General features: G+C 65.3%; 47 protein-coding genes and 1 pseudogene. 14 read left to right on the forward strand and 34 right to left on the reverse strand.

The annotated features are described in order from the left end of the window. Positions 1 to 273: 273 nt before the first annotated feature. Positions 274 to 2,004: an EAL domain-containing protein gene (locus ACVOMF_RS04060; RefSeq protein WP_481508144.1), complete on the reverse strand. Its 1,731-nt coding sequence runs from the start codon at positions 2,002 to 2,004 to the stop codon at positions 274 to 276. A gap of 20 nt (positions 2,005 to 2,024) precedes the next feature. After that, positions 2,025 to 3,005 (reverse strand): annotated as a pseudogene (locus ACVOMF_RS04065) (sensor histidine kinase); the annotation flags it as partial. A gap of 400 nt (positions 3,006 to 3,405) precedes the next feature. On the opposite strand from ACVOMF_RS04065, the gene ACVOMF_RS04070 reads away from it, so the two are divergent. Beyond that, positions 3,406 to 6,180 carry a bifunctional diguanylate cyclase/phosphodiesterase gene (locus tag ACVOMF_RS04070; protein ID WP_481508169.1) on the forward strand — a complete coding sequence of 925 codons (2,775 nt, stop codon included), beginning with the start codon at positions 3,406 to 3,408 and terminating at the stop codon, positions 6,178 to 6,180. 433 nt (positions 6,181 to 6,613) lie between these two features. Here the strand turns inward: ACVOMF_RS04070 and ACVOMF_RS04075 are convergent, their stop codons facing one another. From ACVOMF_RS04075 to ACVOMF_RS04100, 6 genes are all read right to left on the reverse strand, one after another. After that, complete coding sequence (locus tag ACVOMF_RS04075; protein WP_481508145.1) at positions 6,614 to 6,865, reverse strand: hypothetical protein; 252 nt, start codon at positions 6,863 to 6,865, stop codon at positions 6,614 to 6,616. 77 nt (positions 6,866 to 6,942) lie between these two features. Further along, complete coding sequence (locus ACVOMF_RS04080; protein ID WP_481508146.1) at positions 6,943 to 8,142, reverse strand: methyl-accepting chemotaxis protein; 1,200 nt, start codon at positions 8,140 to 8,142, stop codon at positions 6,943 to 6,945. A 126-nt stretch (positions 8,143 to 8,268) separates the two neighbouring features. Then, a complete protein-coding gene (hflD, locus tag ACVOMF_RS04085; RefSeq protein ID WP_481508147.1) occupies positions 8,269 to 8,883 on the reverse strand; it encodes a high frequency lysogenization protein HflD in 615 nt (204 codons plus the stop codon). 9 nt (positions 8,884 to 8,892) lie between these two features. After that, positions 8,893 to 10,014 (reverse strand): tRNA 2-thiouridine(34) synthase MnmA, encoded by a 1,122-nt coding sequence (gene mnmA / locus ACVOMF_RS04090; RefSeq protein ID WP_481508148.1) that lies wholly within the window; start codon positions 10,012 to 10,014, stop codon positions 8,893 to 8,895. Next, complete coding sequence (locus ACVOMF_RS04095; RefSeq protein WP_481508149.1) at positions 10,011 to 10,475, reverse strand: NUDIX hydrolase; 465 nt, start codon at positions 10,473 to 10,475, stop codon at positions 10,011 to 10,013. The genes mnmA and ACVOMF_RS04095 overlap by 4 nt, the downstream gene beginning before the upstream one ends. 2 nt (positions 10,476 to 10,477) lie before the next feature. Next, entirely contained in the window at positions 10,478 to 10,954 is a 477-nt protein-coding gene (locus ACVOMF_RS04100; RefSeq protein ID WP_481508150.1) for a hypothetical protein, read from the reverse strand. A 104-nt stretch (positions 10,955 to 11,058) separates the two neighbouring features. Here ACVOMF_RS04100 and clpS point away from each other — a divergent pair, with 104 nt between their 5' ends. After that, positions 11,059 to 11,379: an ATP-dependent Clp protease adapter ClpS gene (gene clpS / locus ACVOMF_RS04105; RefSeq protein ID WP_282272346.1), complete on the forward strand. Its 321-nt coding sequence runs from the start codon at positions 11,059 to 11,061 to the stop codon at positions 11,377 to 11,379. Between the two features lie 327 nt (positions 11,380 to 11,706). Beyond that, positions 11,707 to 13,986, forward strand: a complete 2,280-nt coding sequence (gene clpA / locus ACVOMF_RS04110) for an ATP-dependent Clp protease ATP-binding subunit ClpA (RefSeq protein ID WP_481508151.1) — start codon at positions 11,707 to 11,709, stop codon at positions 13,984 to 13,986. A 300-nt stretch (positions 13,987 to 14,286) separates the two neighbouring features. Here clpA and infA read toward each other — a convergent pair whose 3' ends face one another. From infA to trxB, 5 genes are all read right to left on the reverse strand, one after another. Continuing rightward, entirely contained in the window at positions 14,287 to 14,505 is a 219-nt protein-coding gene (gene infA / locus ACVOMF_RS04115) for a translation initiation factor IF-1 (protein ID WP_005409596.1), read from the reverse strand. A gap of 98 nt (positions 14,506 to 14,603) precedes the next feature. Continuing rightward, positions 14,604 to 15,338: a leucyl/phenylalanyl-tRNA--protein transferase gene (aat, locus tag ACVOMF_RS04120; RefSeq protein WP_481508152.1), complete on the reverse strand. Its 735-nt coding sequence runs from the start codon at positions 15,336 to 15,338 to the stop codon at positions 14,604 to 14,606. Beyond that, the gene (locus ACVOMF_RS04125) at positions 15,335 to 16,477 is read right to left on the reverse strand and encodes a GNAT family N-acetyltransferase (protein ID WP_481508153.1); all 1,143 of its coding nucleotides are present in this window, start codon (positions 16,475 to 16,477) and stop codon (positions 15,335 to 15,337) included. The genes aat and ACVOMF_RS04125 overlap by 4 nt, the downstream gene beginning before the upstream one ends. Further along, the gene (locus ACVOMF_RS04130) at positions 16,474 to 17,355 is read right to left on the reverse strand and encodes a metallophosphoesterase (protein ID WP_481508154.1); all 882 of its coding nucleotides are present in this window, start codon (positions 17,353 to 17,355) and stop codon (positions 16,474 to 16,476) included. The genes ACVOMF_RS04125 and ACVOMF_RS04130 overlap by 4 nt, the downstream gene beginning before the upstream one ends. 35 nt (positions 17,356 to 17,390) lie before the next feature. Continuing rightward, positions 17,391 to 18,359, reverse strand: coding sequence for a thioredoxin-disulfide reductase (gene trxB, locus ACVOMF_RS04135; RefSeq protein ID WP_282270462.1), 969 nt, complete (start codon positions 18,357 to 18,359; stop codon positions 17,391 to 17,393). 289 nt (positions 18,360 to 18,648) lie between these two features. Between trxB and ACVOMF_RS04140 the strand changes: the two genes are divergently transcribed. The 7 genes from ACVOMF_RS04140 (at position 18,649) to ACVOMF_RS04170 (ending at position 26,485) form a co-directional block, all read left to right on the forward strand. Continuing rightward, positions 18,649 to 21,015 carry a DNA translocase FtsK gene (locus ACVOMF_RS04140; protein WP_481508155.1) on the forward strand — a complete coding sequence of 789 codons (2,367 nt, stop codon included), beginning with the start codon at positions 18,649 to 18,651 and terminating at the stop codon, positions 21,013 to 21,015. Positions 21,016 to 21,108: 93 nt separating this feature from the next. Then, entirely contained in the window at positions 21,109 to 21,747 is a 639-nt protein-coding gene (gene lolA, locus ACVOMF_RS04145) for an outer membrane lipoprotein periplasmic chaperone LolA (RefSeq protein WP_481508156.1), read from the forward strand. A gap of 125 nt (positions 21,748 to 21,872) precedes the next feature. Further along, entirely contained in the window at positions 21,873 to 23,168 is a 1,296-nt protein-coding gene (locus tag ACVOMF_RS04150) for a replication-associated recombination protein A (RefSeq protein WP_481508157.1), read from the forward strand. Between the two features lie 36 nt (positions 23,169 to 23,204). Beyond that, on the forward strand, positions 23,205 to 23,591 hold the full coding sequence (crcB, locus tag ACVOMF_RS04155; protein ID WP_481508158.1) for a fluoride efflux transporter CrcB: 387 nt from the start codon (positions 23,205 to 23,207) through the stop codon (positions 23,589 to 23,591). 146 nt (positions 23,592 to 23,737) lie between these two features. After that, positions 23,738 to 24,721 carry a glucokinase gene (locus ACVOMF_RS04160; protein WP_481508159.1) on the forward strand — a complete coding sequence of 328 codons (984 nt, stop codon included), beginning with the start codon at positions 23,738 to 23,740 and terminating at the stop codon, positions 24,719 to 24,721. 22 nt (positions 24,722 to 24,743) lie between these two features. Beyond that, on the forward strand, positions 24,744 to 25,751 hold the full coding sequence (locus ACVOMF_RS04165) for a glycosylasparaginase (RefSeq protein WP_481508160.1): 1,008 nt from the start codon (positions 24,744 to 24,746) through the stop codon (positions 25,749 to 25,751). Then, positions 25,748 to 26,485 carry a copper homeostasis protein CutC gene (locus ACVOMF_RS04170; RefSeq protein ID WP_481508161.1) on the forward strand — a complete coding sequence of 246 codons (738 nt, stop codon included), beginning with the start codon at positions 25,748 to 25,750 and terminating at the stop codon, positions 26,483 to 26,485. The genes ACVOMF_RS04165 and ACVOMF_RS04170 overlap by 4 nt, the downstream gene beginning before the upstream one ends. A 138-nt stretch (positions 26,486 to 26,623) precedes the next feature. Here the strand turns inward: ACVOMF_RS04170 and ACVOMF_RS04175 are convergent, their stop codons facing one another. Both ACVOMF_RS04175 and ACVOMF_RS04180 read right to left on the reverse strand, forming a co-directional pair. After that, positions 26,624 to 28,777, reverse strand: a complete 2,154-nt coding sequence (locus ACVOMF_RS04175) for a TonB-dependent siderophore receptor (protein ID WP_481508162.1) — start codon at positions 28,775 to 28,777, stop codon at positions 26,624 to 26,626. A gap of 195 nt (positions 28,778 to 28,972) precedes the next feature. After that, entirely contained in the window at positions 28,973 to 29,398 is a 426-nt protein-coding gene (locus tag ACVOMF_RS04180) for a MerR family transcriptional regulator (RefSeq protein WP_017355167.1), read from the reverse strand. 41 nt (positions 29,399 to 29,439) lie between these two features. Here ACVOMF_RS04180 and ACVOMF_RS04185 point away from each other — a divergent pair, with 41 nt between their 5' ends. The 4 genes from ACVOMF_RS04185 to ACVOMF_RS04200 all read left to right on the forward strand — a co-directional run bounded on the left by ACVOMF_RS04185 (position 29,440) and on the right by ACVOMF_RS04200 (position 31,591). Then, the gene (locus ACVOMF_RS04185) at positions 29,440 to 29,796 is read left to right on the forward strand and encodes a mercuric transporter MerT family protein (protein ID WP_017355168.1); all 357 of its coding nucleotides are present in this window, start codon (positions 29,440 to 29,442) and stop codon (positions 29,794 to 29,796) included. An 8-nt stretch (positions 29,797 to 29,804) separates the two neighbouring features. After that, positions 29,805 to 30,092, forward strand: a complete 288-nt coding sequence (locus tag ACVOMF_RS04190; protein WP_017355169.1) for a heavy-metal-associated domain-containing protein — start codon at positions 29,805 to 29,807, stop codon at positions 30,090 to 30,092. Further along, the gene (locus tag ACVOMF_RS04195; RefSeq protein WP_465251337.1) at positions 30,022 to 30,297 is read left to right on the forward strand and encodes a GDCCVxC domain-containing (seleno)protein; all 276 of its coding nucleotides are present in this window, start codon (positions 30,022 to 30,024) and stop codon (positions 30,295 to 30,297) included. Before ACVOMF_RS04190 ends, ACVOMF_RS04195 begins: the two co-directional genes overlap by 71 nt. A 94-nt stretch (positions 30,298 to 30,391) precedes the next feature. Then, positions 30,392 to 31,591: a hypothetical protein gene (locus tag ACVOMF_RS04200; RefSeq protein WP_017355170.1), complete on the forward strand. Its 1,200-nt coding sequence runs from the start codon at positions 30,392 to 30,394 to the stop codon at positions 31,589 to 31,591. Positions 31,592 to 31,627: 36 nt separating this feature from the next. On the opposite strand, the gene ACVOMF_RS04205 is transcribed toward ACVOMF_RS04200, so the two are convergent. The 19 genes from ACVOMF_RS04205 to copC all read right to left on the reverse strand — a co-directional run bounded on the left by ACVOMF_RS04205 (position 31,628) and on the right by copC (position 57,604). Further along, entirely contained in the window at positions 31,628 to 32,731 is a 1,104-nt protein-coding gene (locus ACVOMF_RS04205) for an acetate/propionate family kinase (RefSeq protein ID WP_036196077.1), read from the reverse strand. Positions 32,732 to 32,750: 19 nt separating this feature from the next. Continuing rightward, the gene (locus tag ACVOMF_RS04210; protein WP_082316348.1) at positions 32,751 to 34,826 is read right to left on the reverse strand and encodes a heavy metal translocating P-type ATPase; all 2,076 of its coding nucleotides are present in this window, start codon (positions 34,824 to 34,826) and stop codon (positions 32,751 to 32,753) included. Between the two features lie 63 nt (positions 34,827 to 34,889). Continuing rightward, entirely contained in the window at positions 34,890 to 36,482 is a 1,593-nt protein-coding gene (locus ACVOMF_RS04215; RefSeq protein WP_481508163.1) for an ABC1 kinase family protein, read from the reverse strand. A gap of 25 nt (positions 36,483 to 36,507) precedes the next feature. Next, a complete protein-coding gene (locus ACVOMF_RS04220) occupies positions 36,508 to 38,973 on the reverse strand; it encodes a phosphoketolase family protein (protein ID WP_229296418.1) in 2,466 nt (821 codons plus the stop codon). Beyond that, positions 38,970 to 39,884: a ribose-phosphate diphosphokinase gene (locus ACVOMF_RS04225; protein ID WP_017355176.1), complete on the reverse strand. Its 915-nt coding sequence runs from the start codon at positions 39,882 to 39,884 to the stop codon at positions 38,970 to 38,972. The genes ACVOMF_RS04220 and ACVOMF_RS04225 overlap by 4 nt, the downstream gene beginning before the upstream one ends. Next, entirely contained in the window at positions 39,881 to 41,398 is a 1,518-nt protein-coding gene (locus tag ACVOMF_RS04230) for a thymidine phosphorylase family protein (RefSeq protein WP_049404647.1), read from the reverse strand. The genes ACVOMF_RS04225 and ACVOMF_RS04230 overlap by 4 nt, the downstream gene beginning before the upstream one ends. Beyond that, positions 41,395 to 42,780 (reverse strand): MBL fold metallo-hydrolase RNA specificity domain-containing protein, encoded by a 1,386-nt coding sequence (locus ACVOMF_RS04235; protein ID WP_049404645.1) that lies wholly within the window; start codon positions 42,778 to 42,780, stop codon positions 41,395 to 41,397. The genes ACVOMF_RS04230 and ACVOMF_RS04235 overlap by 4 nt, the downstream gene beginning before the upstream one ends. Before the next feature lie 82 nt (positions 42,781 to 42,862). Further along, positions 42,863 to 43,270 (reverse strand): hypothetical protein, encoded by a 408-nt coding sequence (locus tag ACVOMF_RS04240; protein ID WP_049436410.1) that lies wholly within the window; start codon positions 43,268 to 43,270, stop codon positions 42,863 to 42,865. Further along, a complete protein-coding gene (locus ACVOMF_RS04245) occupies positions 43,267 to 45,654 on the reverse strand; it encodes a heavy metal translocating P-type ATPase (protein WP_049404642.1) in 2,388 nt (795 codons plus the stop codon). Before ACVOMF_RS04245 ends, ACVOMF_RS04240 begins: the two co-directional genes overlap by 4 nt. Beyond that, positions 45,651 to 46,316 (reverse strand): methyltransferase family protein, encoded by a 666-nt coding sequence (locus ACVOMF_RS04250; protein ID WP_017357195.1) that lies wholly within the window; start codon positions 46,314 to 46,316, stop codon positions 45,651 to 45,653. Before ACVOMF_RS04250 ends, ACVOMF_RS04245 begins: the two co-directional genes overlap by 4 nt. Position 46,317: 1 nt before the next feature. After that, positions 46,318 to 46,632, reverse strand: coding sequence for a DUF2933 domain-containing protein (locus tag ACVOMF_RS04255; protein WP_065427866.1), 315 nt, complete (start codon positions 46,630 to 46,632; stop codon positions 46,318 to 46,320). Beyond that, entirely contained in the window at positions 46,629 to 47,141 is a 513-nt protein-coding gene (locus tag ACVOMF_RS04260; RefSeq protein ID WP_017357196.1) for a MerR family transcriptional regulator, read from the reverse strand. The genes ACVOMF_RS04255 and ACVOMF_RS04260 overlap by 4 nt, the downstream gene beginning before the upstream one ends. Positions 47,142 to 47,313: 172 nt before the next feature. Further along, positions 47,314 to 50,463 carry an efflux RND transporter permease subunit gene (locus ACVOMF_RS04265; protein ID WP_049404640.1) on the reverse strand — a complete coding sequence of 1,050 codons (3,150 nt, stop codon included), beginning with the start codon at positions 50,461 to 50,463 and terminating at the stop codon, positions 47,314 to 47,316. 1 nt (position 50,464) lies between these two features. Further along, entirely contained in the window at positions 50,465 to 51,877 is a 1,413-nt protein-coding gene (locus ACVOMF_RS04270; RefSeq protein ID WP_049404637.1) for an efflux RND transporter periplasmic adaptor subunit, read from the reverse strand. Beyond that, positions 51,874 to 53,067, reverse strand: coding sequence for a TolC family protein (locus ACVOMF_RS04275; protein WP_481508164.1), 1,194 nt, complete (start codon positions 53,065 to 53,067; stop codon positions 51,874 to 51,876). Before ACVOMF_RS04275 ends, ACVOMF_RS04270 begins: the two co-directional genes overlap by 4 nt. Before the next feature lie 258 nt (positions 53,068 to 53,325). Next, on the reverse strand, positions 53,326 to 53,748 hold the full coding sequence (locus ACVOMF_RS04280) for a hypothetical protein (protein WP_049404632.1): 423 nt from the start codon (positions 53,746 to 53,748) through the stop codon (positions 53,326 to 53,328). A 44-nt stretch (positions 53,749 to 53,792) separates the two neighbouring features. Next, complete coding sequence (locus tag ACVOMF_RS04285; protein ID WP_481508165.1) at positions 53,793 to 56,219, reverse strand: heavy metal translocating P-type ATPase; 2,427 nt, start codon at positions 56,217 to 56,219, stop codon at positions 53,793 to 53,795. A gap of 61 nt (positions 56,220 to 56,280) precedes the next feature. Continuing rightward, on the reverse strand, positions 56,281 to 57,210 hold the full coding sequence (gene copD, locus ACVOMF_RS04290; RefSeq protein ID WP_017354978.1) for a copper homeostasis membrane protein CopD: 930 nt from the start codon (positions 57,208 to 57,210) through the stop codon (positions 56,281 to 56,283). A 10-nt stretch (positions 57,211 to 57,220) separates the two neighbouring features. Next, positions 57,221 to 57,604 carry a copper homeostasis periplasmic binding protein CopC gene (gene copC, locus ACVOMF_RS04295; protein ID WP_017354979.1) on the reverse strand — a complete coding sequence of 128 codons (384 nt, stop codon included), beginning with the start codon at positions 57,602 to 57,604 and terminating at the stop codon, positions 57,221 to 57,223. Positions 57,605 to 57,671 lie beyond the last annotated feature (67 nt).

The raw sequence follows: 57,671 nt of genomic DNA on the forward strand, positions 1-57,671 counted from the left end.
TGGACCCTTCGGGTGGGGTGGGGTGCGTGCTGCGGCGGGGGGGTGCCGCCCCGGCGGCCTAAATATTGGGGGGGGGGGGGGCGGTTTGGGGGTCGCGGCGTACGCCGCGAAGCCACCAATGGCTAAACGGCTATCCATGCATTGCAATTGCAGGATGCGTCGATGAAGGGCTACCTGCGGAAATCTGCACTCGCAGATACTGCGAGGACTGACACTGCATCAGCTTCGCGGCTTACGCCGCTCCCACAAGAGCTGAAACGACCCGGCGGTGGCTTACGAAGCCCCCACGCCCTGCTTTTCATCATGGGTGCGGAAGGCCTGGCGGATATGTTCGCGCAGGTCGTCGTCGTTCCAGGGTTTGGTCAGGAAACGGTAGATCGCGCCGCGGTTGATCGCGTCGGTGACGGTGTTCAGGTCGGTATAGCCGGAGAGCACCAAGCGGATCGTGTCCGGGTACAACATCTTTACCCGACCAAGGAACTCGGTGCCGCTCATGTCGCTCATGCGCTGATCGGACAGGATTACCTGCACGTCATTGATCGCCAGCAGATCGAAGGCATCACGCACATTGCCGGCGGCAAGGATCCGGTAGCCATCGCGACGGAACAGGCGCACCAGCGAGCGCAGTACGTTTTCTTCGTCGTCCAGCAGCAACAATGTGCGGTCAGGGCGGGTTTCGGCAAACGCTTCCGGCCGCAGGTAGCGTCGACGCAAGGTCATGCCAGCGGCGTCGGCCGACATCGGTTCGCCAAACAGATAGCCCTGGAATACATCGCAGTCATTGCGACGCAGGAAACCGAGCTGGGCCTGCGATTCCACGCCGTTGGCAATCACCGTCATGCCCAACTGGTGGCCCATGGCGATGATGGCGCGGCTGATCGCAGCCTCGCGGTTTGCGGCAGGCGCGCTCTTGATGAAGCTGCGGTCGATCTTGAGCTTGTCCACCGGATAACGGACCAGCGCGCTCAAGCTCGAGTCGCCGGTGCCGAAGTTGTCCAGGCACAGGCTGATGCCTTCGTTGCGCAGGTTGGCCAAAGTCTCGTGGACGAAGTTGACGTTGTTGGTCAGCGCGCTCTCGTTGATTTCCAGGGTCAGCATGCGTGCCGGCACGCCGATGGACTGCAGCATCGCCATCACTTCGGTGAAGAAGTTCGGGCGCAGCAGCTGCAGGGTCGACACGTTGACCGCCACGTTGAAATCATCGAAGCCCTGATCACGCCAGACCTTGGCCTGGCGGAGAGTGGTTTCCAGTACCCAGGCGCCGATCTGCACGATGATGCCCAGCCGCTCGGCGGTGCGCATGAAGCGCTCGGGGACCAGCATGCCCAGCGTAGGGGACTGCCAGCGCAACAACGCCTCCATGCCCATGACGTGACCATCGCGGGCGCTGACCAAGGGCTGGTAGCGCAGGCGTAGTTCCCCGTTGTCGATGGCGTCCACCAGCTGCCGCGAGATGATGCTCTCGCTGTGGGCGCTGCTGGGTTTGTGCAGCACGTGCACGTGCACCGCATTGCCGCCTTCACGGCCGGCCTGATGCAGGGCATCTTCGGCCAGATCCAGCACACCGGTAGCGGTATTGGAATGCTCCGGGCAGAGGCCAACCCCGATCTTGGCGGTCAGGAACAGGGTGTAGGGCAGTACCGATAGGGGCAGCTCGATCTGCTGGCGTACCTGCTCGGCGAAGTCCTCCGGTGCCGGCGTCTGGCTGTCGCGAGGTACCGCGATCAGGAATTCGTCGCTGCCGTGGCGCCACAGCTTGCCGCGTTCACCGAGAAATCCGCGCAGGCGTTCAGCAATCAGGATCAGGGCCTGATCACCCACCTCGGCACTCATGTTCTCGTTGACCGAGGCGAAGTGGTCGATATCCAGATGCAGCAGCATCAACGAGGTGCCGGTACGGTTGGCGGCGTCCACCAGGGTGGCGAGCTCAGGGTTGCCAGCGCCGAGCCGGGCAGGGCGCGCGTCATTGCGGTCACCAAGCGAGGGGGGGCTGGCATTCCACATCGGGCGAGGTCCTTGGGGAGTCACAGTGCGTCCATTGCGTAGGGTAAACGCAGATCAATACGGGTGCCGGCGCCCGGCGCGGTCTCGATATGCAGGCTGCCGCCGGCACTCTGGGCGCGCTCACGCATCACGATCATGCCAAGGCCGCGCGGCCCGGCAAGGTCAAAGCCCTCGCCATCGTCCACCACCTGCAGGTGCAGGTCGCCATTGTTGCTGTTGCGCAGCGACAGCGACACCTGGCTGGCGCTGGCGTGGCGCAGTGCGTTGGTCAGGCTTTCCTGGGCAATACGGAAACACGCCTGCTCGACCTCGTTGCTGGGGCGGCGCGGCAGCGCGGCAACATCCAGCAGCAACTCCACATCAGTAGAGCGGAACAGCAAGCCGGCTTGCCAACGCAGCGCGGCTTCCAGGCCCAGGGCATCAAGCTGCGGCGGCCGCAACAGCATGGACAGATTGCGTAGTTTGATCACAGTGCTGTCTGCCAGCTCGATGATCTGGTCGATATCGTCCTGCCGCCGTGGCTTGTTGTCTTCATCGCGCGCGGCGCAGGCGGCCAGCTTCATCGCGGTAATGGCCTGGCCGATATCATCATGCAGATCGCGTGAAATCGAGCGGCGCTCATCCTCCTGCAAGGAGAACAAGCGACCCGCCATGGCTTGCAACTCTGCGTTGCTGGTGGCCAAGGCGAGCCTGCCGTGCTCCAGCTCACTCAGGTCGCGGATGACAAAGAGCTGGCAGTTCCTGCCACCATGTTGCATCTGCTGGGAGATCACCATGGCGCGGAAAGGCTCGCCGCCCATCCGTGACAGCTGCACCGGTAGTTCGCCACTGCTCGAGCGCGGGCCATGGCCGCTCAAGCCGGCCAGCAATTGGATGGTGTCGTCGCCGCGGCCGCCGCCAATGCCCAGAATGTTGCTTGCAGCTGGATTGGCATAGAGAACTGTATCGCCGTCAGCGATCACAACGCCGTCAGGCAGCAGTGCCGCCAACTGCTCCAACTCAGCAGGCGACTGCTGGCCGTAGCTGGTGGCTGGTTTTGATGACCAGAGCTGCCAGCAGAGGAAAAGGAGCGTCGCACAAATTGCCACCGCGACCGCCGTCACACTTTGCTCCCGCCAGCCGGATGAGCCCGTTTCGCTTGCCGATAGTGCAACGAGGCCGGCCGCAAAAAAAGCGGCTCCGGCAAGCAACCAAAGCGTGCATGCGCGCCGCCGCGGGGGCGCGACGGGCACGGATGGAGCGGAAGAGGCCGGATCGGCTTGCATGGTGAAAGGGGGTTTGTACAAGCGTTGGCCCAGTTTAACGGCTTGTGCACAGAGCGCACGACGAAGTGCTCAATTCTGCCGAGTTGGTGCCGTTATCGAATGGGTACCCGGTTTGTCGGGCATGGAGATAGATCGCGTGGATCGCGGCGTCATAGCTAGCCTGCTTCGTCATCCGTTGAACGCGGCCGTTGTGCTGTTGGACACGGACGGGCAACCATTGGCCGCCAATGGCATGGCCAGAGAGCTTGGCCTGCCCGAACGCCTGTCACGTTATTGCTTGCAACTTGCCGGCATCCGCCAGGGACTGGATCAGCACGAGGCAGTGGCCTGCCCGCTGCCGGGTGCCGGTCAGCGGCTGGACGGCTGGCTCAGTGTGGTCCAGTCGCCGTCTGCGACTCCATTGGGCTATCTGTATTCCGTGGCCAGCGACACTGAGGCGCGCAACGCCCGTTGGGCGATGGCAATGGAGTCAGCAGGTCATAGCCTGTGGGACTGGGATATCGTCAGCGATGCGATTACCCACGCCAATCCGGCACATGTCCCCAATGCGGCGCAGGCCGGCATCGGCCTGCTTGATGAAGCACATCCGGAAGACCAGCTACTGCTGCGTCAAGCCATTGCCGCGCACCTGCATGACCCACAGGTGCCCTTTGCCTGCCAGTTTCGGCTGCGCCAGGCCGATGGCAGCTGGCGTTGGGTGCTGGACCGAGGGCAGGTGGTCACCCGTGCTGGTGATGGCCAGCCGTTGCGGATGGTTGGCACCTATACCGACATCCAGCAACAGAAATCGCTGGAAGATGAGCTGCGCTCACAGCAGGCCTTGTTGCGCCGCGCGCAGCGCGTGGCTGGCATGGGCAGCTGGGTATGGGAGCCGCAGCGCAAACGCGTGCAGTGGTCCGAAGAATTCGCCGCCGCCATTGGTTGGAGCGATGCCATACTGCCGACTGAGCGGCAGTGGTTGCGCAACCTTGCCAGCGACGCCCGCACGCATCTGTTCTGCAGTTGGCGACGGCTGCTGGATGAGGCCAAAGGTGGCAGTTTCGATATCACCTGGGGGCGCGATCCGGTGACCCAGCAGCAGCTGCGCATCTGGGTGGAGCTTGACTACGACGCCGCTGGCGGCCTGCAGCGGGTGCTGGGGCAGGTGCAGAACATCAGCAATCAGCGCCGTACCGATGCCTTGATACGCTGGCGTACGGAATTGCTGAACCGGGTGTCCGCGCTGGGCCGTATTGGCGGTTGCGAGATCGAGGTCAGCACCCGTGCGATGCAATGGACCGAGGAGTGCTACCGCATCCATGGCCTGCGCAAGGCGCCGGTGACCCTGGACCAGGCATTGGACCTGTACATCCCGGACTCGCGCGACAACTTTGAGTCGGCGTTGCTGCGCATCGCCGAAGGCGGGCTGCCAGAGCAGCTTGATCTGTGTTTCTACCGACCCTCCGGTCAACGGGTGTGGGTGCAGGTGCTTATCGAACTGGATCAACGCGACGGCCTGCCTGAGCGTTTTGTGGTGCTGTTCCGCGATATCACCCGCGAACGCGAGGCCGATGAGCGCCTGGAGCTGTTGGCGCACTACGACCTGCTGACCGGCTTGCCCAATCGCATGCTGCTGCGGGAGCAGGGTTCGGAAGCGATCATCGAGGCGCGCGAACGCGGTGCCATCCTGGCAATGCTGTTCATCGATCTGGATGGCTTCAAGAGCATCAACGACACCTTCGGTCACGCCACCGGTGACATGTTGCTGAAGGCTGCCGCGGCACGCCTGCACCAGAACCTGCGCAATGCCGACCTGTTCGCCCGCTTCAACGGTGATGAGTTCATCGTGATCCTGCGCAACCTGGTTGAGCCGGATGACGCGGGGCATGTGGCGCGCAAGCTGATTGCTTCGTTGGCGGAGCCGTTGTACCGCGAGGATGTCACCTTGAAGGTTGGTGCCAGCGTCGGTATCGCATTGCTGGACGAAGGTCGCAGCGACTTCGACAGTCTGCTGCGAGCCGCCGATGCAGCGATGCATGCTGCCAAAGAGGCTGGCCGCAACACCTACCAGTACTACAGCCAGGATGCCTTGGCGCGTACCCAGCGCCGGGTCGAGATCGAACATGCACTGCATGGTGCGGTCGAGCGCGACGAGTTCAGCCTGGTCTACCAGCCTTTGGTGCACGCCAATGGTGATGCAACGCCCTCGATCGAGGCGCTGCTGCGCTGGAACAGTGGCAGGATTGGCTCGTGCAGCCCGGCCGAGTTCATTCCGATTGCCGAGAAGTGCGGCGAGATCATCCATATCGGTGACTGGGTGCTGCAGGAAGTCTGCCGGCAAGCAGTCGTCTGGCAGCAGGCCGGGCTGAAGTTCGAGCGTATTGCAGTCAACGTGTCGGCATTGCAGCTACGTGATCGCGGCTTCGCCGAGCGCGTTGTCAGCATCTGCCAACAATACGGCTGGCCGCCACAGCGCTTGGAGTTGGAGCTGACCGAGTCGGCACTGATCCGCGATACCGATGCATTGCGCCAGTGTTTTGATGTCTTTGAACAGCACGGCATTCCGCTTGCCGTTGACGACTTCGGTACCGGTTTCTCCAACCTGCACTACCTGAACCGTTTTCCAGTGCAGCGTCTGAAGATCGACCGTAGCTTCGTGCAGGGCATGCTGCACGATGCCGGCACCGCCGAGGTCACCCAGGCCATCGTGCATCTGGGGCATGCACTGGGCATGCTGGTGGTGGCTGAAGGCGTGGAAACCCCAGCCGAAGCGACGATGTTGATCCAGCAGGGCTGCGACGAACTGCAGGGTTACCTGTTCTCGCGACCACTGCGACCACGCGAGATGGTGCAGTGGCTGCGCAGCGGCCCTGGCGAGCTACTTGAATTGCCGAACCTTGGAACGATCACGACGATCAGCGCAACCCACTGATCGTCGGCGAGAGAAAGCAAAGAGCCCGGTTGCCTGATCCGCAACCGGGCTCTTTGTTTGTATTTCTGAATACATTTCTGCTTGGATATGGGAGCGGCGTCATCCACGAAGCTGGTGTTGCTGACAGGACTTCATCTGGCGACGTCGGTGCTTCGCGGCTATTAAAAGGCTGGGCGTGGCCCAGCCAAGCGCAACGCACCAAGGACAGATTGCGGCGCGACGGCAAAGGCTGCAGAGCACCAGCTCTCCGATGCCTTGCACTGATCCAGCTCAGGTTGTTCATTGCATCTTGGGGGCGGCGCAAGCCGCGAAGCCGGCAATGCTGACAGGCCTTCATCTGATGATGTCGTTGCTTCGCGGCTGACGCCGCTCCCACAAAACGGCAGTGCGCGTACATGGAGCCAGGCTATGCGCAGCGCACCACGAGGGGGGCTTAGGGAACGGACAGGTCCCAGTCGATGCAGCTTGTCAGCCAATCTGAGTCTGCGGCATGGCCAGGGCACTGGACTTGATCGCGCAGTGCACGCAACTCCAGCAGCTCTTGCTGTGCGCGCTGTTCAAGCCGCGCAAGTTGTTCGCGCCGGCTCAACGTACTGCCGTTGGCGGTAGGTGATGGAAGCATGGCGTCATCAGCCTGCGATGCTGGCTCGGCGTTGCTGTTGGCGGTGGAGCGGGGTATCAGCATATATCAGCGCGGTCGCAGCAACAGCAAAGCCCCGGCCAGGGGCCGGGGCTCGGATGCAAGGATGGAGCAGTGCGAGTTCAGAACAGCTCTACCGTGCCTGCGCCCATGCTCTGCTGGGAAACCGGCTTGTGCGGCGGGCGTTCCCATTCCACGCGCATTTCGCGCAGGCGGTTGCCGGTACGCTGCAGCGCGCTGACCATCTCGCCATCGAACACGCCGCCGTTGCGGTGCAGCAGTTCCTGCAGCGCCACGGCTTCGCGGTTGATCGCGCCAAGGCGATCAAGATGGGTGTGCACGCCGCCCAGGGCCTGGGTGGCGATGTCTTCGAACTGCAGGGCGCGCACGGCTTCGGCGACGCTGCCGTCGATGGCGCGGCCGCATTCGGAGATCTCGCGCATGCCGTCGCCCAGCGAGGCATTGATGGCGGCCACGCTGTCCAGCATCGAGGCGGCTTCGTGGCGTGCTTCGCGGGACCGGTCCATGTCGCGCGAGGCCATGTGGGTGACGGTTTCACGCACCTTCGCAATCGCATCCTTGGAGCTGTGCGCCAACTTGCGGATCTGCTCGTTGAAGGTGGTCGAGCGCTCGGAGAGGTTGCGCACCTCGTCGGCCACCACGGCGAAGCCACGACCGGCTTCGCCGGCACGCGCCGCTTCAATGGCGGCATTCAAGGCCAGCAGGTTGGTCTGGTCGGCAATTGACTTGACGTCTTCGAGCAGGGCGAAGATGCCGTCCAGATGCTGCGCCATCTGGTCGATGTGCTGCACGGTGTTGCTGCTCTGGCCGCTGACCTGCTCAAGTGCTTCCACCAGCTGTTCCATCTGGTAGCTGGCATTCTGGGCGAAACGGGCGACGTCGACACCGCCATTGCCACCGCCACCTTCATCACCGGCGCGGTCAACGATGCGGGCCAACGCCTGACTCTGCTGGCGCGACTTGCGGCTCATCGCATCGAAGCTGCCGCCGAGGCCACCGACGGCCTGCCGGATCAGCTCACGGGCGCGCTCGATCTCGCTGCGCGAGCCATCGATTTCGTTGCTGACGAAGCTGCGCAGCTCGTTGAGCAGCTGGTCCTGCTCTTTCAGTACCTTGGCGTGCTCAGGCGAGCGCTGGCTTTGCGAATGCACGCTCCACCAGGCAAACACCAGCCAGCTCAGCACCATGGTGGTCAGGATCGCCCACAGGGCCGCGGAGGGCCAGGACAGGGCGGCAGCGACCACAACCAGAAGGGTGAGGACAAGCGGGGCTGCCAAACGGATTGCAATACGTGAATACATGGACGTTCTCGGGAGAGTCACGAATGCAGTATCGGCAGTGGGCAGGGTGTCTTTAGCCCACTGGCGTGAATCCCGGGAGGTTTTGCGATGCAGGCCCGCAACCCATGCAATTGCGGGCCTTGGAAATCAGCGCAGGCGGCGCTCGATGGCTTCGAGCATGGCTTTGCGCGAGAACAGGAAATCCCAGTACGCGCCGCCCAGCTGGCGCCAAAGCACTGCCGAGCGCACCGCGGCCAGCAGCAGCGCACGGATCTCTGACACCACCATTGCCTGGCCCAGATAGTGCGGGTTGCCCTGCACCATGATCTTCGGCTTGAGCTGGCTGATGGTGTCCGCATACAGCGCGCCCATCGCACTCAATACGTCCGGGTGGCAGCTGTCGCTGCGGTCGCGGGCGATGTTGGCGGCGCGCTCGATGCCGGCTTCTACCTTGTCGACCGTGGCGCCTTCACGCACGAAGCGGCGTTCCAGCTGCATCACCGACAGGGCGAGCCGCGGCAGCAGATCGTCCTTGCCCTGGTTGCGGAAGTAGTCGCGCAGCAGGCGCAGGCCAGGCTCAACCTGGGTGGCACTGCCGTACACGGCAGCGGGCGAGCTGGCATCAATACGCATTACGCTGTCCATTGCGGTACGCACCACGGCGCTCTCCGAATGGCCGGTTTCTGCGATGCGGCGCACCTGCTGCAAGGCCTGGGCGATGCCGGCAAGGGCAAGTACGCGGTCATCGATGGAAAAAGTCATGGTCATCTCTCAAAGGGAAACAGGGGCGGCCAAGCGGCGCTCCAAAGGTGCATCGGTCGCCGCGATCACCGCGCCGCCCAGGCACTCCATGCCGTCGTACAGCACCAGCGACTGGCCGGGGGTGACGGCCCGTTGCGGGCGTGCGAAATACACGTCCAGCGTACCGTCATCACGCACCTTCACGGTGCAGGCTTCGTCGGGTTGGCGGTAGCGGGTCTGCGCGGTGCACTCGAATTCACGGGCGGGTGGGGTGCCGGCAATCCAGTGCATGGTTTCGCTGCGCAGCCAGTTGGACTGCAACCAGGGGCTGTCATGGCCTTGGTCGACGTACAGGATATTGCGGGCCACGTCCTTGCCGACCACGAACCACGGCGCCGCCGGGCGCCCACGCACGCCGCCGATGTTCAGGCCTTCGCGCTGGCCCAGGGTGAAATAGAACACGCCGGGGTGGCGGGCGATCACCTGGCCATCGGGGTCGTGGATCTCGCCTTCGCGGGCCGGCAGGTACTGGCCAAGGAATTCGCGGAAATCGCGCTCGCCGATGAAGCAGATGCCGGTGGAGTCTTTCTTGGCATGGGTGGGCAAGCCGGCATCGCGGGCGATGCGGCGCAGCTCGCTCTTCTCCATATGGCCGATCGGGAACAGGGTAGCTGCCAACTGGGTCTGGCCCAATTGGTGCAGGAAGTAGCTCTGGTCCTTGCCGCGATCGGCGCCGCGCAGCAGGCGCCAGCGGCCGCCGGAGTGGTCGACCTGGGCATAGTGGCCGGTGGCGATGCGCTCGGCGCCCAGCTCGCGCGCGGCGTCCAGGAAGTGCTTGAACTTGACCTCGCGGTTGCACAGCACATCCGGGTTGGGCGTGCGGCCAGCCGCATATTCGGCCAGGAAGTGCTCGAACACGCCCTGCCAGTATTCGTCGGAGAAATCGCGGAAGTGGAACGGAATGTCGAGCCGCCCACAGACCGCCACCGCGTCGCGGCGATCGTCCTCTGCACGGCAATGACCGCTGCCATCGTCCGCCCAGTTCTGCATGAACAATCCGGCGACATCCAGGCCTTGCTGGACCAGGGTGAGTGCGGCCACCGACGAATCCACGCCGCCGGAAACGCCCACCACTATATTTGGATTACTCACGGTGCCACCTGTCGCACGATCGAAAGCGGGTAACGCTGCCCGGCCAGCCAGTCGGAGATCGTATGCCAGACCAGCGGGCTACGCAGTCGCGCCATGTCGGCCTGCAATGCAACCGGGCTCATCCACAGCGCCTGCACGATGCCGGCGTCCAGTGCCTGCTCCGGGTGATGCTGCAGCGGCTCGGCGGCGAAGGCAAAGCGCAGGAACGGCGTGCCATCGGCAGCCGTCCACTGATAACTGCCGATGAAACCGGTCAGGCGCACCTCCCAGCCGGTTTCTTCGCGGGTTTCACGTACGGCCGCCTCGAGCAGGCTTTCGCCTGGCTCGAGATGGCCGGCCGGTTGGTTCAATACCCGCCGGCCGTTCTTTTCTTCCTCTACCAGCAGCAGTTGCCCTGCGCGGGAGACCACGGTAGCCACGGTCACATGTGGCGCCCATCGCTGGGACTGCAAAGCATTCACGCTCAGTACTCGTCCTTGGACGTCATTTCCAGTTCGATCGCATCGGCGCTCTTGGCGGCGGCGTCGATGGCATCGGAAATCACCTCGGCGCTGGCATCGGCATCAACCTTGACCACGAACATCGCAATTTCGCCCTGCTTTACCCAGCCCCCCAGCTTGGAATCGTTGGAGTCTTCCAGCAAACGGTTGGCAACCAGTGCCGGAAACTGCGGACCATCGGACTTGTAGCCCGGCGACCAGATTTCGCGGACGTGATGGCTGCCGTAGGTCTCGACATTGGAGCGCACGTACACCAGCTGGGTACGGTCGTCATCCATTTCAAAGACCAGCTGGTAGTCGCCATCGCTGTCCACTTCGTACTTGTACTTGAGCGTATCAAGCACGCGGCCGACCGCACGGTCCGGCTCACCGGCAAAGGCGCTTCCGGTGGCAGCCGTGGCAAGGGCCAGCAAGGCGATGCTGAGTACAGACTTCTTCATGTTTTCCCCAAGGAATGGATGGTTAGCCGGTAAATTGTGCGGGGGCGAGGGGGCCTGCGTCCAATGGTCAAAAGACAGCCACCTGGAACGGCTATAATCGACAGATGTCCCAGAAGACCCAACACGACAGCGAACACGGCCTGCTGGTAGCCCCCGGCAAGCCCGAGGTTGCGCCCCCGCCGCAGTACCAGGTGATGCTGCTAAATGACGATTACACCCCGATGGACTTCGTGGTGACCGTGCTGCAGAGCTTCTTTTCCATGGATATGGACAAGGCCACCCAGGTGATGCTGCACGTCCATACCCGCGGCCGCGGCATCTGTGGTGTGTATACCCGCGAAGTTGCCGAGACCAAGGTTGCCCAGGTCAACGAGTTCTCGCGGATGAACCAGCATCCGTTGATGTGCACGATGGAGCGGGCCTGAGCCTGCCTGGGGCGCTGATCGTGCGGTCTGCTTTTTGCCCATGCGGCATGGTTATCAGCATTGGTTCCGCAGTGGTCGCTGGCCTGCTGTAGAACTGACTGTAGGTGTGCGAGGGCGCTGGAGTGGGAGTTGGCGGAACGAAGCGTTTCGCTTGATGCCCGCAATCCGCCCCCGACCCCCTGTTCTTTCGTCGAAACTGAATGCAGGATTCACGCGTACGGGCGGTTTGGCGAGATTGCAGGCAAGTTGTCTACATCTTCGTCATTACGGTGCTGGAAAAATCGTCGCTAGGCCGCATATTGTCTCCAACCGCAACCGGAGTGCCTTATGTTCAGTAAAGACCTCGAGCAGACCATTGGTCAGTGCTACAAGCGCGCCCGAGAAGCCCGTCATGAGTACATGACGGTTGAACATCTACTGTTGGCGTTGTTGGAGAATGCGTCGGCGCAGGCCGTACTCAAGGCCTGTGGCGCGGACCTGGAGCGCCTGGGTCGGGAGCTGGAGAAGGCGATCAATGCCTCGGTCTCGTTGCTGGCGGAGGACGATGGTCGCGACACCCAGCCGACACTGGGCTTCCAGCGGGTGCTGCAGCGGGCCGTGTACCACGTACAGTCCTCCGGCAAGAAGGAAGTCACCGGCGCCAATGTGTTGGTCGCGATCTTCGGCGAGAAAGAGTCGCACGCGGTCTATTATCTCAACCAGCAGGACGTGACCCGGTTGGATGTGGTCAATTACCTGTCCCACGGCGTGGGCAAGAGTGGCGATGACCCGGAAATGTCGTCCCCGCTTGAGGGCGAGGGCAGGGCCGAGGGTGGTGATGGTGAAGGCAAGGGAGATTCCCTGGCCGAGTTCGCCAGCAATCTCAACGAGCAGGCCAAGGCAGGGCGGATCGATCCGCTGGTTGGGCGCCGCGATGAGATCGAGCGCACCATCCAGGTGCTGTGCCGCCGCCGCAAGAACAACCCGCTGTATGTGGGCGAAGCTGGCGTCGGCAAGACTGCCATCGCCGAAGGTCTGGCCAAGCGCATTGTCGATGGCGAGGTGCCGGACGTGCTCGCCGATGCGGTGATCTATTCGCTGGATCTTGGTGCACTGGTGGCTGGCACCAAGTACCGCGGTGACTTTGAGAAGCGCCTGAAAGGCGTGATCACCGCGCTGAAGAAGATCCCCAACTCGGTGCTGTTCATCGACGAAATCCACACCATTATCGGTGCCGGTTCGGCGTCTGGCGGCACCATGGATGCGTCCAACCTGATCAAGCCGGCACTGGCCTCGGGCGAACTGCGCTGCATCGGCTCGACCACCTTCCAGGAATACCGTGGCATCTTCGAGAAGGATCGCGCCTTGGCGCGGCGCTTCCAGAAGATCGACATCGTCGAGCCCACCGTTGGCGAGACCTACGAGATCCTCAAGGGGCTGCGGCCGAAATACGAAGCGCACCACAGCGTGAGTTATGCCGATGACGCCTTGCAGGCGGCAGTGGACCTGTCGGTCAAGCACATCGCTGATCGCCTGCTGCCGGACAAGGCCATCGACGTGATCGATGAGGCCGGTGCGCGCCAGCGCTTGTTGCCGGAAGGGCAGCGCAAGGAGCGTATCGACGTCGAGGAAATCGAGACCATCGTGGCCAAGATGGCGCGGATCCCGGCCAAGCAGGTAACCGCCACCGACAAGGATGTGCTGCAGCATCTGGAGCGCAACCTGAAGATGGTGATCTTCGGCCAGGACCAGGGCATCGAATCACTGGCCTCGGCGATCAAGCTGTCGCGTTCCGGCCTCGCCAGTCCGGACAAGCCGATCGGCAACTTCCTGTTCGCCGGCCCGACTGGCGTCGGCAAGACCGAAGTGACGCGTCAGCTGGCCTTGCAGCTGGGTATCGAGCTGGTGCGTTTTGACATGTCCGAGTACATGGAGCCGCATTCGGTCAGCCGTCTGATCGGTGCGCCTCCGGGCTATGTCGGCTTCGACCAGGGCGGCCTGCTGACCGAGAAAATCGTCAAGACACCGCACTGCGTGCTGCTGCTGGACGAGGTGGAGAAGGCGCATCCGGACATCTTCAACATCCTGTTGCAGGTCATGGATCGCGGCGTGCTCACCGACACCAATGGCCGCGAAGCCAACTTCAAGAACGTGATCCTGGTGATGACCACCAATGCCGGTGCCACCCAGGCGGCACGGCGCTCGATTGGCTTCACCAAGCAGAACCATGCCACCGATGCGATGGAGGTGATCCGCAAGAGCTTCACCCCGGAGTTCCGCAACCGCCTGGATGCGGTGGTGCAGTTCCAGCCGCTGGGCTTTGACCACATCCTGCGGGTGGTGGACAAATTCCTGATCGAACTGGAGATGCTGCTACAGGACAAGCACGTTTCGTTGTCGGCCACCCCGGCCGCCCGCGAATGGTTGGCCCACCACGGCTTCGACGCCGACATGGGTGCGCGCCCGATGTACCGGGTGATCCAGGACAAGGTGAAGCGCCCGCTGGCTGACGAACTGCTGTTCGGCAAGCTGTTGAACGGCGGCAAGGTCAGTATCGATGTCCGCGACGGCGAGCTGATCGTGGAAACCGAGTCCGAGCCTGAGCACCTGTTGCCGGCGACGGTGTAAGCCAGCTCCTGTGGGAGCGGCGTAAGCCGCGAAGCCAGGGTTGTTTCGGCAAAAGCAAAACCCCGCATCAAACGATGCGGGTTTTTTGTTTTGCGCTCCAGGCCCCCTCCCTTGCGCCGAAGGCGCAGGGGAGGGCTGGGGAGGGGTGCTTTGTTGCTTCCGTGCTGCCGAGCATGGCTCGGCACTACAGGGCATTGCTGGTACGGCCTCTGCCGAGCATCGCTCGGCACTACGGGAATTCTGGCCACGCGAAAAAGCCAGCGCTAAGGCTGGCTTTCTGCTCACGCACGACTTACCGCATTACTTCATGCGGTAGGTGATACGGCCCTTGGTCAGGTCGTACGGCGTCATCTCAACCTTGACGCGGTCACCGGTCAGGATGCGGATGTAGTTCTTGCGCATGCGGCCGGAGATGTGGGCGATGATTTCATGCCCATTTTCCAAGCGAACACGGAACGTGGTGTTCGGCAACGTCTCGCTGACGGTGCCTTCGAACTCAATGGAGTCGTCTTTCGACATGTAGTCCTGTGCGGTTCTGCGGACGGCCAATGGGCCTAAGGGCGGGCATTTTACGCTGTCGCGGGCCGGGATGCAAAGTTTGCGTTAAGCGCCAGCATTCAGGCCAATGACGAGGCCGCCAGCTCGCCAACTCTGCGCGTCCAGCTGCCTGCATCGCTGGGTTGCTGGACCAGTTGGCGCACGCTGTCCAGAAACACTGCGCGGGGCAGGTGCTCCGCACCCATCCGCAGCAGGTGCGGGTTCTCCACCTGTGCATCCATCAATGGCCAGCCCCACTCGACCAGGGTGCCGGCCAGGGCTGCGAGCGCCACTTTCGAGCCGCCACTGCGGCCGCTGAACATGCTTTCGCCGAAGAACATCTGGCCGATGGCGACGCCATAGATGCCGCCAACCAGTGCTTCGTCATCAAACACCTCCACCGAATGCGCATAGCCGAGCTGGTGCAGGGCGACATAGGCCTGGTGCATGTCGGCGGTGATCCAGGTGCCATCCTGGCCGGGGCGCGGCGCCAAGGCGCATGCCTGCATGACCTCGGAAAACGCGGTATCAGCGCGGATTTTCCAAGTACTGCTGCGCAACCCGCGCCGGAAGCGCGAGGACAGGTGGACCTGATCGGTACGGAACACCATGCGAGGGTCCGGCGACCACCACAGCAGCGGCTGACCCTCGGAGAACCACGGGAAGATGCCGCCAGCATAGGCGTTGAGTAGCCGTACCGGGCTCAGGTCGCCGCCGACGGCGAGCAGGCCATCGGGTTCCTGCAAGGCCAGCTCGGCGGGCGGGAACGGCGCATCGCTGGCGCTGTCCAGCAGGAACGGACCTTTGTTGCTCATTGCGATGGATCTTCCTGCTTGAAGGGCGAATGGCGCAACAGGTCTGCGGCATAGGTCGCGACATCCTCGCGCTCGCGGCCGCACCAGTCGCGTGCCGCCTCGCGGAACTGTGGATGGGCCAGCCAATGGTGGCTGCGAACCTGTGTCGGAAGAAAGCCGCGCGACAGTTTGTGCTCGCCCTGCGCACCGGGCTCGAAGCGCTGCAGGCCTTCGCGTAGGCAGTACTCGATGCCTTGGTAGTAGCAGGTCTCGAAGTGCAGGCCGGGCAGGGTGGCGCCGCCCCAGTAGCGCCCGTACAGCGTATCGGCGCCACGCAGACACAGCGCGCCTGCGATCGGCTCGCCATCCTGGATCGCCAGGAACAACACCAACTGACGCGGCATCTGCCCGGCCATGTGGCGCAGGAAGGCCAAGGTCAGTGCCGGTGCGTTGCCGTACTCGGCAAAGGTCTGCAGATAGAAACCGTGCATGGCGCGTAACTCGTCCGCGCTCGCCTCATCGCCATGGCGCACGACGAAGCTGATGCCGGCGCGGACAACCTTGGCGCGCTCCTGGCGGATATTCTTGCGCCGCTTGTGATCCATCGCGCCGATGAAGTCATCGAAGTTCTTCCAGTCCGGCTGGCGCTGCCACTGGAACTGCACGTCATCGCGCTGCAGCCATTGCGCGCCGAACAGTGGGTCTTCATCGGCGAGATGGAAATTTATATGTGCGGACGACAAGTCGTTGTCCTGCACATGGCGCACGATGGCCTCGATCAGTGCCTGCCGATCAGCGTCGCAACGGGCCAGCAAACGTGGCCCGGTGACCGGAGAGTAGGGCACACCACACAGCCATTTCGGGAAGTACTCCAGACCGTGACGTGCATACGCATTGGCCCAGGCATGATCGAACACGAACTCGCCGTGCGAATTCTGCTTCAGGTAACCCGGCGCGGCGGCGACTAGTTCGTCGTCGCGCCACAGGCTCAGGTGCTGGGCCTGCCAGCCCCATTCCGGGCGCAGGCAGCCATGTTGCTCCAGCCCGCTGAGAAAGGTATGGCTGATGAAGGGGTTGCTGCCGTCATGCAGGCCGTCCCACTGCGCGGCACGCACCGCGGCAAGATCGTGCAGGACACGCAGTTGCAAAGGCAGGTTCATGGTTCCAACGTCAATACGTCGATGACGGGTGGGTTGAACAGGCGCAATGGCAGCCCGATCTCTCCAGCACCGCTGGTGGTGAAAACACGTATTGGACCGCAGGCGCCCTGCACGACCTGCTCGCCGCGATCAAAGCCATAAGCGCTCGGGATGACCTTGCGATACAGCCAGGGGATGCGGATCTGTCCGCCATGCGTATGCCCGGCGAGCACAACCGCCACATTGCCAGCGCACACTTGCATGGCGCTATCGGGGTTATGGGCAAGGACAATCGTGGGGCCGAGCAGTGCCTCGCCCCCGAGCAGGAAGCGCGCGTCATCCCGGCCTGCCCAGCGGTCTCCGAGGCCGGCCCAGTTCACTCCGTCGGTGTCCCTGAGCAGGCGTCCTTCGATGACGTTCATGCCGTGCGCGGCGAGTGCGGCGCGCAAGGGTTTGTCAATGTCTGGGCCGGGCTGTTGCTGGTCGTGGTTGCCGAGCACCACAAACGCAGGCGCGCGCAGGTCCGCCAGCGGCGCGAACAACTCCTGCAGCGATAGGCCTTGCGGCTCGTAGGTCAGGTCGCCGGCGATCGCCACCGCGTGGACATCCTGATCGTTGATGCGCTTCACCAGTCGCTCAAGGAAGCGCCGATCCTTGTAGACGCCCAGGTGGATGTCACTGACCAGGGCGATATGTGTAGCGGTGCCGGTACCTTCCAGCGTGGTGTGCCTGATCACGATCATCTGCGGCTCGATGAAGCGTGCCCAGGCGAACACGCCACATCCAAGTAGCAGCAGCGCAAGCACCGGCCGGTGGCGCGGATTGCGCCACCGCCATAGCAGCCAGATGATGGCTGGAAAGACCAGCCAGCTGCCATGGAACAGCAGCTGCTTGATCATCAGCTTGTCCATGGCGGGCTGGCGGGGTGGGGCGCTCAGGCGCCCTTTTCGTCCAGGAAGCGCTCGGCGTCCAGTGCGGCCATGCAGCCGAAACCGGCCGAGGTAATGGCCTGGCGGTAGTGCTGGTCGGCGACGTCGCCGGCGGCGAACACGCCTTCGACCGAGGTCATGGTGGCGTTGCCGCCCAGGCCGGAGCGGATTTCCAGGTAGCCGTTGTTCATGGCCAGCTGGCCGGTGAACAGCTCGGTGTTGGGCTGGTGGCCGATCGCGACGAAGAAGCCATGGGCTTCGATATCGCGGGTGCTGCCGTCCAGGGTGGACTTCACGCGCACACCGGTGACGCCAGCGTCATTGCCGAGCACTTCATCGACCTGGTGGTGCCACACGGTCTCGATCTTGCCGGCGGCGACCTTGGCGAACAGCTTGTCCTGCATGATCTTCTCCGCCTTCAAGGTGTCGCGGCGGTGGACCAGGTAGACCTTGCGGGCGATGTTGGACAGGTACAGCGCCTCTTCAACGGCGGTGTTGCCGCCGCCAACCACGACCACATCCTGGTCGCGGTAGAAGAAACCGTCACAGGTGGCGCAGGCGGAGACGCCGCGGCCCTTGAAGGCTTCCTCGGACGGAATGCCCAGGTACTTGGCGGTGGCGCCGGTGGCGATGATCAGCGCATCGGCGGTGTACTGCGCACTGTCACCGGTCAGGGTGAACGGGCGCTTGGACAGATCGGCGGTATGGATGTGGTCGAACACCACTTCGGTCTCGAAGCGCTCGGCATGCGCCTGCATGCGCGCCATCAGGTCCGGACCCATCAAGCCGTGGGCATCACCCGGCCAGTTGTCGACCTCGGTGGTGGTCATCAGCTGGCCACCCTGCTGCAGGCCGGTGACGACCAGCGGCTTCAGGTTTGCGCGCGCGCCATAGACGGCAGAGGTCCAGCCGGCAGGGCCAGAGCCGAGGATCAACAGGCGGGAGTGCTTGGTCGGGAGGCTGGAAGTGCTCATGTATACTCGCGAAAGTCAGGATTGGTGGCCCGAACGCGGCAGTCCGCAGCTGTCCGGGCAAGCCAATAGAGTGGCGGTCCGACCTCGGTGAATCAAGGCACGTGAATGGAACTGCGCGGCCCGTTGCACACAACTCTGCTGTTTCCCGCATTGCCGCCGCCTCCGTCTGGCGGCTTTTTGACGTTTTCTGTCTGTCAGCCGTACCGCACTGCGCTGTAATTGGGTGAAACCCGACGATCTGTCGTTTAATATCAATCACTAACCGTGCATTTTTAAGGTCTGGTCAAAGGTGGCGAAACAGGTCCCGGAACGCGACAAGAGCCCCAAGGCTACCGCTGAAGCGCGCAAGTCGGCGGCTGCAGCAGACAATCCGCGTCGACAAAAGCTGTGGCGTGATCTGGCGTTGATCGCGATCGCGCCGGCGCTGCTGTATCTGCTGGCCAGTCTGTTCACGTATTCGCCTACCGATCCGGGCTGGTCACAGTCGGGCTCGGTGGTTGCGCCCGTGCACAACATGGGCGGCAAGGTCGGCGCATGGATTGCCGATGTACTGCGCCAGCTGTTTGGCTATGTGGCCTACCTGATCCCGCTGATGCTGGCGGCGGTCGCATGGATCGCCATGTTCGGCCTGAAGAAGACCGATGAGCGCGGCCAGGATGATCTTGGCCCGGCGCTGCGTCTGGTCGGCATTGTCGGTTTCCTGATTGGTGCCACCGGTTTCCTGTACCTGCGTCTGCCGCCGGGTGATGTTGCCCGCGCAGGTGGCGGCCTGGGCGTGCTGGTCGGCAAGTCGCTGCAGACCGGCTTTGGCCCGGTGGGCAGCAATCTATTCCTGCTGGTGCTGCTGCTGACCTCGATCACCTTGGCCACCGGGCTGTCGTGGTTCGCGGTGATGGAAAAGATCGGCAAGTGGGTGCTGGCGCTCGGTCCGTTGCTCAACAAGAAGAAAGAGCAGGCCAGCGAGTGGCAGCAGACCCGCGTGCTGCGCGAGGAGCGCGAGGAAGTGCGCAAGGTGGACGCCGAGGTGCGCGCCAAGCGCGAGCCGGTGAAGATCGAGCCGCGTCCGGCACCGGTGATCGAGAAGAGCGACCGCGCCAAGCGCGAGACGCAGATTCCTATGTTCCAGGGCGTCAATGGCGACGGCTCGGACATTCCGCCGCTGGCGCTGTTGGACGATCCCAAACCGCAGGCCAAGGGCTACGACGAGCAGACGCTGGAAACCCTGTCGCGGCAGATCGAGTTCAAGCTCAAGGACTTCCGCATCGATGCGCAGGTCGTCGGCGCCTATCCGGGCCCGGTGATCACCCGTTTCGAGATCGAACCGGCGCCGGGCATCAAGGTCAGCCAGATCAGTTCGCTGGACAAGGACATCGCGCGCGGCCTGTCGGTCAAGTCGGTGCGTGTGGTTGACGTGATTCCGGGCAAGTCGGTGATTGGCCTGGAAATCCCCAACGTCACCCGCGAGATGATCTTCCTGTCCGAGCTGCTGCGCTCCAAGGAATACGACAAGTCGGCCAGCGTGCTGACCCTGGCGTTGGGCAAGGACATCGCGGGCCGCCCGAGCGTGGCCGACCTGGCGCGCATGCCGCACCTTCTGGTGGCCGGTACCACCGGCTCGGGCAAGTCCGTTGCGGTCAACGCGATGGTGCTGAGCCTGCTGTACAAGGCCAGCCCGAAAGACCTGCGCATGCTGATGATCGACCCGAAGATGCTGGAACTCAGCGTCTACCAGGGCATTCCGCATCTGCTGGCGCCGGTGGTCACCGACATGAAGGAGGCTGGTAACGGCCTGCGTTGGTGCGTGGCCGAAATGGAGCGCCGCTACAAGCTGATGAGCGCGGTCGGCGTGCGTAACCTGGCCGGCTTCAACAAGAAGGTGAAGGACGCCATCGACGCTGGCCAGCCGATGATGGACCCGTTGTTCAAGCCCAACCCGGAGATGGGCGAGGCACCGCGTCCGCTCGAACCGCTGCCCTTCATCGTCATCTTCATCGACGAATTCGCCGACATGATGATGATCGTCGGCAAGAAGGTCGAAGAACTGATCGCACGCCTGGCGCAGAAGGCACGTGCGGCCGGCATCCATCTGATCCTGGCCACGCAGCGCCCGTCGGTGGACGTGATCACCGGTCTGATCAAGGCCAATATCCCGACCCGTATCGCCTTCCAGGTCAGCTCCAAGATCGATTCGCGCACCATCCTCGACCAGTCCGGCGCGGAAGCGCTGTTGGGCAATGGCGACATGCTGTATCTGCCGCCGGGCACCGCCATGCCGGACCGTGTGCACGGTGCCTTCGTCTCCGACGAAGAAGTGCACCGGGTGGTCGAGCATCTCAAGGCCAGCGGTCCCACCGATTACATCGAGGGCGTGCTGGACGAGGTGCAGACCATGGGCGATGGCGTGGTGGTTGGCGCCAACGGCCTGCCGGAGAGCAGTAGCAGCGGTAGCGACGAGTCTGACCCGCTTTACGACGAAGCCCTGCGCATCGTGACCGAAACCCGCCGCGCGTCCATTTCCGGCGTGCAGCGTCGTCTGAAGATCGGTTACAACCGCGCCGCGCGCCTGATCGAGGCGATGGAAGCGGCTGGTGTTGTCACCGCGCCCGAGCACAACGGCGACCGCACCGTGCTGGCTCCGCCGCCGCCCAAGCACTGAACGAAAGGGCGGCATTCAGCGATTGATTGCCGCCCATTCAGTTTGCAAGAGGCAGACTCTGCCTCACCAACGACACAACTATCCCAAGCCGCCATGATTGCATTCCTGCGCCACTCCGTTCTTGCTGTTGCCCTGGCCTGTGCCGGCCTTGCCGCGGATGCGCATGCCGGCGCCCGCGATGACCTGAAGTCCTTCACCAGCGGCCTGCGTGGCCTTGATGGCCAGTTCGCGCAGCAGGTGGTGGATCAGCGTGGCCGGGTCAAGGAATCCTCCAGCGGCCGCGTGGCGCTGTCGGCACCGCGCCAGTTCCGCTGGGAATACACCCGTCCGCATCCGCAGCTGATCATCGCCGACGGCAGCAAGCTGTGGGTTTACGAGCCGGACCTGGAACAGGCCCGGGTCAGCCCGCAGGGCACCGAGGAGCAGAACAATCCGCTCACCGCCCTGATCAACCCGGCGTTGCTGGAACAGCAGTACGACATCAGCGAAGAAGCCGCGCCGCGTGACGGCATGCAGTGGCTGTCGCTCACGCCCAAGCGTGATACCCAGGCCAGCTTCGATGTGGCCGCACTGGGCTTCGCCGGTGGCGCGCTGTCGCGGATGGAACTGACCGACGCGGTCGGCCAGCGCACCATCATCACTTTCAGCGGCTGGAAGAAGAATCCGAGCTTTGCCGCAGGCACCTTCCGCTTCGTGCCGGGCAAGGACGTCGACGTCGTCGGCGACCGCTGAGTCCAAACCCGGCGTTGGAGGCCGGGGCAGGGCGGCCACGCTGCTAGAATGCGGGCGTGGCCAGATCCCGAAATATCTTTCTTGATGAAGCTCCCGCCGACCTGCTGACAGCGGACCGGGACAATATGCGTCCGCTCGCCGAGCGCATGCGTCCGCGTGCACTGGACGAGATGGTTGGGCAGAAGCGCTTGTTGGCACCCAACACGGCGCTGCGCCGCGCGGTCGAATCCGGGCGCGTGCATTCGATGATCCTGTGGGGCCCGCCGGGCTGCGGCAAGACCACCTTGGCCCTGTTGCTGGCGCAATACGCCGATGCCGAGTTCCGTGCGATTTCCGCCGTGCTGTCCGGCCTGCCCGACGTGCGCCAGGTGCTGGCCGAAGCCGCGCAGCGCTTTGCCGAAGGGCGGCGTACGGTGCTGTTCGTCGACGAAGTACACCGCTTCAACAAGGCACAGCAGGATGCCTTCCTGCCGCACATCGAGCGCGGCACGATCATTTTTGTCGGTGCGACCACCGAAAATCCTTCGTTCGAGTTGAACTCGGCATTGCTGTCGCGCTGCCGCGTGCATGTGCTGGAATTGGTCTCGCCAGAAGACGTAGTGGAAGCGCTGCAGCGCGCCTTGGACGACACCGAGCGCGGACTGGGTGAGCAGGAAATCACGGTCTCGGCCGAGTCGCTGCTGGAAATCGCCAGGGCCGCCGATGGCGACGTGCGCCGCGCCCTGACCTTGCTGGAAATCGCCGCAGAACTGGCCGCAGGCGAGGGCGGTAAAATCACCCCGGAAACCCTGCTGCAGGTGCTGGCTGACCGCACCCGCCGCTTTGACAAGAACGGCGAACAGTTCTACGACCAGATCTCGGCGCTGCACAAGTCGGTGCGCAGCTCCAACCCGGACGGCGCCATCTACTGGCTTGCGCGCATGCTCGACGGCGGCTGCGATCCGTCCTATCTGCTGCGCCGGCTGACCATCATGGCGGTGGAAGACGTGGGCCTGGCCGATCCGCGGGCGCTGGAAATGGCGATCAATGTCTGGAACGCCTATGACCGCATCGGCGCACCTGAAGGCGATATCGCCCTGTCCAACCTGGTCGTGTACCTGGCCAGCACCGCCAAATCCAACGCCGCCTACATGTCACTGCACGCGGCCCGTGCCGATATCGCCAAATACGGCACCCAGCCGGTACCGATGCACCTGCGCAATGCACCGACGCGTCTGATGAAGACGCTGGGCTACGGCCAGGGCTACCAGTACGACCACGATGTCGAAGGCGGCATCGCGCTGGACCAGACCGCTTTCCCGGATGAGATGGGCGAACAGGTCTATTACAAGCCGGTGGAGCGCGGCCTGGAGATCAAGCTGAAAGACAAGCTGGATCGCCTGCGCACCGCCCGCGAGCAGGCCCGCGCGCAGCGCAAATGACCGCCATCCGCCAACCCGTGCCTGGAGCGTGAATCCATGTGGCAGTCCTTCCTGGCCATCGGTGTTGGCGCGGCACTCGGTGCCTGGCTACGCTACGGGCTGAGTCTTTGGTTGAACCCGCTGCACAACACCGTGCCGCTGGGGACCTTGACCGCCAACCTGCTCGGTGGCTACGTCATCGGGCTGGCGCTGGCATTCTTCGCCAGCCGGCCCGAACTGTCACCGCAGTGGCGGCTGTTCATGGTCACCGGACTGCTGGGTGGCCTGACCACCTTCTCGACCTTTTCGGCCGAAGTGGTTCACCTGTTGCAGCGCCAGCAGCTGGGCTGGGGACTGGTCACCATCGGCTTGCACCTCGGCGGCTCGCTGTCCATGACTGCCCTGGGCTGGTGGACCTGGCGTGCTTTGCGCCACCTGACTTAAGTCCGCTTTCAATGCCGCAGTCGATACCGCATCATGCGCCCACCACAAATTGAGCGTTTTCTGGATATGCAGCAACAGCGGGCACACGAATGAGCAGACCAGCGTCGGATGACGCGGCTCGCAGCGAAGCAATCCAGGATTCTGAATTGGGCAACGCCATCATCGGCGCAGATGTCGGCGGCACTTATGCACGCCTGGGCTGGACCCGACTGGATGCCAACGGAGCGTTGAGCGTCCGGGGTTTCCGCAAATACACCTGTGCCGAACACCCCAGCCTTGCCGCTATCCTGCGCGACTATGCGGATTGGTTGGTGCGCGAAACTGAAGCGCCGCCGATCGCACACGCGGTCGTTGCCATCGCCGGCGTCCTTGATGGTGACGGCGACACCCTGCTCAATACCAACCTGGCGTGGCCGGTATCGCTGGCGGCAACCCGCTGTGAATCAGGCATGCACACGCTGGAGTTGATCAATGACTTTGTCGCCGTCGCCCAAGCGATGGCACATGCCGAGGCCGATTCGCTGCACCTGATCTGCGGTGATCCCTCCCAGGTGGTGCCAGGTCCGGCGGTGGTGCTCGGCCCTGGCACGGGCTTGGGCGTCGCCGTGTATCTGCCCGGCGGAAATCCCTCGGTACTCGCCAGTGAAGCGGGGCATGCGGCGCTGGCAGGCTCCACGCCGCTGGAGCAGGACGTATTGCGCTTGCTGTCGCGGCGCTACACGCACATCGACAACGAGCGGATCCTGTCCGGCCCGGGCTTGCTGACGCTCTACACCAGCTTGTGCGAACTGCGTGGCAGCACGCCGCAATGGCACAGTCCCGCTGATCTGGTCGCAGCCGCCGGCACAGACCCATTGGCCGCGGAAAGCATCGAGGTTTTCTGTGCGTGGCTGGGCAGCCTGGCGGGCGACCTCGCACTGACCTTTGGCGCCCGCGCGGTTTACCTGACCGGCGGCATCACCGGCCACTTGAGTGGCCCATTGCATGCAGGCGGCTTCCAGCAACGTTTCCTTGCCAAGGACCGCTTGTCGCAGGCGCTGCGGCACGTGCCGGTCTGGCGTGTTGAACACGGCGAGCTCGGTGTACTTGGCGCATTGGCTTGGCACGTGGACAAACTCGCAGCACGCTGACACAACTCAGGAGAACCCAGGCATGAGTACCCGCAGACAGTTCCTGCAGTCGTCCGCGCTTATTGGCATGTTGGGCAGTGCGGCGCCGGGGCTGCTGGCATCGCCGGTGGCCACCAACGGCGCTCGCGTGGTCTCAACCTGGGACTTCGGCGTAGGGGCCAACCAGGCCGCATGGAAGGTGTTGGCCGCTGGCGGCAGCGCACTGGATGCGGTGGAAGCCGGCGCCCGCTGGGCCGAAAGCGAACTCTGCAATCCTACCGTCGGCCGCTGCGGCAACCCTGACCGCGATGGCGTGCTCAGCCTCGACGCAAGCATCATGGCCGGTGATGGGCGTTGCGGATCGGTGGCGGCATTGGTCGACATCCTGCATCCGATCTCCGTTGCCCGTGCGGTGATGGAGAAGACGCCGCACGTCATGCTGGTGGGCGAGGGCGCTCAACAGTTCGCCGTGCAACAAGGATTCGAACGACAGAACCTGCTCACCACGGAAGCGGAAAAGGCATGGCGCGAGTGGCTGAAGACCGAGCACTACGCGCCGCAGATCAACGCCGAGCGGCGTGGTATTCCCGGTGACAAGGACAACCACGACACGCTGGGGATGATCGCCATTGACGCCAAGGGGCAGATGGCCGGTGCCTGCACCACCAGCGGCATGGCGTTCAAGATGCACGGCCGCGTTGGCGACAGCCCGATCATCGGTGCCGGCTTGTACGTGGATAACGAAGTGGGCGCCGCCACGGCCTCCGGCATGGGCGAGGAGATGATCCGCAATGCGGCTTCGTTCCTGGTGGTGGAGCTGATGCGACAAGGTCGCTCACCGGCCGACGCCTGCCGCGAAGCGATCCAGCGTGTGGTGCGCAAGCGCCCGGAAGCCAGCCGCACCTTGCAGGTCTGCTTCCTGGCAATGAACCGCAGCGGCGAAGTGGGTGCGTATGCGCTGCACAAGGGCTTCGTCTACGCGGTATGCGACAGCAGCAAGCAAGATGCCTTGCTGGACTCGGCATCGGTGTACACGAGCACGCAGGCGTGAGTTCGGCGTATCTGCTGGAGATCGCCTGCAACTCGGCGATGTCGGCCGTGGCAGCACAACAAGGCGGCGCCAATCGCATTGAATTGTTCGAAAATCTGGAACAAGGCGGCACAACGCCGTCGTCCGGCAGCATCGCGGTTGCGCGCGAGCAGCTGCAGATCCCGTTGTTCGTATTGATACGCCCGCGTCCTGGTGACTTTCACTACGGAAGCGTGGAAGCAGAGATCATGCTGCGCGACATCGCGCATTGTCGGCAGCTGGGCTGCGATGGCGTGGTGATTGGTGCGTTGACCGCAGATGCCGAGATCGACATGCCGCTATGCCGTGAACTGGTGAGCGCGGCCGGGCCAATGGATATCACCTTCCATCGCGCCTTCGATGCCGCCCGCGACCTGCCAGCCGCGCTGGAGCAGGTGGTTGAGCTCGGGATCAAGCGCATCCTCAGCTCCGGTGGCCGCGCCAGTGCTGCTGAAGGCAGTGCTGTGCTGGCCAGCTTGGCGGAACAAGCCGGGGCACGCCTGCACTTGATGGCCGGCGCAGGCCTGAATGCCCAGAACATCGCCAAGGTCGCCCGACAAACGGGCTGCCTGCAGCTGCATGCTTCGGCCAAGGCGCGGCGACAGTCCGCCATGCGCTACCAGAACCCCGCCTTGCAGGGCTTGGACAACGATTGGATCCAAACCGAAAGCAGCGCGGTCGGCGCATTGCGCAAAGCCCTGGATCAGCTGGGCTGATGATGCTTCTGCTCGACGGCCGCCGATTAAAGTGGTGAGTCACTTTAATCGGTGGTCTATAGCCTGAAGATCGTCCCATGCAGGTCTTGCAGCAAGCATCACGCAACGCCCGCGAGAGTACCGGCATCGCGTTGCGGGTTACCAGTCGATGCGAAGATCCACGGACGCGTTCCGCGCTTCGCCAAGCATGTCCAGGTTCCAATATTTGCGATTGAACACGTTGTTGACGTTGCCGGTCAGCGTGGCATCACGACCTGCCAGCGTGGTGCGGTACTGGAAGCCGAGGTCGGTGATCGTGCGCCCTGGAATGAGGATGCGGTTGGCATCTTCGTAATACTGCTCGCCGGAATAGCGCACCGTGCCGTGCAGGCTGAAGCCGGTCAGCAGGGCAGGGCGGTAGTCGAAGTTGGCGACGTAACTACGCGGCGCCGAACCCGCCGGGCGGTTGCCGCGCAGCGCAGCGTTCTCCGGTGCAAGATCTTCCAGACTGGCGTCCAGCCACAGACCACCCAACCCGATATCCAGACTGTCGGTCACGCCGTAGCTGGCGATCGCCTCGAAGCCGCGGTACAGGGTGAGACCGTCCTGCACCAGATAACGCTGGCCATCACGCCATTGGTCGATCTTCGCGGCGCGTTCAACGCGGAATGCAGCGGTAGTGAATCCGAGCCTGCCGCTCTGGTACTTGGCACCGATCTCGTATTGCTTGCTGATGGTGGCGTCCAGCACCTGACCAGCATTGGCGTAAGGTGGCTCGCTGTCGAAGCCAACGCGTCCGCCAGACTCCAGCGACTCCACGTAGCTGCCGTAGATCGATACCGCTTCCACCGGCTTGTAGATCAATGCCAGCGTTGGTGTAAGTGCAGAGGTGGCGTAACCCGAATCCACGGTAGGGTCGCCGTCCTTGTCGCGCTGTTCGTAATCGACATAGCGCGCACTGAGTATCACCTGCCATTTCTCGCCGAAGTGCAGGGTGTCGCTGGCGAATACCGACTTCTGCCTCTCATCCGAGCTCACCGCAGCGAAGCTGAAATCCGGAACGTGATGCGAGATGAAATCCTGTCGCTGGTAAAGATTGCCCGAGAAGTCATTGCTCCAGTAGAACTCATTGCTCCAGCGGTCCCAACTGCGCTGCATCGCACTGCCGAACACCAGTTCATGGCGTATCGTGCCTGTGTCGACGCTGCCGGTAACCAGCACCTGGGCGACGCTGCTACGAAGATCGGCGCCAAAGTTGTAGACGCTGCCCTCGTAGTCACCCGCCTCATTGAGCAGGTTGCCGAACATCTTGTTGGAGTAGTGCTCGCGTCGGCTGCCGCCAACGGTGAAGTCCACGTTCCAATCCTCGCTCACACGCCATTGCAGGCCGGTGGTGGTGTTGGTGGTCTTCGCTTGGTAGTAGGAGTTGCGGACGCGAACGTTCTGGTAGTCATAGCTGGGGCGGGGCAGGCGGTCGCCCTGGTAGCTGTCCCAGTAGAAGTACATCGGTTCGTGCTTGAGCTTGTTGTCCTCATGCAGCACCTCGGCGTGCCATACCAGCGCATCGCCGATGGGCTGCTCCACGGCTATCGCAATGACTTCGCGGTCCAGTCCTGCGCCGTTGTAGGCGTCGCCGCCGTCCTTGGCCAGGTTGACGCGGACACCAAATGAATCCGGGCCGTTGACGCGGGTGCTGGCGTCAACGCGGGCCGACCATGCGCTGTCGTTACGCCAGCCCAACGTCGTGGAGAGCATCGGTGCGCTGGTCGGCCGCTTGCTGCGATAGCTGATGATGCCGCCGGGCGAGCCAAAGCCGTACATGAAACCGCCGAGCCCCTTCAATGCCTGCACCGATTCGACAGCCTCGAGCGGATACTCGCCACCCCATTCCATCAACATCGGCACGCCATCCACATAGTGGTTGCTGACGCCGATGCCACGGATCTGTGTGCCCCACCAGGCGGTGGTGGCCGAAGGTTCGGCTGCGTAGACCGATGGATCGTTGATGAAGATATCGCCCAATGTGGTGGCACCACGCTTCTCGATGTCTTCCTGTTCCACCACGGTCACCGAGAACGGGGTGTCCAGCAGCCGCTTGGTTCCCAGCGCGCCGGCACTGGCGTCCAGGTTGAGGTTCAAGCCCAGGCGCTCGCCTTTCACCCGCACGGTGTCGAGTTCGGTAGCGTCCTGGGCAGCTTGGTTGGCGGGAACGGGTTCTGCAGTCTGCGCTTGCGCGTTCAGGCAGGCAGCGGTGAGGCAGATGAACAGAACGGAATGATGCGGGAAACGCGCACGCGGAAGACGAGGCAACAAGGAGATGGCCTTGGCAGGAGACGCAGATAAGGAGCAGGGCGGCGGCGGCCTGCCAGCAGGGTTACGAAAAAATCGTATTGCGAATGAGTCGTAATAGCAATTCCACGTTGGTCAGGTATGGCCCGGTTCGTACCGCGTCAAGCTGGCCGAAGGGAGGGTCGGCAGGGATTCGAGTAAAAACGGGCCGAAAGTGAGCTAACTGCCTGTCGCAGCTGGCTTTATTGGCCGCTCCAGAAAATCGAGGGTTGGGCAGCACTCTCCCGCCGGCACTTGGGCGCACCGCGCTATTTTCTGTTCGAGATCCCTCTCCAGCTGTCGCAGCTCGCGGATTCGTAGACGGACATCGACGAGCTTTCGCTCGGTCAGCTGACGGGTCTGCTCGCAAGAACCTTCGCCTGTGATCTCTAGCAGGCCAGCGATCTCGTCGAGGCTGAATCCCATCATCTGAGCGCGCCGGATGAACTGAAGCCGATTGACATCGTTTTCGTCGTAACGACGCACGCCTCCTATGGGTCGCTCGGGTTGACGCAGCAGCCTACGCCGCTGGTAGTAGCGCACGGTTTCGACGTGCACATCGGCCGCCGCCGCCAGCCGGCTGATCGTAAACGTGTTCGGACGCACGGCTTGACTCCGTACCTAGGTACAGAGGCTAGTATGCTCTGATGCAAACAACCCCGGCCAAATCGTCTGTTCCAGCCATCGTTGGCGCGAGCATCGCCGCCATTGGCGCATCGGTCTGCTGCGTCGTGCCGCTGGTGCTGGTCCTGCTGGGCATCAGTGGCGCCTGGATCGGCACCCTGACAGCTCTCGATCCCTTGAGGCCCTGGTTCAGCGCCGCCGCCGTACTGTCCTTGGCCGTGGCGTTTTGGATGCTGTATCGACCGGCGGCACGGTGCGGTGTGGATGGCAGTTGCATCGCCCCGGACGCTCTGCGACGCAGGCGACGTTGGCTCTGGTTGGCGACAGCCCTCATCGTCCTGTTGCTGCTGTTTCCCTATTACATCGTCTGGATTCTGTAGGAGGCGCGATGCACAAGTGGATACTGGCCCTGGTGGCTGCTCTGTCGGTCGGTGCCGCTCTTGCGACGCCCGCAACCGTAGTGATGCTCGATGCTGAGAACATGACCTGTCCCGCCTGCGGCATCACCATCAGGAAGGCGCTGGAGAAGGTGCCGGGCGTGGCCGATGTGAAGGTGGACACCCGGGCTGAAACAGTCACGGTGACGTTCGAATCGAGCCAGACGGATGCAGCCGGAATCGCGCGTGCAGTCACGGAAGCAGGCTTCCCGGCCAAGGTGCGGACTGGCGGTGAGTGACGTCAAGCTGGAAAGCATCTTGACCTGCCCGGAGTGCGGCCATCGGGCGACCGAGACAATGCCCATCACAGCGTGTCAATTCTTCTATGAGTGCACGGGCTGTGGAGCGGTTTTGCGTCCGCATCAAGGCGACTGCTGTGTGTTCTGCTCGTTCGGAACAGTGCCATGTCCACCGATCCAACAGAACAATCCCTGTTGTGGTTGAACCGCGGACTCCGATAATAGTTGGACAGACAGGCTGCGAGATCGACTGTGCCACCCTGGAAAGCGCGCCGCTCAACCAGCGGTGTGCATGCGAAGTGGTCGACATCCTCCGTCTGCACGAGTCGATCCGGGGTGCCTTTCCGGAGTTCACGACTGATCCCGCCGTACACGCGCACTTATTTTCACCCTATGCCTTGTTCGTTGATCGGCCCGCGTTGGAGGCCATGGGACGAGTCGCGGCGGCGGTCTTCGACGTCGCAGGAAACCCGGGATATAGCCAACGGGTCCTGCAATGGGCCCCTGACATTGCAACCCATGATCCGGGTTCGGCGGGGGGCGTCCTGGGTCTGGACTTTCACCTGACGGTCGATGGCCCGCGGCTGATCGAGGTCAACACCAATCCAGGCGGTCTGCTCCTCAATGCCTTGTTGCTCGATGCCGTGCGGTCTTGCGCGCCGCCAGCATGGGCCACCTGGACCAACGCGGCCCAAGCGCGTGATGCGGCCGTCACGGCCTGGATGGAGGATGCTCGGCAGCAATCCGGGCGCACGCCGTCGCGCCTGGCCATCGTGGACAGCACTCCGCGAGCGCAGTTCCTTTACCCCGAGTTTGTGCTGTACGCGAACGCGTTTCGGGACCATGGCGTGGACTGCGTGATCAGCGCTCCCGAGGATTTGTCGTTTGGTTCGGACGGGCTTGAGGATGCCCACGGTCGAATCGACACTGTCTACAACCGGTTGACCGATTTCGCGCTCGAGGATGCCTCGCATGCAGACATTCGTGAGGCTTACCTGGCAGGGGACGTCGCGCTGATGCCGCATCCCCGAGCACACGCGCTGTTTGCCGACAAGCGCAACCTTGCGGTGCTCGGGGACCCGGCTCTGCTCGGCGGGTTCGGGGTCGATGCGGGTTCGACGGCACTGCTGGGCCAGGTGATCCCGCCCACGGTCGAACTCGTGCCCGCGAACCGGGATGCGTTGTGGGCAGTGCGCAACGGATATTTCTTCAAGCCTGCAGCAGGGTTTGGCAGCCGTGGGAGTTATCGGGGCGACAAGTTGACCCGGCGGACTTGGGCGTCTATGGCGTCGGCGACCTACATCGCACAGGCCTTCGCGCCACCGAGCATGCGGATCGTGCATGGGGGCCAGTCCCTCAAGGCGGATGTGCGCTGCTTCGCGTCCGAGGCGGGTGTCCTGTTGTTCGCGGCCAGGCTGTACCAGGGCCAGACCACGAACATGCGCACCCCCGGTGGTGGATTCGCAGCGGTGCTCACGTCGTCACGGATCGAGGAGTGATTCCCCACCGGAGCCGACCCTTGGGGCGTGTCGTGGCTACAGCCAGGCGAGTGCCGATTCAGCCAGTTCGCGCTCCTCATCGATCGCGACGTTCCATATGCTCGGCCCGCCCCCGCGGTCGATCCGCGTGGCTCCAGCATCGTTGACGTCAGGTGCCAGCGCCAGGCCGAGCCAGGCCAGTCGCGCGACGATGCGAGCCCGCAAAACCGGCGCGCGATGGCCGATGCCGCCGGAAAAGACGACATGGTCGAGACCGCCAATTGCCGTGGCCATGGCCGCGATGGACTGCGCAATCCGGACTGCAAAGAGCTCCACGGCAAGCTGGGCCTGCGGGCCGGGATCCGTCAGCAACACGCGCATGTCGCCATGGCCGGCGATTCCGGCAAGGCCTGCACTGCGGTACAGGCCGTTTTCAAGCGCCTGCGCATCCAGGCGTTCATGCCTCAGCAGATACAGCAACGCGCCGGGATCGAGATCTCCGGAGCGGGTAGGGCTCGGGATTCCACCCAGCGGAGTGAGCGCCATGGTGGTGTCGCGGCTGCGGCCGCCCTCGACGGCGCAGACGCTGCAGCCCCCCCCCAGATGCGCGAAGACAGCGCGGCCCTTCAGGATTCCAGCGTCGTGGCTGGCCACTATGCGGAGCGCGGAGGCAAAGGCGAGTCCATGGAAACCGTAGCGGCGGATGCCCAGCGCATCCCATGCTTCAGGGACAGGCAAGCGCCGGCTCCAGGGCGCGAGCGACGCGTGGAAGTCGGTGTCGAAGGCCACGCCTTGGCGCGCGTGCGGCCAACGCATGCGCGCGGCACGCGCGAAAGCGAGGGCTACCGGCTGGTGCAAGGGTGCGAACGGCACCAATGCATCCAGTTTCGCGAGCACGGTTTCGTCGAGCTCGCGGGCGTCGTGCAGGTCACCGCCATGTACGATTCGGTGCACCACCACGTCGGGGCTGGGCCACGGCTCCGACAATGCCTCGAGCAGGGTGGCAAGGCGCTCCTGCGCATCCACGCCGACTGGAATTTCGGCCCGGGAGCGCTCGAGCAGACGAGACTGCGCGCCGTGTCCCTCAGTGTTGAACAGATAGGACGCGCCCTTGAGGGTGGACGAGCCAACGTTGAGTGCAAGAAGCCGGCGCGTGGTCACAGGTGTCCCCGAATCATGTTCATGGGGACCGCACCGCCCGGCGCAACAACTGCGCATTGATTGCCACAACGACGGTGCTCAGCGACATGAGCACTGCCCCAAGCGCAGGTTGCAGCAGGATCCCCCATGCGGCGAGAACGCCAGCGGCGAGAGGGATGGCGACGATGTTGTAGCCGGCGGCCCACCACAGGTTCTGGATCATCTTGCGATAGGTGGCCTTGCTCAATTCGATGATCGCTGGCACGTCGCGCGGGTCGCTGCGCACGAGTACGACGTCGCCGGCCTCGACCGCGACGTCCGTCCCTGTGCCGATGGCGATGCCGACGTCGGACGTGAGCAGCGCCGGAGCGTCATTGACACCGTCACCCACCATCGCGACGCGCTTGCCCTGGGCCTGCAGCTCCTCGATCTTTGCCACCTTGTCCTCGGGCAATACCTCGGCGAAGACGGTGTCGATGTTGAGTTCCTTCGCGACCGCGTTTGCGACCGCCGTGGAATCACCCGTCAGCAGGACAACCTCCAGTCCTTCGTCGTGCAGCCGCTTGACCGCGTCGAACGATTCGGGACGGATGGCATCCGCGATCGCAAATACGGCGAGCACCCGGTCGCCTTCCACCAGGTAGGTTGCAGATTGACCATCGGCTGCCGCTGATTCGGCAGCCCGCCGAAGCGTCTCCGGCGGTTCGACCGCGAGCATTCTCAACAGACCCGGCCCGCCAACGTGAAGCGAGCGCTCCTCGACGACTGCGCGCACGCCGCGTCCCGGCATGGACTCGAAGTCCTGCGACATCGGAACGTCGATGCCATGTTCCTTGGCGCTGGTCATCAGCGCCTGCGCGATCGGATGTTCAGCGTCGCGCTGGACCGACGCGGCCACGCGAAGCACCTCGTCGTCGGTGAGTCCATCGGCGGCAGTGGTCTTCACGACGCGGTGCGAACCGAGCGTGAGCGTGCCCGTCTTGTCGAACACGACCGTGTTCAGCAAACGGGCCTCTTCCAGGCCGCGTCGATCGCGCACGAGCAGGCCGTTCCGTGCGCCAATCGTGGTCGAGATGGCGGTCACCAGCGGGATGGCCAAACCCAGCGCATGGGGACAGGCGATCACGAGCACGGTCACTACGCGCTCGATCGTGAAGCTCCACGGTCGACCGAGGAGTGGCCAGACAATGGCGGTAACCGCGGCGGAGACGATGGCGATGATCGTGAGGTAGAACGCCGCCCGGTCCGCCAGGGCCTGGGCGCGCGAGCGCGACGTCTGGGCCTGCTCGACGAGCCGCATGATACCCGCGAGCGCGGTCTCGTCGCCGGTTCCCGTCACCTCGACACGCAACGAGCCCTGTCCGTTGACGGTGCCGGCGATCACCCGGTCGCCCGTCGACTTGTCCATCGGCTTGGACTCGCCGGTGATCATCGCTTCGTTGACGGCGCTGGTCCCTTCCTTCACGACGCCGTCGGCGGGAATGCTCGCGCCGGGCCTGATGAGCAGCAGGTCGCCGCGCTTCAGTTCCGCGACAGGGACTTCCTTCGCGGTACCGGCCTCATCCAACCGCACCGCCATATCAGGCAGCAGCTTCGCGAGTTCCTTGAGAGCGCCCTGTGCCTGGTTGATCGAACGCATCTCGATCCAGTGGCCGAGCAACATGATCGCCACCAGCGTCGCCAGCTCCCACCACAGGTCCAAGCCCTCGACAACGCCGAGCGTGACCAACGCGCTGTAAAGGAAGGCGACGGTGATCGCAAGCGAGATCAGCGTCATCATGCCCGGCAGGCGATTTCTCAGCTCGTGGTATCCGCCGCGGAGGAACGGCGAGCCGCCGTAGAAGTACACGATCGTGCCGAACACCGCCGGGATGTACGCCGACCCCGGGAACTGTGGTGCGGTGTAGTCGAACCAATGCTGGATCATCCCGCTCCAGATCAGAGTGGGGATGGTCAGCAGCAGCGTGAGCCAGAACTTGTCGCGGAAGCTCGCCACGCTGTGGCCGGCATGCTTGTCGTGCCCGGCATGGACGTCACCTTCAGCACCCGTGCGGGGATGCGGCGGTTGCTCGCCGTGCGCCTGATGATCTTGATGATGATGATTGTGTTGCGTCATGGGTCTGCCTTCCTGGATGCACTGATGCGCCGGGCACCAGCGGGGAGATAGATCAGTGTTCTGTTACAAGTGTCCCGATCTGGCGATGGCCATCACCAGCCGCAGTGAGAGCAATCCCGCAGCAGCGAAAGCCACCATAGCCAGGAAAGGCATGTGACCGAACACTTGCGGGCCGTCGGAATGCAGGCTCAACAGCGCACCGCTTACGTACAGGCCCAAGGTGACCAGGGCCAACGCCAGCCGGTTGCCCGTGCGCGCGATTGCCTCCTGCGTGGAACTCAGGCCATGGTGGTGTACGGAGAAGGCGGGTCGTCCGTCGCTCAGTTGCGCCTGCCGCAACAGGTCGGTGGCGATCTGTGGCAGTTGGCGCGCAGTGCGGGCCAGCCGCATGGCAAGCGGCCTGTTGCCGCTGGGGCGGCTGGCTTCGGCAATGTCGGCGATCGCGGCCGCCTGCGCGGACAGCGTCCCCAGCAGGTCCAGATTCGGATCCAGCGCCCGCAGCGTGTTCTCGACCAGGAACAGCGTCCGGATCAGGGACAGCAGGTGGGCCGGAAGCCGGAAGCCAGCGCCCTGCCCAATGCGTGCCACGCGCCAGATTGCCTCGGCAATGGACCACTGCGCCAGCGGACGGCTGGCCATCTCGGCCAGGATCAGGTGGATCTCGCGCACATGCGAGCGGCGGTCGACCTGCGACGGGAAGAAGCCCATGGCGATCGCTGCATCCAGCACGCCCTCGGCGTCGTCGGCCGCAATGGCCTCGACCATGCCGCCGAGCGCGAGCCGGGATGCAGGGTCGAGCACGCCGATCGATCCAAAGTCATGCAGGCACAGGCGACCGTCGTCAAAGAAGAACAGATTCCCCGGGTGCGGGTCGGCATGGAAGACGCCGGCGCCGAAGAGCTGATGCACGTAGGCACCGAGCAGCGCCCTTGCCAGTGCGGGAGCGGCCGCTGTGCCGTACGCGGCCTCCAGACGGGTCCCGTGGCTTCGATCCTGCACAAGCACGTTGCGGGTGGCATACGGCTCGACGACGTGCGGCTGGGTGATGCCGGGCAGGGCATCCAGCACCTTGGCCATGCGCCGCATGTTCTGCGCCTCGTGACGCATGTCGATCTCGTCACGCAGGAATGCGCCTAGTTCGTCCACCAGTTCGAGCGGCCGGTGGCGTTTCAGTGGCGGCCAGATCCACTGGGCGACGCGCATCGTGCGCCGCAGGAGCAGCAGATCCGCCTGCACCTGGGCATGGATCCCGGGGCGGGTGATCTTGACGACCACATCGCGACCATCATGCATGCGCGCTGGATGGATCTGGGCCACTGAAGCCGCGGCCAGGGGCTTGTCATCGAAGCTGGCGAAAAGTTCGCCGACCAGCGCGCCAAACGCCTGTTCGACGATACGCATGGCCTCCTCCGCCGGGAAGGGGGGCACATCGCTGTGCAATCGCGACAGCGCCTCGCGATAGGGCGCCGGCAGCAGGTCCCAGCGCAGGCTCAAGCCCTGGCCCAGCTTGACGAAGGTGGTGCCCAACCCCACCAGTGTGGTGCTGACGTATGCCGGAAGCAGGTCGGGTGCACGTCGGCGCAGGCGCAGCACGGCGACGCCGAGCTTGAGTCCCGCCCAGGCAATCTGGCCTCCGCGCCGCACCGTGCCCGCCATCAACGCGCGCTCCCGGTTGGACAACTCATGGCGTCGACCCACTTGCAGGACGCAGGATCGTGGCCGGATCGCCCCGACCATCCACTGCCGCCAGCTCCGCTTCCGACAACAGGCCGCCCCGGGACTGGCCGAGGACGCCCGCGGCCGCATCGACCACGTGCGCCCAGGTGCTGCGGTTGGCGAACAGCAGTCCCGGCACGTCCAGCGTGCCGCCGCGGTTGACGAAGCCGAGCGCCGCGGTCGTGGCCGGGCCAGTGTCGAGCCGGCGCAGCGCGCCCAGGAAGGGCTCGGGCCGCGTATGCGTGACGAATATGCGCGGCCGTTCCGCCGGGAACAGTGCATGGACCTCGCTGTCGGAGTGCACGTACCGCGCCTCGTCCGGATCGCGCGGCGTGCGGAACCGGCCGGGCTCGCCGAGATAGACGATCGCGGCCGACACGCCACGTTCAACGAGGCGCACCTGCGCGTGGCGCACTTCCTGCAATTGGTAAGCACCGGTGGCGACCAGCAGGATCGCCGCTGTCGCCGGGTTGCCGGCCAGGCATAGCGCACCTTGGGTGGCCAGCGCCTGCGCCTGCGTCGGTGTCAGCTCGTGCGGCACCGGTCGCTTGGGGACGACCAGGGTGGTGACCGTGCCGCGTTGCGCGTAGGCGTGGGCGAGGGCCGCGGCGGCGCCGTTGGCGTCCGGGGGAAACACCACGCGCGATATGTCGGCCATTTCGCCCAGGAGCGCCTCGGCCATGGTCGGATCCTGATGGGACTGCTCGTTCTTCGCGTTCTCCCACGTGTGCGAGGTCAGCACGAGAGGCACGCCCAGCCAGCCGGGCGGTCGCCCCGCCTGTGCCTGGTGACGCGCGAAGATCAATTCCTGGCGCACGGCGCCAAGCATCTTCGGTGCGAACGCCTCGTAGGTGACCACCAGGTTCAGCCCGCCCTTGTTGCCGAGCGCGGCGCATACCACGGCTTCCTCATTAAGCGCGGTGATGACCGCGCCAGTGGTCGATTCCGCGACACCGGGCTCGGGCTCGTGCACCCGGTGCTTCATTGCGTCCAGGGTGCGATCGAGCTTGTTGCTGCGCAGCTCGTCAGGATTGCCCACGCGCACGCGCAGCCCCGGGTTCGCTTCGGCGATGGCGACGAACTGCTCGTCGAGCGCGGTCATCGGCGAGCTCTCGCCGCCGGCGCCGCGGTCGGCGATCGCCGGGACGCGGGGCGGTTCCACCTGGCGATCGGCCAGCGCATGGTCGCGCTCGCGCACGCGCTGCTGGAGGTCGTGGCTGTTGAGTGCGGCAACAGCCTCCTCGAGCTCGGACGCGGCCACGAACAGCGCCGCGGCGCCTTGATTGAAGAGCGCGCGTGCCTCGGCCTCCTTCGACGGATTCCCGGGCAGGGGCAGGTTGTGCGAGGCGTTGGTCCCGGCGCCGGGGAATCCGAAGCCCTTCACGGTTTCGGCAATGCCATAGGGCAGCCGCACGTCGGCATCGGGAACGGCGGCGCCCGCTTGCAGGCGCGACTCCATCACATGGATACCCCACGCGATGCTGGCCGGATCGCGCCCGTCCAGCGCGATCGGATCAAAGCCGTTCAATCGCAGGTGCCGGTCCAGCCACCGCTCGCCGCCCTGCTGGGCGATCTGGCTGCGCTGTTCGATGCGCCGCCCGTTGAGGATGATGATCGGGCTGACCAGCCCGCTGTCCTCGGCACGCCACCAGCGCGGCGCCCAGTCGCTGCCGCGCTGTTCCTCGAACGCACCGTCGCTGAGGAACGCCACCAGGCGTTCGTCCTTGAGCGGTGCATGCACGTACTGCAGTTCGGCAAAGCCGAGATAGCCGCCTTCCATCACGCCCCCGGCGGTGTGCGCATTGACGTGGGAGCCCAGGGGCGACGCCGGTGTTCCGTCCGGATTGAGGGTGTAGGCATAGAAGTCGCCGACGAACCGGCTCAGCCCCGCGTCGGAGCGGTCGTAACGTTCGGCGTGCCGGGCGGTCATGTTGCCAACCAGCACGTTCAGCGCGTCGATGGCGGCCACGCAGTGCCCCTGGCCCATCATCCATGCGCGGGTGACGCCATCCAGGGCGTCCATCAGCAGGTAGCCGGCGTAGGCCGGCACCATGTTGAGGGACCCGCCAGTGTGGCCTTCGGGCGTGGCCTTGAAGTCATCGGCCTCGAGGGTCGCGCCGTCGGTGCGGACCCGCTGGCTGTAGGTCATGTGGGCCACCAGCCACATGCCGGCGCTGGTGACGCGATCGGCCGCGGCGAGCCGCTGCCAGGCGGTGCCGGCATCGGGCGTGCGGCCCAGGGCCACCAGCTCGTGCACCATCTGGCGGACCCGGAGCTGGGTGAGCGGGTCATGTCGGATCACGCCGTAGCCGGCCGCCCAATGGTCAAACGCGGGATCGGCCCGCCGGTGGGCGTCGGCGAGTTCAAGGGTCCGCTGGCGCTCGGCGGCCGACAGCTGGTCGGCGGTGCAGCAGTTGAGATGCAGGTTCATGGGTCCTCCGGGGAGTCGGCCGAAGCGGACATCAGGGTCGATGCCGCGTCAGCGAGGTCCGCGCCGAGCGCGATCGCGTTCGACGGGTGGGCAATGGTGTCGGTACTGACGATGCGGGCCAGACCTGCTTCCTGCAGGCGGGCATAGGCATCGCCGGCGAACACCGGATGGATGGCGACCAGCAGTGGCGGCGGCAACGACAACCGGCGCAGGTGTGCGAGGGTCTCCAGGATGGTGTGGCCGGACGACACGATGTCGTCGATCAGGACCGGGGTCCGGCCCGCCACGGCCTGCGGGTCGGGCAGGCTGACGCGCACGTCGTAGTCGCCGTGCCGCTCCTTGGCCAGCACCTGGTAGGGCATGCCGGACAGGGCGGCGATGTCCGCTACCCACTGCTCGCTCTCGCTGTCAGGGCCGATCAGCACAGCGTCGGGGACGGTCTCAGCGATCCAGCGGGCCACGGCCGGCGTCGCCGATACGTGGACCGTCGGAATGCGGTAGAGCGACTGCAGGCGCTCGACGCGGTGCAGGTGCGGGTCCACGGTCACCAGCCAGTCGAAAGCCTCTTCGAGGAATTGCGCAAACAGCGGTGTACTGACCGCCTCGCCGCGATGGAAGCGGGTGTCCTGGCGCATATACCCCAGGTAGGGTGCGATGAGGCCGACCGAACGAGCCCCGAACTCGCGCGCGGTCCGGGCGGCGAAGCGCAGCGGGAGGGCCAGGGCATCGGCGTTGCGCAGGCTGGCCAGGATCGCCACATCGGCGCCGTCCAGTGCGTCGTCCAGGGTGACCAGCGACTCGCCATCGGGGAAGTGCCGCCAGGCCACGGGTGCAATGCGCGCCTGCAGGGGCTGGTTGATGGTGCCGGCCAACACTGCATCGGCCGGGAAGGGCATCAGCACACGGGTCATGGAACCTCTCCAAGCACAAAGGGTTGCAGCGTCGCGGCGTGCTCCAGGGCGTAGGCCAGTTCTCCCGGCGACTCCGCATGCAGGGTCATCATGGGCTGTCCGCGCTCGACCGTATCGCCGATCCGCAGACCGGTTTCGAGGCCGGCGGTGGGGGATGTCGGGGCGCCGGCCAGCTTGGCCAGTTTGGCCAGCCTGCGGTTGTCGATCGCCGCGATGCGGCCCGATGCAGGCGCCGGGACGTCGGCGGTGAACGCCGCCCGTGGCGGTTCGCGGAAGCCTCCCTGGGCCTCGCAGATCGCCAGGAACTTGGCCAGCGCCGCCCCGGAATCCAGCACGCCGCGCGCGCGCTCCAGTCCGGTGCCGGCGTTGCTGCCCGCTGCCATGTCCAGCAGCGCCGCGGACAGCGCAAGTGCGCGTTCGCGAAGGTCGGCGGGTGCATCGGCCGCGTTGCGCAGCACCTTGAGCACGTCGTGCGCCTCGAGCGCCGGGCCGATTCCCCGACCCACCGGCTGGGTGCCGTCGGAGCGATGGATGCCCAACTGCAATCCCAGCGCGCCCGCGGTGTGGGCAAGCCGCGTGCCGAGGCTGTGGGCCGCGGCCTCACCTCGCACCTTGGCCGTCGGACCCACCGGCATGTCGATCAGGACGTGGGTGGAGCCCGCGGCTATCTTCTTCGACAGCACGCTGGCGACCAGTTGGCCGTCGCTGTCGAAATCCAGCGGGCGCTGGACCCGGATCAGGATGTCGTCGGCCGGGCTCAGGCGCACGTTGCCACCCCACACGATGCAGCCGCCCTCGCGCTCCACCACCCGGCGCATCGCCGCCAGGTCGAGCGCCACCGGCGCCATCACTTCCATGGTGTCGGCGGTGCCCGCGGGCGACGTGATCGCGCGCGACGAGGTCTTCGGGATGCGGTAGCCCAGCGCAGCCACGATGGCCACCACGATCGGGGTGGTGCGATTGCCCGGCAGGCCACCTACGCAGTGTTTGTCCAGCACCGGCCCTTCGCCCCAGTCCAGGCGCTGGCCCACGGAGATCATGGCTCGCGTCAGCGCGGTCGTCTCCGCATGGTCCAGGCGGTCACCCGCGCTGGCAGTGACGAAAGCTGCAAGCTCCAGGTCCGACAACCTGCTTTCCATCACGTCCTGCACCAGGGCGAAGTACTGCGCGTCGTCCAACCGGGCGCCGAACACCTTGGCACGGAGCGCGCCCGCCGACGCCGCGGGTTCCGCGTGCCTGACGCCGGCGAGGGCGTCGGGCGCGGGATCGAGGAGCGTCCACGCGGCCTCCGACAACGCCACCTCGTCCAGGCCGAGCCGATCGTCGATGACCACGTTCAGCGTCGCCACCAGCGTGCGGGCGTCCACGTCCAGCCTGACGCGCGTCATCGCGGCAAAGCCTTCCGAGCGACAGACCTCGCAGTCGCGGTGCATATAGACCACCGGCTGCTGGTAGGTGTCGATGCCGGCACGGGTGACGCGCAGGCGGGTGTGGCCCGGGGCCTGCGTGGTCATCTCGCATCCTCCAATCCGACTTGCTCCAGGTGCCCCGGCACGCGCGCACGCCAGCCCAGTTCACGCTGCACGCGCCCGCGCAGCATGTCTGCAGCGTCGGGCTCGCCGTGGGTGAGGTAGACCATGCGCGGCGCGGACGGCGCGGTGCGCATCCAGTCCAGCAGCTCCCCGGCGTCGGCGTGGCCGGAGAAGCCCTCCAGCTGCACCACCTCGGCGCGGATGGGGACCTCGCGGCCGAACATGCGCAACGTGCGCTTGCCTGCCGCCAGCGCGGCACCGCGTGTTCCTCCGGCCTGGTAGCCCGCGAGCAGGATCGCGTTGCGGTCATCGGGGCCGAACGCCTCGATGTGGTGCAGCACGCGCCCGCCGGTGATCATGCCGCTGGCCGAGATGATGATCATCGGCCCGCGCTGGCGGTTGAGTGCCTTCGACTCTTCTACAGTGTTGACGAAGGTGGCCACGTCGAACATCCGCTGGCAGTCCTCGTCGGACACGTGGTGCTCGGAATGGTGGTCGTGGTAGTGCCGGGTCGCGTTGATCGCCATCGGGCTGTTGAGGTAGACCGGCACGTGAGGGATGTCCTTGCGCTCACGCAGCCGGGCGATATGCAGCATGAGCGCCTGGGCGCGGCCGATGGCAAAGGCGGGAATGACGATCACGCCCCCGCGGGCGGCAACGCGGCGGATGATCGGTGCCAGCTCGGCTTCTTGGTCGATCGGAATGTGTTCCCGATTGCCATATGTGGATTCGCAGACCAGGACGTCACAGGCGGGCAGGGGCGTCGGCGGATTCATCAGCGACTCCTGCTGCCGTCCCAGGTCGCCACTGAAGTGCAGGCGCTGGCCCTGGACGTCAAGGCTGACATGGGCAGCGCCCAGGATGTGGCCGGCAGGATGGAAGCGGATCGTGACGCCTGATGCGACCTCGATGTCGCGACCATAGTCATGCCCCTTGAGCTGCTTCAGGCTGCGGCGGGCGTCATCCTCGGTATAAAGCGGCCGTGGTTCCTTGTGCTTGGAGTACCCCTTGCGGGCCGCGTACTTGGCCTCCTCTTCGAGCAGGTGTCCGCTGTCGGGAAGCAGCAGGCCGCACAGGGCCACGCTGCCATGGGTGCAGTGGATCCGGCCGCGGAACCCTTGTTTGACCAGTGCGGGCAAGTAGCCCGAATGGTCCAGGTGGGCGTGGGTCAGGACCACCGCGTCGATTGATGACGCCTCGACGGGAAACGGAGCCCAGTTGCGCTCGCGCAATTGCTTGTAGCCCTGGAACAGGCCGCAGTCCACGAGCACGCGCTGACCGTTGGCCTCGACCAGGTAGCGCGAGCCGGTCACGGTGCCCGCGGCACCGAGGAATTGCAGGGTGGGGTTGGAAGACGCTGTCATGGTGTGGCTCCTGTCCTGGAAGGGAAGTGATTGCGGAGGGCATGGCGAGGGCCGAGGCGCATCTGCATCGCCCGCGCGCCTGTCAGGGGCGGATCAGCTCCACTGTGTCGTTGACCTTGGGGCTCCCGGAGATCACTTCAGCCTCCGCGTAGTGGCTGTCGAACAGTTCGACGATGCGCACTTGGCCAACGTTCTCGCGGCGGTAGCGTGGACCGCCGGCCCGCGAATGCCGGATACGGCGCTTGTGCCGGATCACGTCCAGCACCTGCCCGACCTGGGCACCGTCGGCCTGCCCGACACAGACCACAAGCGTTCCGTCCTGCTTTTCCAGCACCTGGCCGCGCATCAACACGTTGTGGCGGAACCCACCCTCGTTCGCGGAGACGACCCCCGGCAATGCGAACGCGAGCGCGAGGGCCAGTGCGGCGACCCAATGGCTGCGATTGGTACCTCGGGGTCTGGAATGGGCGACGTGTGTGACCGTATTCATGGTGTGGACTCCTTAGATGGGCTGCGAGGGGTGGCGGCATCCGCCAGTGGAAGGCGTTTGAGCAGCAACGCGTTGAGGGCGACGATCACCGAACTGCCCGACATCGACAGCGCGGCGATTTCTGGCGACAGCACGAACGGATAGAGCACACCGGCCGCCAGCGGAAAGGCCAGCACGTTGTAGCCCACGGCCCAGCCCAGATTCTGATGCATCTTGCGCAGAGTGGCGTGGGCGATGGTGGTCGCGCGAACGACGTCATAAGGGTCGCTGTGCATGAGCACGATGTCGGCACTCTCGATGGCGACGTCGGTGCCGGCGCCGATCGCGAACCCAACGTCGGCTTGGGTGAGCGCCGGTGCGTCGTTGATGCCGTCGCCCACCATGCCGACCTTGAGGCCCTGCGACTGCAGCTTGATGACCTCATCGGCCTTGCCGCCCGGCAGCACGTCGGCCAGCACGATGTCGATTCCCAGGTCCTGTGCCACGCGCTCGGCCGTGGGGCGGTTGTCGCCGGTGATCATCGCCACCTTGATGTTGCGCCGGTGCAATTCGTCGATGGCCGCGCGCGAGGTCTCCCGGATCGCGTCGGCAATCGCGAAGAAGCCTGCGAGCCGGTCACCCACCCCGGCATAGATCACCGTGCGACCGGCACCGGTGAGGCGCGCAGCCTCCGCTTCCAATACCGAGAGGTCGATGCCGTGCTCGACCATCAGGATCCGGTTGCCCAGCACCACCTGCACCCCGTCAACCACGCCGGTAGCGCCCTGGCCATCGATGTTGGTGAACGCGGTAGCGCGCTCGGCTACCGGACCGGCACGCTTCAGGATGGCCTGCGCCAGCGGGTGCTCGGAGTGCGCCTCGACCGCGGCGGCCGCGGCCAGCAACCGCTCCTGCGTCCAGCCCGGCGCGACCGCCATGTCGACCACCTCGGGGGCGCCGACCGTCAGGGTGCCGGTCTTGTCGAAGATCACCACGTCCAGGCGTGCGCTCTTCTCAATCGATTCGGCATGCTTGAAGAGGATGCCGTGTCGTGCCCCCAGGCCAGTGCCGATCATGATCGCCATCGGCGTGGCCAAACCGAGTGCATCGGGGCAGGCGATGACGAAGACGGTGATCGTCAGCGTGAGCGCGAACAGCAGCGGCTGTCCCAGCCACCAGAACCAGACCGCGAAGGTCAGCAGCCCGATCACGATCGCAGCCAGCACCAGCCATTGCGAGGCGCGGTCGGCGAGCAGCTGCGCGGGCGCCTTGGAGTTCTGCGCGGTCTGGACCAGCTTGATGATCTGCGCCAGTGCCGTGTCGCTGCCGATCTTGGTGGCGGTGTAGGCGAATGCGCCGCTCTTGTTGATCGATCCGCCGACGACGGACTCTCCGGGATCCTTGCGCACCGGCATCGACTCGCCGGTCAGCATGGATTCGTCGACCTGAGAGCTGCCTTCCGTCACGATGCCATCGACCGGGATCTTCGCCCCGGGCCGCACGATCACGGTCTCGCCGACCAGCACTTCAGCGGTGGGAATGTCGAGCTCCTGCCCCTCGCGCCGGACGACCGCGCGGGGTGGGGACAGCTTCAGCAGCGCTTTCATGGCGTCCGAGGCGCCGGCGCGAGCCCGCATCTCGAGCCAGTGGCCAAGCAGGACGAAGGTCAGCAGGACGGCCGAGGCCTCGTAGAAGTTCGGCCCGTCGAAGAAGAACGTCGACGCGATGCTGAAACCGTAACCTGTGCCCACGCTCAGGAGCACCAGGACCGCCATGTCCAGCACACCCCGTCGCAGGGACCGGATCGCGGCGCTGAAGAATGGCCAGCCCGGATACAGCACGGCGCCGGTCGCCAGCAGGAACAACCAGACGTTCTCGCGCAGTCCGAACGGCACCGGCGGCGGCTCTATCAGCCCGCCCATGGGCGACCACACGAATACCGGGATCGCGAAGGCGAGGGCGACCAGGAAGCGGCGGCCCATGTCGCGCGCCGCGGCGTGCAGATCGCTGCCGTGGTTCATGCCCGCATGGGCGTCGTGGCCCCCGGCATCCGTGGCGTCATCGCCGTGGCCGGCGTGGGCGTCAGCGGGGCGCTCTGCGGCCAATTCCTGTCCGTGCCCGGCATGCGCAGCATGGGCGTGCGCGCCTGCGGCGGGGTCGGCATCGGGCATCGGCGCGTTGCATTGGAAGCCGCAGTCGCGGATCGCGGTGGCGACCGCGCCCGCCGACAGGCGGGCCGGGTCGTAGGACACCTGCAGGGTCGCGGTAGCGAAATTCGCGCTGGTGGCGTTGACTCCAGGCAGCGCGGCCACGGCCTTCTCCAGCGTGCGCGCGCAGCCGGCACTCACCATGTCGCCGATGGGCCAGGTGCGCGTGCGCACAGTGGGTTTGTGGACGTGCGTCATCGGGTTTCTCCTTGGGATGGAGCGGGGCCGCGCCGGCGTCGCGGGATGAAGGCCGGCACTTCCTGCATGTAGCGGACGTAGTCGTCGCCGAAGCGGCTCAAGCAGTCTTTTTCCTCACGACGCGCCAGGCGGGCATAGGCCCACACGAGCACTGGATAGCTGGCGAGCGTGAGCAGCGTGGGCCACTGCAGCAGGAAACCGGTCAGCACGAGCAGGAAGGCGACGTACTGCGGGTGACGCATGCGCGCATACACGCCCTCGCGGGCGAGCCGGCCTTCACGCTGTGCCCGATACAGCACCGGCCAGGCGGCCGACAGCAGCCAGAAGCCGCCGCCGATCAGGACGAAGCTTGCGATGTGGAATGGGCCGAAATGCGGGTTGGCGCGCCAGCCGAACCACATCTCGAGCAGATGGCCCGCGTCATGGCTCAGCCAGTCCACCTGCGGATAGTTGGCGCTGAGCCAGCCGCCCAGGACGTACAGCGTCAGCGGGAAGCCATACATTTCCGCGAACAGGGCCACGACGAAGGCGGAGAACATACCGAACCCACGCCAGTCCCAACGGGTCAGCGGTTTGTAGAAGCTCCAGGCGAAGAAGATGAAGAACGCGGCGTTGATGGCGGCGAGGAGCCAAAGACCGTAGCCGGAGTCGGGTGCCTGCATGTCAGTGCCCTCCGTTCGAGGTGTCGGACGTTTCGTCGTTCAGTGCCCGCTTGCTACGGCTCTCATGCTGGCCATGGGGTGTGTCGTCGGCATTGCCGTCGCGCCCATGACTTCCGGAACCTCCATGACCGCCATGCCCCTTGTGCATGAACACATGCATCAAGGGACATAGCAGCAGGATGGCCAGGGGCAACCAGCGAAGCGTCCCCCCAAGGTGGGCGCGGTGCTCGACGGCGAGATAGAACACGGCCAGCGCCAGGAAGATCCAGAAGACCCAGCGTCGGGAGCCTGAGGGGGCAGGACTGGAGGCTGTCATGGCAAATTCTCCTCTGTGGGGCGGCGTCCAAGAAGTCGCCGGGGGGTGGACTTGACGAACCCGCCGCCTTCAGCAGCGGCAACAGATTCGATCAATGCGCAGACGTCATCGCCAGTCGGAATGGAGTCCGGAAGCTCCGCCCAGGCGTGGATGGCACGCTCCATTCGTCCGTGCATGGCGAGCAGCCTGTCCAGTTGTTGGCGGGTGTCGTCGAGCCTGCGCCGAATGATGTCCCGCACAAGCGGACAGGGACTATGTCGCAGCAGGCTGTGGTGGATGATTTCCTCGATTTCCCCCAGCGTGAAGCCAAGGTGTTGCGCCGTGCGAATGAAGTGCAGGCGAAGGAGCTCCGAGGTGGAGAACAACTGGTAGCCGCCCTCGGTATGCGTGGCCGCTTGCAACAGACCGCGCCGCAGGTAGTTGCGCACCACATGCACCGTGACATCGCCCTGCCGTGCCAGCTGGCGGACCGTCATCAGCGGCAGCGTCACTTCTTCCTTGGTCGTCATCGGCTTGCTCCCGGCGAGGTGTTGATCAGGCTAGACCTGTGTCTCGCACACAGGTCAACCGGCCTTGCGGTGGGCGAAGCCAGTAACGCGCGAATTGGCCGTGGACGGACGGATGTTCGCGGCCACAGTTGCATGAGCCGTCGGTCCCTGCCTGCGTTGAACGGCCCCATCACTACTTCTCCTTGGGTAGTGCGGAGGAGGGGTGCGGCTTCCTGGCCAGCTGCCGCTGCTTGATCAGCGAGTACAGCGCCGGGATCACGACCAGGGTGAGGATGGTCGAAGACACCATGCCACCTACCATCGGCGCAGCGATTCGGCGCATGACTTCCGAGCCAGTACCGCTGCTCCACATGATGGGCAGCAGGCCCGCCATGATCGCGACCACGGTCATCATCTTCGGGCGCACGCGGTCGACCGCGCCTTCGATGATGGCCTCGCGCAGGTCCCGTGAATCCAGTGCCCGGCCTTCGGCCTGCCTCTGCGCGGCACGCGCTTCAAGTGCGTGGTCGAGGTAGATCAGCATCACCACGCCGGTTTCCGCGGCGACGCCGGCCAGCGCGATGAAGCCCACGATCACCGCGACGCTGGTGTTGTAGTCGAGCATCCACATCAGCCAGATGCCACCGACCAGTGCGAAGGGCACCGACAGCATCACGATCAGCGACTCGGTGACACGGCGGAAGTTGAGGTACAGCAGCAGGAAAATCAGCGCCAGCGTCACCGGAACGACGACACGCATCTTCTCCGCGGCACGTTGCATGTATTCGTACTGTCCACTCCAGGTCACGTAGTAGCCAGGCGGGAACTGCACCTGCTCGGTGACCGCTTCCTGCGCAGCCTTCACGTAGCGGCCGAGATCGCTCTCTCGGGTGTCGACGTAGATGTACGCCGCCAGCATCGCGTTCTCGGTGCGGATGCTCGGCGCACCCTTCCTGACCTCAATCCGCGCCAGTTCGCCCAGCGGCACCTGGGCGCCGCCGGGCACCGGCACAAGGACTTGGCTGCCTATCCGGTGCGGATCGTCGCGGAGTTCGCGGGGATAGCGCACGATCGCGCTGAAGCGTTCGCGGCCCTGGAGGATGGTGGTGACGATCTCGCCGCCCAGCGCGGCGGCCACCACGTTCTGCACCTCGCCCAGGGTGACGCCGTACTGGGCCAGGCTGCCAAGGTCGGGGGTGATGTCGAGGTAGTAGGCGCCGGTCAGGCGTTCGGCGAACGCGCTGGTCGTGCCCGGCACTTCGCGCACCACGGCTTCGATCTCGGTGGCCAGCGCGTCGAGTTGCTCAAGGTCCGTGCCGAAGAGTTTGATGCCCACGGGCGTGCGGATGCCGGTGGCCAGCATGTCGGTGCGCGCCTTGATCGGCATCGTCCAGGAGTTGGCGACGCCCGGGAACTTCAGCGCCGCGTCCATCTCGGCGATGAGCTTGTCGGTGGTCATGCCGTCCCGCCATTCGTCCTCGGGCTTGAGGTTGATGACGGTCTCGAACATCTCCAGCGGTGCGGGATCGGTGGCCGTCAGGGCACGGCCCGCCTTGCCGAACACCGACTCCACTTCCGGGAAGCCCTTGATGATCCGGTCCTGCTGCTGCAGCAGCTCCGAGGCCTTGGTCACCGACATGCCCGGAAGCGACGCGGGCATGTACAGCAGCGTGCCTTCGTTGAGGGTTGGCATGAACTCGCTGCCCAGCCGCGATGCAGGCCACAGGCTTGCAAACAGGGCGGCCAACGCAAACATGATTGTGGCCATGCGATGCCGCAGAACGACGTTGATCACCGGCCGATAGGCCGCAACCAGGAACCGGTTCACCGGATTCTTGTGCTCGGGCACGATCTTGCCGCGCACGAACAGCAGCATGAGTACCGGTACCAGCGTGATCGACAACAGCGCGCCACCGGCCATCGCGAAGGTCTTGGTGAAGGCCAGCGGCTTGAACAGGCGACCTTCCTGAGCCTCCAGGGCGAACACGGGCAGGAACGAGACGGTGATGATCATCAGGCTGAAGAACAGCGCCGGCCCGACCTCGCGACAGGCATCGATGATCAGCTGGGTCCGGCTGCGGGAGCCGTCGGAGCGCTCGATGTGCTTGTGCGCGTTCTCGATCATCACGATCGCCGCGTCGACCATCACGCCAATCGAGATCGCGATGCCGCCCAGGCTCATGATGTTGGAGTTCATGCCCAGCATGCGCATCGCGATCACCGCGATCAGCACGCCGACGGGCAGCATGACGATCGCGACCAGCGCGCTGCGCGCATGGAACAGGAATACCAGGCACACCAGTGCGACGATCAGGCTCTCCTCGAGCAGCGTCGTGCGTAGCGTCTTGATCGCGCGCACGATGAGATCGGAGCGGTCGTAGACCGCCTGGACGCTGACGCCCTCGGGGAGTCCACTCGCAAGCTGGGCGATCTTGTCCTTCACCCCCCCGATCACGGCCAGGGCGTTTTCGCCGAAGCGCGCAATGACGATCCCACCCACAACGTCGCCTTCGCCGTCCAGGTCGACGATGCCACGGCGCTCATCGGGTACCAGTTCGACCCGGGCGACGTCGCCGATCAGCACCGGTGCGCCCCCTTCGGCGCGCAGAACCAGGCTCTCGATATCCTCGATACCGCGCAGGTAGCCGCGGCCCCGCACCATGTACTCGGTCTCGGCCATCTCGATCACGCGGCCGCCGACGTCGCGGTTGCTCTCGGCGATCACCTCGGACACGCGTGAAATCGGGATGTCGAACTCGCGCAGCCGGACCGGATCGACGGTGATCGAGTACTGGCGCACGAAGCCGCCGACGCTGGCGACCTCGGCCACGCCGGGCGCGGTGGTGAGCTGGTAACGCAGGTACCAGTCCTGCATCGCGCGCAGCTCGTCCAGCGAGTGGCGGTCGCTCTGCAGCACGTACTGGTAGACCCAGCCCACGCCGGACGCGTCGGGTCCCAGTGCCGGTGCCACGCCAGCCGGCAGGTTTTTCGACGCGACGTTGAGGTTCTCGAGCACGCGCGAGCGCGCCCAGTACAGGTCCGTGCCTTCTTCGAAGATGACGTAGATGAAGGAGGCGCCGAAGAACGAGAAGCCGCGGACGTCCTTCGACTTCGGCGTCGCGAGCAGGGCGCTGGTCAGCGGATAGGTGACCTGGTCCTCGACCACCTGGGGCGCCTGCCCCGGGTACTCCGTGAACACGATCACCTGCACGTCCGACAGATCCGGTTGTGCGTCCAGCGGCGTGTTCATCAGTGCGTAGATGCCACCGGCGACAATCGCCAGCGCCATCAGCAGCACCAGGAAGACGTTGCGCACCGACCATTCAACGAGACGGCCAAGCATGTCAGTGCCCCTCGTGGCCGGTGGGGGCGGGCGGAGTCTCTTCCGGGCTAGCCGGCATGGAATGACCGGCGTGCGGATCAGAGGCCTCGTCACCATGACCTGCGTGCGGGTCGGCGGCGTCCTCGCCGTGCCCGGCGTGTGGATCCTCAGCGGTGCCCGAAGGCGCGCCGTGTCCTGTGTGACCCTCAAGACCCTGGAGTGCCGACTGCAGGTTGCTTTCGGCGTCGATCAGGAAGTTGGCGGAGACCACGACCTGCTCGCCCTCGGTCAGGCCGTCGAGGATCTCGATGCGATCGCCGCCGCGCCGCCCCAGGCTGACATCGCGCGGTGCGAAGCGGCCAGGGCCGGTCTCGACCAGCACCACCTGGCGCGTGCCGCTGTCGAGCACGGCCGAGCGCGGAACGGTCAGGACCGGTCCAGCCCCCGGCTCCTCCAGCACCACCGTCCCATACAGCCCGGGCCGCAGGTCGCCAGCGGGGTTGGGCAGGGCGATGCGCACATCCACGGTGCGCGTCATCGCATCGATGACGGGCTGCACGAAGGTGACCTCGCCCTCGGCCACCTGGCCCGGCAGGGCCACGGTTTCAAAGCGGGCCGTTTGGCCGGGCTGGATACCCGCGGCCTGCGCCGCCGGCACCTTGGCGATCACCCACACCTTCGACAGGTCCGCCAGGCGCAGGATGGTTTCGCCGGGCTCGAAACGCGCGCCCTGGACCACCGGCTTCTCGATCACGACCGCGTCCGCGGGCGCGGTGAGCACCAGGCCCGTCTTGCCCATCTGCGCGTCACTGATTTCCCAGTTGCGCAGGCGGGTGCGGGCGGCATCGCGCAGGCGGACCATCGACGCCGCGCTCGCGGGATCGGACCCGGCCAGCCTGCGGGCGGTCTCGTCGGCCAGCCGGTATTCCTGCTGCGCCGCGGCCAGCTGCGGGCTGTAGACGGAGAGCAGCGGCTGCCCGGCGCTGACCCGCATGCCGGTCTGGTTCGCGTACAGCCGCTCCACCCAGCCTTCGAAGCGCGGGGCGATCGCGTACTGCCGGGTCTCGTCGACCTCGACCGTGCCGCTGGTGCGCACGGTAGCGGACAGGGCTCCGCGCTTGACCGCTTCGGTGCGCACGCCCAGCGCCTGCACCTTGTCCGGCGGCAGCACCACCGTGCCCGGTGCCGCCGGCGGTGCGTCGTCGGCATAGACCGGGACGTAGTCCATACCCATCGAATCCTTCTTCGGCACCGGCGACGTGTCCGCCAAGCCCATGGGATTGCGGTAATAGAGCACCTTGCGTTCTGCGGCCGGGCCGTCGATCGACGTGCCCGCGGTCGGGGAGTCGTTCGTGGCGCGGCCGGCAATCCAGCCGACGGCGAGGGCGGCGAGTGCAACGCCGATGGCGAGCGACAGGGTCTGGACACGGGTCATCGGATCTCTCCTTCGATGGCGCGCACGGCGGCGGCGCCCAACAGTTCGTCACGCAGTGCATCGACCCGTGCGAGGTCGGCGCCCTGCCATTCATTGAGTGCTTCCAGCAGCGTCCCGAAGTCGACTTCACCGACCTGGTAGCTGGCCAGGGCGGACTGCCAGGTGGCGTCGGCCTGCGGCAGCAGCGTGTTCTCGATCAGTCCGCGACGCTCGCGCGCGTTGGTCCACTGCGACCAGGCGGAAGCGCCGCGTTCCTCGACGGCCCGCAGCGTGGCGTCCCTGCGGGCAAGCGCTGCGTCTTCGAGCAGGCGCGATTCGCGCTCGCGCTCGCGGCGGGCACGCTGCTGGAACGGGATCTCGACCTCGAACATCAGCTCGGTGCTCTCGATGCCGTTGCCGAACTGCATCGCACCCACGCCCAGGGTGATGTCGGGAAAGCGGTTGCGACGCTGCAGTACCACGTTCGTGCGCGCCGCCTCGGCGCGAGCCTGCTGCGAGCGCACCGCGGGATGCGCATCGGCGTCATCCAGTGCCTCGGCAAGCGAGGCGCTGTGGACGGCGAGGCGCGGCGCCTCGTCGGGAGTCGCCAGCGGTGCATCGGACCGGCGCCCCAGCACCGCGTTCAAGGTGGCGGCCGTCTCCTGCTTGGTCGCGAGGCGTTCGATCCGCTCGCGCTGGAGGCTGGTCTGCTCGACCTGGGCGCGGATGGCATCCTGCTGCGCCGCGCGACCCAGGGCGTAGCGCACGCCGGCCATCTCTTCCACCTGGCGGAGCAGGGCGATGCGGCGATCAAGCACGGCCACGGCCTGGTCGGCATGCCAGTAGCGTGCGTAGGCCGCCTCGGCGTCGGCCAGCAAGTCGCGCGCAGTGGTGAGGCGATCGAGTCCGACCGCGACCGCGTCCTGGCTGGCCGCGGTCCGCGCCAGGGCGCGCTTGCCCCAAAGCGGGAGGCGCTGGCGCAGCGCGTAGTTGACCTCGCGCTCGGCACCGGCGGAGCGCCAGGGCTTGTCCGGATCGAGGCCGCGGAATCCAAGGGAAGCCGTCGGGTCGGGTAGGGCGCCCGCTGGCTGGATCCGTGCTTCGGCGGCCTGGGCCTCGAAGTCCATGGCCCGCAATTCCGGGTTGTGTTCCAGAACCCAGGCGCGGATCGACTCGAGGCTGTGCCCCGGGACGGGTTCGGTGGCGGTCACCGGCAGCGCCAGGGCCCACAAGGCGCCGGCAAGCACGCCGGCAAGAAGGTGCCGGAGCGGTGGCAGACGGCGGGACAGAGGGCGAGGGTGCAGGCGCCTGGCCGGCAGTCGGTCGAACGGGGATGCCATATCAGTGTCCTTGGGCCGACGCGACGCAGGTCGCTCGGACGAGGGCAGGAACACATGCCGTGACGCAGCCACGGCGCGAACGCACAGGACTGCGCCGCACAGACGTGCGGAGCAGTCAGCGTCCAGGCATCAGATCAGCAGGAGTGCCGCTGGATGGGCGGTAGGTCGGTGCCAGGCGGGTCTGGGCGGCGAATCCACCCATGTAGCCGTGACACCTGGCGCAGCATCCGCAATCGCGGCGATCGCAAGCCAGGAGAACCAGGCTTCGGCCAGCAGCGGCGGAATCGAAGGGATGCGCCCACTGTCCGCCGAGATGTCACCCTCGGTGCAGTGCGCGTCGCACACTGCCTTGCTCGCTGAGGGGAGCTCGGCATCGCAGCCGTGGCCATGGTCGTGTCGGGTGTCGGTGGCGGCAGCGACAAACGCCGCCGGCGTGACTGGGAGATCCAAGCAATCGCCATGGCCTGCGAGCGCGAACTGGGACCAGAGCAGGGCCACCATCGCGAGGAGGGCGGTGCGCTGGAACAAGTTCCGATGGCGGATGCGGACCATGGCGTGAGCTTACCTCTTACTGGAACCGATGCAATTGATCCAAGTCAATCCTTGGCCAGGCCCAGGGGCTGGCGCGGCACAGATGTGGTCGGCGAGGACGGTACGGCGGCCGACTTGGCAAGGCGAAGGGCGTTGGCCACCACCGACACCGAGCTCAAGCTCATCGCAAGCGCCGCGACCATCGGGCTCAGCAAGATCCCGAATGCGGGGTAGAGCACCCCGGCCGCGACCGGCACCCCCAGCGCGTTGTAGAGGAACGCGAAGGTGAGGTTCTGCTTCATGTTGGCCACGGTGGCCTGGGAGATCTTCCGGGCGCGCAGGATGCCCCGCAGGTCGCCCTTGACCAGGGTGATCTGGGCACTGGACATCGCGACGTCGGTGCCCGTGCCCATGGCGATGCCGACGTCGGCCGCGGCGAGCGCCGGGGCGTCGTTGATGCCGTCGCCCGCCATCGCCACCCGCCGGCCTTCGCGCTTGAGGCGCTGCACCAGCTCGGCCTTGTCCTCGGGGCGGACTTCGCCATGCACCTCGTCCAGGCCCAGCTCGGTGGCCACGGCCCGTGCGGTGGTGAGCCCGTCGCCGGTGGCCATGATGATGCGCAGCCCGGCGGCGTGGAGCTCGTTGATGGCCGCCGCGGCCGACGCCTTGATCGGGTCGGCAACCGCGACCAGCCCCGCCAGGCGCCCGTCCACGGCCAGGAACATGGCGCTCGCGCCCTCGCGGCGCATCCGCTCGGCCACGTCGACGTGCGCAGCGGGATTGGCGCCCAGGTCGTCCATGAGCGCGGTATTGCCCAGCGCAAGCGCATGGCCGGCCACGGACCCGCGCACACCCATGCCGGTCACCGAGTCGAAGTCCTCCACGCGGTCGAACTCGAAGTTCCGGCGTCGAGCCTCGGCGACGATGGCGTCGGCCAGCGGGTGCTCGCTGCCCTGGTCCAGGCTGGCGGCCAGGTGCAAGACCCGGTCGGCGTCGAAGCCCTCGAAGGCCACGACTTCCTTGAAGGCGGGGCGCCCCTCGGTGAGGGTGCCGGTCTTGTCGACGATCAGGGTGTCGATGCGGCGCATGTGCTCGATGGCCTCGGCGTCGCGGAACAGCACGCCCACCTGCGCCGCCTTGCCCGTGGCGACCATGATCGACATCGGCGTCGCCAGGCCCAGCGCGCAGGGGCAGGCGATGATCAGTACCGAGACCGCGTTGAGCACCGCAAAGGTCCAGGCCGGCTCCGGACCGAAGGAGCCCCAGATAAAGAAGGTGGCCACCGCGATCGCCAGCACCGTGAGCACGAACCAGTAGGCCGCGATATCGGCCATCCGCTGCATCGGCGCGCGGGAGCGCTGCGCCTGCGCGACCAGCTGCACGATCTGCGACAGCACGGTGTCGGAGCCCACCTTGGCGGCGCGGATCACCAGCGCGCCGGTGCCGTTCTGGGTCGCGCCGATGACCTGGTCGCCTGCGGTCTTCTCGACCGGAATCGGTTCACCCGTGAGCATCGACTCGTCGACGCTGGAGCGGCCTTCCACCACTTCGCCATCCACCGGCACCTTCTCGCCGGGACGCACGCGCAGGTGGTCGCCGACGTGGACGTGGGTCAGCGGGATGTCTTCCTCGGTGCCGTCGGCGTTGACCCGCCGGGCTTCCTTCGGCGCCAGGCCAAGCAGGCCCTTGATCGCCGCGGACGTTTTCGAGCGCGCCCGCAGTTCCAGCATCTGGCCGAGCAGGGTCAGCGAAACGATCACCGCCGCCGCCTCGTAGTACACCCCGACGCGCCCATGTTCGGTAAACGACGGTGGGAACAAGCCGGGTGCCAGCGTGGCGACCAGGCTGTAGCCAAAGGCGGCCGCAACGCCAATCCCGATGAGGGTGAACATGTTCGGGCTGCGGTTGCGGATCGACTGCACGCAGCGCTCGAAGAACGGCCAGCCGGCCCACAGCACGACTGGTGTGGTCAAGACCAGCTCGACCCAGGTCTGCACGTCGATCGACAACGGCAGGATCTGCACGTCGCCCAGCACGACACGCGGGAGGTACTGGCCGAACATGGCCAGCACGAGCGTCACCACAGTCAGCGGAAGCGTCCACCAGAACCGGCGCGAGAAGTCGCGAAGTTCCGGATTGTCATCGTCCTCCAGGCTCGGCATTTCCGGCTCCAGCGCCATGCCGCAGAAGGGACAGTTGCCTGGACCTTGTTGCCGGACTTCCGGGTGCATCGGGCAGGTGTAGATGGCGCCGGGCTGTGCCACCTCGGGTTCGTCCTGGGGCGTCAGATAGCGCTCCGGATCGGCCACGAACTTCGCGCGGCATCGCTCCGAGCAGAAGTGGAAAGGTGTGTCGGCGTGGGTCGCATGATGCTGCGTCGTGGCGGGATCGACCTGCATGCCACAGACCGGATCGGTGACCCGTCCATCCGCAGCCTCGACAGGGGCTGCGCCTGCAGAATGGTGATGGTCATGGGACGACGGTGAGTTCATGCCGATGCTCGCTTTAGTGGGGATGGACTGCCAAGGCAGTGTGCCATTGCGGGTTACACAGCTATTCGGGGCTGAGCGTCCCGAGCACTGAAACAACAATCAGGATCAAGATGGCCAGCGCGGCCTCAGCCGTAACACTCTGCCGCAAAGCCCGCACCTCCTGCGCGGGATCTCCGCTGGTCAGCGCTCGTTCCAAGCGCGGCACCAGCGTCCATCGGTGCAGCGCTCCCAAACCCAGCATTCCAGCGAACAGGGCCAGTTTGAACAGCAGCAACTTCCCGTAGGTGCTCTGGAACAGGGCCGAAAACGACCACGCGGTGAGATCCCCGTAGTGCGCGATGCCGGACACGATGAGCGCACCAACGAAGATCGTTCCCAGCGTCGAAAAACCATGCAGAAAGTCATGCGTTGATCGCAGACGCCCGCTGCCGTTCGTCTCTTTGCCGCGCAGCAGCATGGCAAGGAACATCAGGACCGCTGCGATCCAGCCGCCTGCCGCGAGAAGATGGACGATGCCTGCAGCAAGCCGGACCGCGCCTGCCAAGCCCTCGCCAGCGGCGGCGTGGCCGTTCCATGCCAGCGAAGCGAGTGCGCCGCCCGCCAGCATCGCCCCCAGCGGGAAGGCGGTCTCCACCTTCCCGCGGCGACGATGCCATCCGAGCACGAACATCAGGGCGACCAGCAGCGCGCCTCTCGCCATGGCTGCCCGGCCCGCGGACGTCTCGAGCAGATACCAGCCAAGCGATGCGCGATCAACCTCGGCAAGCGGCATTCCCATGATGCCCGCGGTCTTGAAGACGACATCGAGCCCGGTGAGCACGAGACCGGCTACGGCACCCGCCAATAGAACGCCCATGAGTGACCACCCGGCCAAGGCGTCGGCGAGTGCCGATCGACGCGACCCGTACCAACCGAAGAGTGGAACCCCGAAAAGAACCATGATGACAAGGTATTCCAGGAATCTCAGTGCATAAGCCGACAGGTCGAACATTCGCGACTCCTCAGCGCACCGTGAAGCTGAAGCTGCCCGGCATGGGGTGGTTGTCACCACCGACGGCGCGGTATTCCACGGTATAGACGCCCGGAGTCAGCGGCTGGGGCAACTTGGCACGCAGGGTCTTACCGTTGTTGACGATCTCGGTCGTGAAATTCTCGATCGGCATGGTGGAACTGCCGTGCTTCATGAGCAACTTGAGACGCGACGCCCGCGGAATCAATGTTTCGTTGAACACGAGATCGATCTGGCCCGGCGAAGCCACCACCGCATTTGCCGCCGGTGTGGACTGCTGCAGCGCGGCGTGGGCGTGCGCGATCTGCAGGGAGAACTGCCCAGCCGCAATCGCGAGGACGAGCGCGAAGGAGCGAAGGACGTTTGATGATTTCATAGGGATAAATCCTCATTGCGAATGTGATGCAAAGCCCCGTTCGGCGCCGTGCTGTGTTGGATCCGAC

Source organism: Stenotrophomonas sp. STEN022, assembly GCF_056760155.1.

Bases quoted from the DNA above. Each gene is read 5' to 3' on its own strand.
- ACVOMF_RS04280 (WP_049404632.1), bottom strand. From the start codon at position 53,748: ATGGTCCGCATCCGCCATCGGAACTTGTTCCAGCGCACCGCCCTCCTC.
- ACVOMF_RS04260 (WP_017357196.1), bottom strand. From the start codon at position 47,141: ATGACGACCAAGGAAGAAGTGACGCTGCCGCTGATGACGGTCCGCCAG.
- trxB (WP_282270462.1), bottom strand. From the start codon at position 18,359: ATGAGCACTTCCAGCCTCCCGACCAAGCACTCCCGCCTGTTGATCCTC.
- copC (WP_017354979.1), bottom strand. From the start codon at position 57,604: ATGAAATCATCAAACGTCCTTCGCTCCTTCGCGCTCGTCCTCGCGATT.
- ACVOMF_RS04075 (WP_481508145.1), bottom strand. From the start codon at position 6,865: ATGCTGATACCCCGCTCCACCGCCAACAGCAACGCCGAGCCAGCATCG.
- aat (WP_481508152.1), bottom strand. From the start codon at position 15,338: ATGAGCAACAAAGGTCCGTTCCTGCTGGACAGCGCCAGCGATGCGCCG.
- ACVOMF_RS04285 (WP_481508165.1), bottom strand. From the start codon at position 56,219: ATGAACTCACCGTCGTCCCATGACCATCACCATTCTGCAGGCGCAGCC.
- ACVOMF_RS04125 (WP_481508153.1), bottom strand. From the start codon at position 16,477: ATGAACCTGCCTTTGCAACTGCGTGTCCTGCACGATCTTGCCGCGGTG.
- ACVOMF_RS04250 (WP_017357195.1), bottom strand. From the start codon at position 46,316: ATGCAGGCACCCGACTCCGGCTACGGTCTTTGGCTCCTCGCCGCCATC.
- ACVOMF_RS04195 (WP_465251337.1), top strand. From the start codon at position 30,022: ATGCAGCCGGAATCGCGCGTGCAGTCACGGAAGCAGGCTTCCCGGCCA.
- ACVOMF_RS04185 (WP_017355168.1), top strand. From the start codon at position 29,440: ATGCAAACAACCCCGGCCAAATCGTCTGTTCCAGCCATCGTTGGCGCG.
- ACVOMF_RS04270 (WP_049404637.1), bottom strand. From the start codon at position 51,877: ATGACCCGTGTCCAGACCCTGTCGCTCGCCATCGGCGTTGCACTCGCC.
- ACVOMF_RS04235 (WP_049404645.1), bottom strand. From the start codon at position 42,780: ATGACAGCGTCTTCCAACCCCACCCTGCAATTCCTCGGTGCCGCGGGC.
- ACVOMF_RS04255 (WP_065427866.1), bottom strand. From the start codon at position 46,632: ATGACAGCCTCCAGTCCTGCCCCCTCAGGCTCCCGACGCTGGGTCTTC.
- crcB (WP_481508158.1), top strand. From the start codon at position 23,205: ATGTGGCAGTCCTTCCTGGCCATCGGTGTTGGCGCGGCACTCGGTGCC.
- hflD (WP_481508147.1), bottom strand. From the start codon at position 8,883: ATGACTTTTTCCATCGATGACCGCGTACTTGCCCTTGCCGGCATCGCC.
- ACVOMF_RS04150 (WP_481508157.1), top strand. From the start codon at position 21,873: ATGCGTCCGCTCGCCGAGCGCATGCGTCCGCGTGCACTGGACGAGATG.
- ACVOMF_RS04240 (WP_049436410.1), bottom strand. From the start codon at position 43,270: ATGAATACGGTCACACACGTCGCCCATTCCAGACCCCGAGGTACCAAT.
- ACVOMF_RS04220 (WP_229296418.1), bottom strand. From the start codon at position 38,973: ATGAACCTGCATCTCAACTGCTGCACCGCCGACCAGCTGTCGGCCGCC.
- infA (WP_005409596.1), bottom strand. From the start codon at position 14,505: ATGTCGAAAGACGACTCCATTGAGTTCGAAGGCACCGTCAGCGAGACG.
- ACVOMF_RS04080 (WP_481508146.1), bottom strand. From the start codon at position 8,142: ATGTATTCACGTATTGCAATCCGTTTGGCAGCCCCGCTTGTCCTCACC.
- ACVOMF_RS04245 (WP_049404642.1), bottom strand. From the start codon at position 45,654: ATGACGCACGTCCACAAACCCACTGTGCGCACGCGCACCTGGCCCATC.
- ACVOMF_RS04215 (WP_481508163.1), bottom strand. From the start codon at position 36,482: ATGGCGGGCACGGTGCGGCGCGGAGGCCAGATTGCCTGGGCGGGACTC.
- copD (WP_017354978.1), bottom strand. From the start codon at position 57,210: ATGTTCGACCTGTCGGCTTATGCACTGAGATTCCTGGAATACCTTGTC.
- ACVOMF_RS04210 (WP_082316348.1), bottom strand. From the start codon at position 34,826: ATGACGCAACACAATCATCATCATCAAGATCATCAGGCGCACGGCGAG.
- ACVOMF_RS04265 (WP_049404640.1), bottom strand. From the start codon at position 50,463: ATGCTTGGCCGTCTCGTTGAATGGTCGGTGCGCAACGTCTTCCTGGTG.
- ACVOMF_RS04100 (WP_481508150.1), bottom strand. From the start codon at position 10,954: ATGAAGAAGTCTGTACTCAGCATCGCCTTGCTGGCCCTTGCCACGGCT.
- clpA (WP_481508151.1), top strand. From the start codon at position 11,707: ATGTTCAGTAAAGACCTCGAGCAGACCATTGGTCAGTGCTACAAGCGC.
- ACVOMF_RS04225 (WP_017355176.1), bottom strand. From the start codon at position 39,884: ATGACCCGTGTGCTGATGCCCTTCCCGGCCGATGCAGTGTTGGCCGGC.
- lolA (WP_481508156.1), top strand. From the start codon at position 21,109: ATGATTGCATTCCTGCGCCACTCCGTTCTTGCTGTTGCCCTGGCCTGT.
- ACVOMF_RS04060 (WP_481508144.1), bottom strand. From the start codon at position 2,004: ATGTGGAATGCCAGCCCCCCCTCGCTTGGTGACCGCAATGACGCGCGC.
- ACVOMF_RS04190 (WP_017355169.1), top strand. From the start codon at position 29,805: ATGCACAAGTGGATACTGGCCCTGGTGGCTGCTCTGTCGGTCGGTGCC.
- ACVOMF_RS04230 (WP_049404647.1), bottom strand. From the start codon at position 41,398: ATGACCACGCAGGCCCCGGGCCACACCCGCCTGCGCGTCACCCGTGCC.
- clpS (WP_282272346.1), top strand. From the start codon at position 11,059: ATGTCCCAGAAGACCCAACACGACAGCGAACACGGCCTGCTGGTAGCC.
- ACVOMF_RS04165 (WP_481508160.1), top strand. From the start codon at position 24,744: ATGAGTACCCGCAGACAGTTCCTGCAGTCGTCCGCGCTTATTGGCATG.
- ACVOMF_RS04130 (WP_481508154.1), bottom strand. From the start codon at position 17,355: ATGATCAAGCAGCTGCTGTTCCATGGCAGCTGGCTGGTCTTTCCAGCC.